Here is a 40,663-nt window from a genome sequence, read left to right on the forward strand (position 1 = left end):
TGGAGATACGTCCACAGGACAAAGTTACCGTTTCTTATACTCCAAATCGCTGAACCAGTACGGTACGGATTTCCGTCTGGTAGGCTACCGCTACAATACCTCCGGTTATTACAGCTTTAGCGACACCATTAACGAGCATAACAGCTGGTCCTCGGGCTATTACGACATCGCCTATGACGACCCGAATCAACAGCTGCGTTTCCCTGGCGAGGAGCACAACAAAAAGCATTACTACACCACTAACTACAATAATCGCCGCCAACGTTTTGAGGTCTCTGTTAACCAGCGTTTGTGGGATAACGCCTCTCTTTACGTCAGCGCCAGCCAGCAAAACTACTGGCACAACGGGAGTCACGACCGCACGATACAGCTGGGTTACAACGATACACTGGGGAAAATCAACTGGAGCGTTTATGTACAGGATACCCGTAACCAGTACGACTACCAGGACCGCAGTATCAACCTGACGCTTTCCATTCCATTCGATTTCATGGATAGCCGCGGCTTTGTCTCCACCAACATCATGCATAGCCAGCAGAATGGCGACAGCTACTCCACCAGCTACAGCAATACAGCATTTGACGATCGTCTGAGCTGGGGCGTTCAGGGCAGTACCACCGATCGACAGGATTCCTCTGCCGGGGTTAACGCCGCCTGGCAAGGCGATAAGATGAATGTTCAGGGGGGCTACAGCGCAGGACGCAACTACCAGAATATGAATATGGGCATCAGCGGCGGGGCAATGCTGCACGCAGGCGGCGTGACGCTCATGCACTCTCCTGGCGACACCATGGTGTTGGTCGAGGCCAAAAATGCCAACGGTGTCCATATCCAGCAACAAAATGGCGTGGCCATTGACGGTAACGGCTATGCGGTCCTTACCGCCGCAGACGCATGGCATTACAACGTGGTGAGTCTGAATACCGCTGATATTGGTGCCGGGCTGGATATTCCGCAGGCACAGAAAAAAATTGTTCCAACAGAGAAAGCCATCGGCAAAGTGGTGTTTGAAACCTTCAGCGGCCGCAACTATCTGGTAAATGCCGTCATGCCCGGCAACATTGCCCCCCCGGTCGGCGCGAACGTACGAGATACCAAAGGTCGTAGCCACGGTCTGGTCGGTATGCATGGCGCACTGTATGCCAGCGGCGTGGAAGACAATTCTCGCCTGGAAGTGCGCTGGGGCTCCCACGCAAATGAACACTGCTTTATTCAAATGCCGGATAACCATAACCAGCCGGTGAAGAAAATTGGATATACACAAATTACCGCCCAGTGCGTCGGCTCGTAAGGTGCAATCAATGAATCCGTTAAAAATAGTTAAACTCGTGGTGCTGCTTTGTTTGCCGATATTCAGTAGTGCAAGCTATGCGGTTACCTGTACAGCAAACAGCGTCTCCGTACACGTTGATCCCATTAAAATCAGCCACAGTACCACCGCTGGGGACACCGTTTGGGTGTCCAATCCACAAACCGTTAGCGTCACTTGCCGCGACACAGACTATATGCCCCACGGCGAAGCCGCCAGAATCTACATCGACCCTGATCATGAGTTTGCGCATTTTCTGCAGGGAACCAATATGAAACTGGTGGTGAGCATTGATGGTCGCCCCTACGATCAAAGCGCCCAGGCCGTCACCACCCAATATCAGGCAACGTTGCCCCGAACACGTTCAGACAACTACTGCAGCAGTAATAACCACAGCCATGCCAGTGACTGCCAGGCGCGCCCACAAACATTTTCTTTCACCTTTAACCTCAGTCTGGTCGCTACCGGAAAACTCCCGGATCCTTTGCCTGCGCTGGCCGGTCGCACCATCAACAAAGTTTTCGTCGTCGACGGTATTGGCAGCATTAACGCCTGCGGTTCGCATTGCTCCACCAGCAATCCGGCAAAAAACTTTGGCCCCGCGCTTAATGGCCTGAATAACATCAGTTATATCAACTGCGAACCGCTCGTCTCTATCAGCTCTGACAAAGGAACGGATACCGTCGAGTTTGGCAGGATCAGCATTACCGAAGCAAAAGTGGGAAAAGATAACAGCCACAGTAAACAGTTTGCCGTTATTGCCGCAGAAGCCGCCGGGAAGCATGAATGTCGCGGCATCAACTACGCGGTAACGTTTACCGGCACCACAAGCAACAGCGGCGCAGTTTTTACCGGTCAGGGTACGCCAGATATCGGCGTGACGCTCCAGGATGCTGCACACCCCGGCTCCGGGGACATTATCAGCGGCAACCGTATAGATTTTGCCAGCAGCGCATTTACCAACCAGAGCGACAGCCGACGCAAAGAATTCATGGCAACCCTGTTCTGGCTGAAAAATCCTCCCCAACCCGGCACATTTAGTATCCCTGTCAATGCGACGGTGACCTTTAAATAACAGGCGCAGGACGATGCAGATCGTCCTGCGCGTCTCGCACCAGGCATAAAAACCGCAGTCGTACGCTTAACCCGCCTAATGTTTCACTCCGTGATAGCTCAGGGTGCGTGCGGTGCAGACGAGCAATGTCGTTGACCAGTGCCAGGCCTATCCCGGCGCCAGGGACATTACCGACGTTTTCAAGGCGATGAAACGGTAGCAGCGCCTGGTGCACCATCTGCTCATCGATACCCGGCCCGCTATCTTCAACCACCAGCACCAACGCCTCTCCTTTTCGCAGTAGACGGGCGGTTACCACACCATGCGGTGGCGTGTATTTCAGTGCGTTATCCAGCAGATTCCCGCACAGTTCGCCAAGCAGGACTTCATCGCCCTCAATCCACACCGCATCCTGTTCCCCTTCATAGCCCAGATCGATCCCTTTACTGCGCGCCTGCGCCAGTCGAGTGAAACAACTGCTTTGCACCACCTCATACAAATTAACCGGCGAGAAGTGCCTTTCTCCTTGCTCTTTGCGCTTCACAGCCGACAACTGTAACAGCCTTTCCGTCAGTTGAATGGTGTTGTCCAGCGTGGAGCTCATGGCTTGCAGACTCTCATACCATTGCTGCGGCTGCTGGCTGGCGAGGGCCACCGACGCCTGAGTTTTTAGCACCGCCAGCGGCGTTTTAAGCTGATGGGAAGCATCCGCGCTGAAGCGTTCCTGGCGAGAGATCAGGCCGCGAAGTCGGTCCAGATAACGGTTGAATGCCACAATCAACAGACGGGTTTCCGACCACGGCAGCAGCTCCGGCAGCGGCGTCAGCAGCCCAGGCTCGCGACGCACCATCAGCGATGACAGCTGGCGCATCGGGCGTAACACCCGACGCAGCAGCCAGCCGACCAGCACCAGCGTGAGCAGCACCAGCAGCCCTTGCGAAACCCACGAGGAAAACAGCAGCTGTCGCGCCAGGTAACGTCGCGATTGCAGCGTTTCGGCGACATAAATCTCGGCCATGCCGATAATGCCGCCCTCGTTGACGGGCTGCAGCAGACGCGCCACGCGAATTGCCTGCCCGCGATATTCAGTGTGATAAAACCACGCCAGCGCCGGATAAAGCCGCGTACGCGATGTCGCAGGCGGCATCGCAGGTAAATCGTCATAACCTGAGATAACCTTCCCCGCCGGATCGACCACCTTGTAATACAACCTGTCGTTCATATTCAGCTCAAAGCTGTCCAGCACCACCCACGGCACATTCACTTCCAGCTGTTTGTTGTGCACCACCAGTCGCTCGGAGACGGTTCTGGCAGACGAGAGCAGCGTCCGGTCATACGCCTGCGTCGCCGCCTGTAGCGCGCTGACATAGCTGTTAAATGCCGACAACCCCCACAACAACATGAGCGGCAAACCCAGAAACATCAGCAGTTGCAAGTACAACGATTGGGGTTTAACCCACTTCATCGCTACGCTCCAGCACATAGCCCAGTCCGCGCAGCGTGGCGATGCGCACATCGCTTCCCTGTAGCTTTTTACGCAGACGATGGATGTAGAGCTCAATGCTTTCGGGGCTGACCTCATCGTTTAGACTGAAGACCTGTTCAAACAACTGCTGACGCGAAACCGGTCGCAATCGACGGTACATCAGCACCGTCAGCAATGCCTGTTCGCGCGGCGTGAGCGCCAGCGGCTGCCCCTGCAACAGAAAATAGCCCTCATCGTGAAACGCCAGTTCGCCCAGTTGCTGTATGCCCTGCACCTGCCCCGCGCTGCGGCGTAGCAAAGCCCTCAGCCGGGCATCCAGCTCCTCGATTTCAAACGGTTTTGCCAGATAATCATCGGCCCCAACGTTCAATCCTTTCACCCGATCGGCCACCGCGCTGCGCGCCGTCAACAGCAGCACAGGAAGCGTCTGCCCGCGTTTGCGCAGGCGCTGAACGACGTCAAGACCATCCAGTCCCGGCATATTGATGTCCAGCACCGCCAGCGCGTACGTTTCGCTATGTAAAAGATGGTCGGCCGCCAGGCCATCAAAAACACAGTCGACGGCAAAACCGTTTTGCACCAGCGCTTTCTCCAGCCAGTGAGCTAACTCACGGTTATCTTCCGCTAATAAGAGACGCATATCACATCCTGTAAAGTTTCTGCCGCATTGAAAGGGAATTGAAAGGTTAATGTTTTAACAATCACGCAACCGAACTGCTACACATCGGCTCACATAATCACAAAAATCTTCTTCCGTACCCGAAAATCCGGTTTTCCGGCGTGAGGATAAACAATGAAAAAACAGTTACTTCGTACCCTTACTGCAAGCATTTTACTGATGAGTACCTCTGTTCTGGCGGAACAAGCGCCATCGCGCACAGAATGTATCGCCCCTGCTAAACCTGGCGGTGGTTTCGATCTCACCTGTAAGTTGATTCAAGTGAGCATGATGGAAACCGGCGCTATCGAAAAACCAATGCGCGTAACCTACATGCCCGGTGGCGTTGGCGCCGTGGCCTATAACGCGATCGTCGCGCAACGTCCGGCTGAAGCGGGTACCGTAGTGGCATTCTCCGGCGGCTCGCTGCTGAACCTGTCACAAGGGAAGTTTGGTCGCTACGGCGTTGATGATGTCCGCTGGCTGGCAAGTGTGGGCACTGACTACGGCATGATTGCCGTACGCCAGGACTCACCATGGAAAACGCTGAAAGATCTGCTGACGGCAATGGAGAAAGATCCTAACAGCGTGGTCATTGGCGCAGGCGCCTCTATCGGTAGTCAGGACTGGATGAAGTCGGCGCTGCTGGCGCAAAAAGCCAATGTCGATCCACACAAGATGCGCTATGTGGCCTTTGAGGGCGGCGGCGAACCGGTCACCGCGCTGATGGGGAATCACGTCCAGGTGGTTTCCGGCGATCTCAGCGAGATGGTGCCTTATCTTAGCGGCGACAAAATCCGCGTGCTCGCCGTGTTCTCTGATGAACGTCTGCCAGGCCAGTTAGCTAACGTGCCAACCGCCAAAGAGCAGGGTTATGACCTCGTGTGGCCCATCATTCGTGGCTTCTACGTTGGACCAAAAGTCAGCGACGCCGAGTATCAGTGGTGGGTTGATGCCTTTAACAAACTCCAGCAGACCGATGAGTTTAAAAAGCAGCGCGATCTGCGCGGCCTGTTTGAATTCAACATGAGCGGTAAGCAGCTCGACGAATACGTGAAAAAGCAGGTCACGGATTACCGTGAGCAGGCGAAAGCCTTCGGTCTGGCGAAATAAGCGCAGAGGCAAAGATGATGAGCGATCGTATTTTTGCAGGTATCTGGCTGTTGCTCTGTATAGCCGGGCTGTTCGTAGCCTGGCAAATCACCAGCGAATACAGCTATGAGCCGGTTGGGCCGCGTCCCTTTCCGCTTGGCATTATCAGCCTGATGCTGGTATGCGCCGTGGCGCTGCTGTTGCGCCATCCCGACACCATCAGTTGGCCCCGCCGTCACGTGCTGCAAAAGCTACTGACGATGGTGATTGTTCTGTTGATGTACGCCTGGGGTTTCGAATGGCTCGGTTTTCCCATCGCCACCGCCATTCTCACCGTGGTGATTGGCATGCTGTTCGGCGCAACCATTCCGGCTGCGGGGATTTCCGGCGCGGTACTCGGCATTCTGCTGTGGTATGCCTTTGACCGACTGCTTGACGTCACCTTACCACTCGGCGCCTGGCTGGGTTAACGGAGAAACGATGGATACCTGGATTTATCTTTCTCAGGGTTTCGCGGTGGCCATGACGCCGGAAAACCTGGTCATCGCCCTGATTGGCTGTTTTGTCGGTACCATTGTCGGGCTGTTGCCTGGTCTTGGACCCATTAACGGCGTGGCGATCCTGCTGCCTCTGGCCTTCGCTTTGCATCTGCCAGCAGAATCTGCGCTGATCCTGCTGGCTACGGTCTACATAGGTTGTGAATACGGTGGACGTATCTCCTCCATCTTGCTGAATGTTCCCGGCGATGCGGCGGCGATTATGACCGCGCTGGATGGCTACCCGATGGCGCAGCAAGGCCGCGGCGGCGTTGCGCTCTCTATCTCGGCGGTCAGCTCTTTCATTGGTTCGCTTATCGCTATCGGCGGCATCATTCTGTTTGCCCCGGCGTTAGCCCAATGGTCGCTGGCCTTCGGTCCGGCGGAATACTTTGCCTTAATGGTTTTCGCCATTGCCTGCCTCGGCAGCATGATGGCGCAAAACCCGCTGAAATCATTTCTGGCAGCGCTTATCGGTCTCGGCCTTGCGACCGTCGGCGTAGACGCCAATACCGGGGTTTATCGCTTTACCTTTGACAGCGTTCATCTCTCCGACGGTGTGCAGTTTATCGTGGTAGTGATTGGGCTGTTCTCAGTCTCTGAAATACTGTTAATGCTGGAACATACCAGCAGTGGCCAGACGCTGGTGCGTAAAACGGGCCGCATGTTATTTAACGCCAAAGAAGGTGCGCAGTGCGTTGGCGCAACCCTGCGTTCATCGGTGATTGGCTTTTTCGTCGGCGTCCTGCCCGGCGCGGGCGCAACCATTGCCAGCGCTATCACCTATATGACCGAGAAAAAGCTCAGCGGCAATAGCGACAGCTTTGGCAAAGGGGATATACGCGGCGTGGCGGCCCCCGAAGCCGCCAACAACGCCTCGGCCTGTGGCTCCTTTATCCCGATGCTGACGCTCGGCGTACCGGGCTCCGGCACCACGGCGGTGATGATGGGCGCTCTGACGCTGTACAATATCACCCCGGGTCCGGCCATGTTCACCGAACAGCCGGATATCGTTTGGGGGCTGATTGCGGCGCTGCTGATTGCTAACGTGATGCTGCTGGTGATGAACATCCCGTTGATCGGCCTGTTTACCCGTATGCTGACCATCCCCTTGTGGTTTTTGGTACCGGCTATCGCGGCAGTCTCCGCGGTGGGCGTGTATGCCGTCCACAGCACCACTTTCGATCTGGTGCTGATGGTTGCCCTCGGCGTGCTGGGCTACATATTGCGCAAAATGCACTTCCCGATGTCGCCGTTGATTTTAGGCTTCGTTCTCGGGGAAATGCTGGAGCAGAACCTGCGTCGGGCGCTGTCTATCAGTAACGGTAATATGGATATTCTGTGGGCCAGCGGCGTGGCGAAAGTGCTGCTGGTGATGGCGGTACTGGTTATCGTGGTCCCGCCAGTGCTACGCCTGATTCGTAAACGTAACAGCAAACCGCAGGTGGATATCAGCTAATAATATGCCGGGTAGCGGCGCTGACGCGCCTTATCCGGCATTTTCATCTTAATTCCTGAACGGCACTGAGTACGTGCTCAACAAACCGCGTCAGCTTGGGCAGCGGACGCAAATCTTGTCGCCACAGTAGATGAATCGGCCGCGGCTGCGGCGTAAACTTTTCCAGTATCCGAATCAGTTTCCCGGTAGCCAACTCTTGCGCCAGCAGCACCTCCGGTTGCAATAACAGTCCGGCCCCCGCTACCGCCGCCATACGCAGGCCATGACCATCGTTACAGCGCAGGATCGCATCGCGCTTCCATCTGACTTCGCCCGTCACGCCAGGCAGTATCCATTCGTTGCGAGCCGTCCACACGGTATGGGACAGGCACAGATGATCCACCAGATCCGCTGGCGTAAGGGGCGTGCCATGACGGGCAAGATAATCCTTTGATGCACAGATCGCCATACGGTAAGGACACAGGTATTTCGCCACCACATCAGTCTGATGGATATCGCCAATACGGATCGCCAGGTCGACGCCTTCATTCACCAGATCAACCATCCGGTTGGTCAGATCCAGTTCAATGCGCACCTCTGGCCAGGCCTGTAAAAACGCAGCGGCCAGCGGCGAGATAACGCAAGCGCCAAAAGAAGTAGGCGCGCTAATGCGCAGCGTCCCCGCAGGGGCCAGCCGCAGACGCTCTACCGAACGCTCAGCTATCGACACCTGCTCCAGCACGCGGCGGGCTTCTTCAAAATAGACACGCCCGGCATCGGTCAGGCTCTGGCGGCGAGTATTGCGCTCCAGCAGACGCGTGCCGAGCTGTGCTTCCAGTTGGGTGATATATTTTCCCACCATCACCGCAGACATCTCGAGTCTTGTTGCCGCGGAGGTAAAGCTTCCGCTCTCCACCACGGCGATAAACGTTTCCATGCCGCGCAGCTTATCCATATTACAAACCTCTGGTTAGTAATCATCTAACTTATAGCCAGTTTATCCGATTTCATTTTCATTAAAGAATAGCGGCTCACACTATTCTGGAGGTGGTTATGAAAATCGTCATTATTGGTGCCAGCGGTACAGTGGGGCGCGCAGTCACAGAAACGTTAAGCCGTAAACATGAGGTGATCCGCGTAGGTCGCACGCAGGGAGATTACCAGGTCGATATCACCTCGCAGGAGAGTGTCGGGGCATTGTTTGAAAAAGTCGGTCGGGTAGATGCGATCGTTTCCGCCACCGGCAACCTGTTCTTTGGCCCGCTGTCGACAATGACCGACGAGGACTTTAATCAGGGATTACAGGATAAGCTGTTAGGCCAGATACGTCTGGCATTAACCGGGCAACATTTCCTCAATGATGGCGGCTCTATTACGCTAATTAGCGGCATTATCGCCCATGAACCCATCGCACAAGGGGCGAATGCGGCAACGATCAATGCCGGGCTGGAAGGATTTGTGCGCGCTGCTGCCTGTGAGCTAGGTCGTGGTCAGCGCATAAACCTGATAAGCCCAACCGTACTCAGTGAATCCGCCGAAGCATACGATGGTTTCTTCCCAGGCTTTGAAAGCGTCCCCGCCGCTACCGTTGCCAACGCCTATCGCCGCAGCGTGGAAGGCATCCAAACCGGACGCATTTATAAAGTCGGTTACTGACTTTGCTGCTGCCGTTGAGTTACCCTCAGCGGCGCATAATTAACTCTTTGTTTTAAAATAACATTACCTGTCCTCCCTTCTCCTCCCCGCACTTAGCCTCACTTTTTATAATGTTAAATAATTGTTGTTTTTGATCACAAATAACAAACAAATAAGCCCATTCTGTGCGCGTTTTTCAAAAATGTAGATATTTTTAATTTATGGCTACGAAACGAGCTGCGCCATATCTCCCTGACAATCTACTGAGAGGAACGATTTGATGAACGCACTGACTGCCGTAAAACCGAACGCTGATGATCCAGCCCAGCACTACAGCGGTTTCACGTTGAAACCATCAGCCCAGTCCCCACGCCTGCTGGAGCTGACTTTTTCCGCTGAGACCACTGAGCAATTTCTGAAAGCCGTAGCGCAGTGGCCGGTGCAGGCACTGGAATACAAATCCTTCCTGCGCTTCAAAGTGGGCAAGATCCTCGACGACCTGTGCGGCAATCAGTTGCAGCCTTTGCTGCTGAAAACGTTGCTCGATCGTGCCGAAGGCGCACTGCTGATCAACGCTGTTGGCGTGGATGATGTGGCACAGGCTGAAGAGATGGTCAAGCTGGCGACGGCGGTAGCGCATCTTATCGGGCGCTCCAATTTTGATGCGATGAGCGGTCAATACTATGCCCGTTTTGTGGTGAAAAACGTTGATAACTCAGACAGCTATCTGCGCCAGCCGCACCGTGTAATGGAGCTGCATAACGACGGAACCTACCTCGAAGAAATCACCGACTATGTGCTGATGATGAAGATTGACGAGCAGAACATGACCGGCGGTAACTCGCTGCTGCTGCACCTCGACGACTGGGAACATCTGGATCAGTACTTTACCCACCCGCTGGCGCGTCGCGCCATGCGCTTTGCCGCACCGCCAAGCAAAAACGTCAGCCAGGAAGTGTTCCATCCGGTGTTTGACGTTGACCAGCAGGGCCGCCCGGTGATGCGCTACATCGACCAGTTCGTCCAGCCAAAAGATTATGAAGAAGGCGTCTGGCTGAGCGATTTGTCCGATGCGTTGGAAACCAGCAAGGCCATTATTTCCGTTCCGGTTTCAGTCGGTAAATTCCTGCTAATCAACAACCTGTTCTGGTTGCACGGTCGCGATCGCTTCACCTCGCATCCTGACCTGCGCCGCGAGCTGATGCGCCAGCGTGGTTATTTCGCTTACGCGACAAACCACTACCAGACTCATCAGTAAGCGCGAAGGAATAAAGCGGATGTATGATTTTGTGATTATTGGCGGCGGCATTATCGGCATGTCGACCGCCATGCAGCTGATTGATGTCTATCCGGACGCCAGAATCGCGCTGCTGGAAAAAGAGTCCGGCCCGGCCTGTCATCAGACGGGCCACAACAGCGGCGTAATTCATGCCGGGGTCTATTACACCCCCGGCAGCCTGAAGGCGCAGTTTTGCCTGGCCGGAAATCGCGCCACAAAAGCCTTTTGCGATCAAAACGGCATCCGCTACGACGTCTGCGGAAAAATGCTGGTTGCCACCTCCGAACTGGAAATGGAGCGCATGCGCGCGCTGTGGGATCGCACCGCCGCTAACGGCCTTGAGCGCAAATGGCTGAATGCGCAGGAGCTTCGCGAGCGTGAACCCAACATCACCGGGCTGGGCGGTATTTTTGTTCCGTCGAGCGGGATCGTCAGCTACCGCGAAGTCACCGCCGCGATGGCGAAGATATTTCAGGCCAAAGGCGGTGAGATTATCTACAACGCTGAGGTCAGCGCGCTAAAAGAGCACGCTGCGGGCGTTGTCGTACATACCCGTCAGGGTCAGGAATTTGAGGGAGCGACGCTGATCAGCTGCTCTGGCCTGATGGCGGACCGACTAGTGAAAATGCTCGGCGTTGAACCCGGCTTTATCATCTGTCCGTTCCGTGGCGAATATTTCCGTCTGGCGTCAGAACATAACCAGATAGTCAACCATCTGATCTACCCCATCCCCGACCCGGCGATGCCGTTTCTCGGCGTTCATCTGACCCGGATGATTGACGGCAGCGTCACCGTGGGCCCCAACGCGGTACTGGCATTTAAACGTGAAGGCTACCGTAAACGCGACTTCTCGCTCAGCGATACGCTGGAGATCCTCAGCTCTTCCGGCATTCGTCGCGTGCTGCAAAACAACCTGCGCTCAGGACTTAGCGAAATGAAGAATTCGCTGTGCAAAAGCGGTTATCTGCGGCTGGTACAAAAGTACTGCCCGAGTCTGACGCTCAAGGATCTGCAGCCCTGGCCTGCAGGCGTGCGGGCACAGGCTGTGTCGCCGGACGGCAAGCTAATCGACGATTTCCTGTTTGTCACCACGCCACGCTCAATTCACACCTGTAACGCGCCTTCTCCGGCAGCAACGTCGGCGATCCCTATCGGCGCGCATATTGTCAGCAAAGTTCATGCGCTGCTGGAGAACCAGAGTAATCCCGGACGCACGCTGCGTGCGGCACGTAGCGTGGAAACATTACACGCCGCATTCACCCGTTAAAACGATTTAGACAGGACGCAATTATGCAACTTAACGATCCAACCTTATTTCGCCAGCAGGCACTGATCGACGGCAACTGGCGTGACGCCAACAGCGGCGAGACCATCGCGGTGACCAACCCCGCCAGCGGTCAGCAATTAGGTAGCGTACCGAAAATGGGGGCGGATGAAACCCGCGAAGCGATTAACGCCGCTAACCGCGCTCTGCCCGCCTGGCGTGCACTGACCGCCAAAGAGCGGGCCAACATCCTGCGCCGCTGGTTCAACCTGATGATTGAGCATCAGGACGATCTCGCCCGTCTGATGACCCTGGAACAGGGTAAACCGCTGGCAGAAGCCAAAGGTGAAATCACCTATGCCGCTTCCTTTATTGAGTGGTTTGCCGAAGAGGGCAAACGTATCTATGGCGATACGATCCCCGGCCACCAGGCCGACAAACGCCTAATCGTCATCAAACAGCCGATCGGCGTTACCGCCGCGATTACGCCGTGGAACTTCCCCGCGGCGATGATTACCCGCAAAGCCGGTCCGGCGCTGGCGGCTGGTTGCACAATGGTGCTTAAACCGGCCAGCCAGACTCCCTACTCCGCACTGGCGCTGGCAGAGCTTGCCAATCGCGCCGGGATCCCGGCAGGCGTTTTCAGCGTGGTGACCGGTTCAGCGAGCGCGGTCGGCAACGAGCTAACTGGCAACCCGCTGGTACGCAAGCTGTCATTTACCGGCTCAACCGAAATTGGCCGTCAGTTAATGCAGCAGTGCGCCAAAGACATCAAAAAAGTGTCGCTGGAGCTGGGCGGCAATGCGCCGTTTATCGTCTTTGACGATGCCGATCTCGATAAAGCCGTAGAAGGCGCACTGGCATCGAAGTTCCGTAACGCTGGCCAAACCTGTGTCTGCGCCAACCGCCTGTACGTGCAGGACGGCGTGTATGACCGTTTTGCCGAAAAACTCCAGCAGGCAGTGAGCAAACTGCACCTCGGCGATGGTCTGCAACCTGACGTCACCACCGGACCGCTGATCGACGAGAAAGCGGTAGCCAAAGTGCAGGAACACATCGCCGATGCTCTGGATAAAGGCGCGCGCATTATCGCGGGTGGCAAACCTCACGCACTCGGCGGCAACTTCTTCCAGCCCACCATTTTGGTGGATGTGCCTGACAACGCGAAGGTCGCCAAAGAAGAGACGTTCGGCCCGCTGGCTCCGCTGTTCCGGTTTAAGGACGAGGCTGACGTCATCGCTCAGGCTAATGACACTGAGTTTGGTCTGGCCGCCTATTTCTACGCCCGTGATTTGAGCCGCGTCTTTCGCGTTGGCGAAGCGCTGGAATACGGCATTGTCGGGATTAACACCGGCATTATCTCCAACGAAGTCGCCCCGTTTGGGGGAATCAAAGCCTCCGGTCTTGGCCGTGAAGGATCGAAATACGGCATCGAAGACTACTTAGAAATCAAATATATGTGCATCGGCCTTTAATAAAATAAATACTGGAGAACACCTGATGAGCACCAACAAAGAACTTATGCAACGTCGCAGCAACGCCGTTCCCCGTGGCGTAGGACAAATCCACCCTATTTTTGCCGAGCGTGCAGAAAACTGTCGAGTCTGGGACGTTGAAGGCCGTGAATTCCTCGATTTTGCTGGCGGTATTGCGGTGCTGAACACCGGCCACCTGCACCCGCAGATCGTCTCTGCGGTAGAAGCACAGTTGAAAAAGCTGTCCCATACCTGTTTTCAGGTGCTGGCCTATGAGCCGTACCTGGAGCTGTGCGAAATCATGAATAAGAAAGTGCCGGGCGATTTCGCTAAAAAAACCCTGCTGGTGACAACCGGCTCGGAAGCGGTGGAAAACGCGGTGAAAATCGCCCGCGCCGCCACCAAACGAACCGGCACTATCGCCTTCAGCGGCGCTTACCACGGTCGAACCCACTACACCCTGTCGCTGACCGGGAAAGTAAACCCGTACTCTGCAGGAATGGGACTGATGCCGGGCCACGTGTATCGTGCGCTTTATCCTTGCCCGCTGCACGGCATCAGTGAAGACGATGCTATCGCCAGCATTCACCGTATCTTCAAAAATGATGCCGCTCCGGAAGACGTTGCCGCCATCGTGATTGAGCCCGTCCAGGGCGAAGGTGGTTTTTACGCCGCCTCTCCTGCTTTTATGCAACGTCTGCGCGCCATTTGTGATGAGCACGGCATTATGCTGATTGCCGATGAAGTACAGAGCGGCGCGGGCCGTACCGGTACGCTGTTCGCTATGGAGCAGATGGGCGTTGCGCCCGATCTCACCACCTTCGCCAAATCTATTGCCGGTGGCTTCCCGCTGGCGGGAGTGACCGGGCGCGCCGAAGTCATGGACGCAATCCCACCGGGCGGTCTGGGCGGTACCTATGCCGGTAACCCGATTGCCTGTGCCGCCGCCCTGGCGGTACTGAATATTTTCGAACAGGAAAATCTGCTGCAAAAAGCCAACGAGCTGGGGCAAACCCTGCGCGAAGGCCTGCTGGCTATCGCGGAAACCCACCGCGAGATTGGCGATGTACGCGGGCTGGGAGCGATGATCGCAATCGAACTGTTTGAAGACGGCGATCACACGAAACCAGACGCCAAACTGACCGCGGAAATCGTCGCGCGTGCGCGCGATAAAGGGCTGATCCTGCTCTCCTGCGGACCTTACTACAACGTACTGCGCATTCTTGTCCCACTGACCATTGAAGATGCCCAAATCCGCCAGGGGCTGGACATTATCGCTCAGTGTTTTGCCGAAGCGAAGCAGGGTTAACACCGCATTCGACCAATAAAAAACGCAATCCTCAGGCAGGATAAGGCGGAGCCGCCATCCGGCAGACAGGGTCAATAACAATAAATACGCGTGCCCCGGCGCGGGAATGCCGGGGTGCTCTCCCAAGTGAAATACTTTCGAGAGGTTTAAAAGATGGGGCAAGTGTCACAATCACATGATTTAGGGGGCGGGCTGAAATCACGCCACGTCACCATGCTGTCTATTGCCGGGGTTATCGGCGCAAGTTTGTTTGTGGGTTCAAGCGTGGCGATTGCAGAAGCCGGTCCCGCAGTATTACTGGCCTATCTGTTCGCCGGATTGCTGGTGGTGATGATTATGCGCATGCTGGCCGAAATGGCCGTTGCCACCCCGGATACCGGTTCCTTTTCCACCTACGCCGATAAGGCCATCGGCCCGTGGGCGGGTTATACCATCGGCTGGCTGTACTGGTGGTTCTGGGTGTTGGTTATCCCGCTGGAAGCGAATATCGCCGCCATCATTCTGCACTCCTGGGTTCCAGGCATTCCTATCTGGCTGTTTTCTCTGGTTATCACGTTGGCATTAACCGGCAGTAATTTGCTGAGCGTCAAAAATTACGGTGAGTTCGAGTTCTGGCTGGCGCTGTGCAAAGTGATTGCCATACTGGCGTTTATCACTCTCGGCGCGGTGGCGATTAGCGGTTTCTACCCCTATGCCGAGGTCAGCGGAGTTTCGCGCCTGTGGGATCAGGGCGGCTTCATGCCCAACGGCTTTGGCGCGGTGATCAGCGCGATGCTAATCACCATGTTCTCCTTTATGGGCGCAGAGATTGTTACCATCGCCGCCGCCGAGTCCGATACCCCGGATAAGCACATCGTCCGCGCCACCAACTCGGTTATCTGGCGTATCTCCATCTTCTATCTGTGCTCTATTTTCGTGGTCGTCGCGCTGATTCCGTGGAACATGCCGGGACTGAAAGAGGTGGGCTCTTACCGCTCGGTGCTGGAGTTACTGCATATTCCACACGCGAAGCTGATCATGGACTGTGTCATATTGCTGTCGGTAACCAGTTGTCTGAACTCCGCGCTGTATACGTCCTCGCGTATGCTTTACTCCCTGAGCCGTCGTGGCGATGCTCCCGCCTTTATGGGTAAAACGAACCGGAGTAAAACGCCTTATGTGGCGGTGTTGCTGTCTACGGGGGCCGCGTTCCTCACCGTGGTGGTCAACTATTACGCCCCGGCCAAGGTGTTCAAATTCCTGATCGACAGCTCCGGCGCCATCGCCCTGCTGGTTTATTTGGTGATTGCAATTTCCCAACTGCGGATGCGCAAAATCCTGCTGGCGCGAGGCGGTGAAATTAAACTGAAAATGTGGCTCTATCCGTGGCTTACCTGGCTGGTAATCGCCTTTATTATCTTTGTGTTGGTGGTGATGCTCTTTCGCCCGGCTCAACAACTGGAAGTTATCTCTACCGGGTTGTTAGCCATAGGAATTATTTGCACCGTGCCTATTATGTCACGCTGGAAAAAACTGCTATCGTGGCAAAAAACACCGTTGCAAAATACGCATTAAACCTTTTCCCGGCGCAGGCCGGGAAAACCGTTCAGGAGTAAGACCATGACCGCCATTCCCCAACCGACGGCCATTGATGGATACCGCTGGCTGAAAAACGACATCATCCGCGGTGTGTATCAGCCTGATGAAAAACTGCGTATGAGCCTGCTGACCTCACGCTATGAGCTTGGCGTGGGACCGCTACGCGAAGCGCTTTCGCAGTTGGTTGCCGAGCGGCTGGTCACGGTGGTCAATCAGAAAGGGTATCGTGTCGCCCCAATGTCCGAACAGGAGTTACTCGATATTTTCGATGCCCGCGCCAATATGGAAGCCATGCTGGTCGCGCTGGCCATTGAACGCGGCGGCGACGCCTGGGAAGCTGAAATCCTGGCGCGGGCGCATATGCTCGGCAAGCTTGAAGCCGTTGACGCCAGTGAACAGATGCTCGACGAGTGGGATCAGCGCCATCAGGCTTTTCACTCGGCAATTGTCGCTGGCTGCGGTTCACAGTATCTGCTGCAAATGCGCGAACGGCTATTCGATTTGGCGGCGCGCTACCGGTTTATCTGGCTGCGAAAAACGGTGCTGTCGGTGGAGATGTTGGAAGATAAACACGATCAGCACCAAACGCTGACCGAAGCAATTCTGGCACGCGATGCTGCACGTGCCAGCGAATTAATGCGCCAGCACCTGCTGACGCCCATTCCGATTATTCAACAAGCGATGTCCGGCAAATTGCTGACGCAATAAGCCTGAACATTCTTATTGTTCTGGAATACGCAAAACCTGCCCTGGATAAATTTTATCCGGGCTTTTCAGCATCGGTTTATTCGCTTCAAATATCTGGTTATACAGGTTGGCGTTACCGTATACCTGTTTGGCAATAGCGCTCAGGGTATCTCCTGATTTTACGGTATAAAACTGGCTTTCACTCGCCGGCGCAGAAGTTTTTACCTGATCGTCGACGCTGGCAATACCAGAGATATTACCAATCGCAATCAGGATTTTTTCTTTCGCTTCCTGACTTAATCCATCGCCAGAAACGGTGGCTTTACCTTCGTTAATTTGGACGTTCACTTTATCCGCATCCGGGATGCCCGTTTTGTTCAGGTGTTCCTGTACCTTTTTTGCCAGATCGGCAGTGTCATGGTTGCCAGTAACCGCATCCCACAGTTTTTCACCCGCATCTTTTACAAAATTAAAGAGTCCCATATCCACCTCAGTAGTTAACAATCAACACCAGGAAGTGTAGCAGAGGAGTAAGGAGCGCAAAGAAAACGGCGCCAAAGCGCCGTAGTAGAAAGGTAATTAGTTACGCGTTTGTATCCAAAAGGCGTGGATCAGACCCGGGATGTAGCCCAGCAGCGTCAGAACAATATTGAGGATAAATGCCCAGCCTAACCCCTTCCCCAGCAGCACGCCAAGCGGGGGCAGAATAATAGTAAAAACGATTCTCCAGAAACCCATACACACTCCATACAAGCAAAAAGTTACTCATTGTTTAAAAAGAGATTTTATCTCTAAGCATAGTCAGTGTACCTAACTCTGCCAGCCTTCCCCTGCTGTTTTACCCTCCTTTACGCTCTTTACGCTCTTTACGCTGGCGTACGTTGACCGATTATTTTAGAATAAGCTTAATTTAGAACATGCTTAAATACATATGACTGAACTTGAACAACTCCAGGCCAGCGCTGAGCAGGCTGCCGCCCTGCTAAAAGCGATGAGTAACCCGAAAAGGTTGCTGATTTTGTGCATGCTCTGCGGCTCACCCGGTACCAGCGCGGGCGAATTAGCCCGTGTTACCGGCCTGAGTCCTTCCGCCACTTCGCAGCATCTGGCGCGTATGCGTGAAGAGGGCCTGATAGACAGCCAACGCGATGCCCAGCGCATCCTGTACTCCATCAAAAATGCGGCCGTGAATTCATTGATCGCCACATTAAAAACACTGTATTGCCCATAAGGAGCCATCATGACCATTGGGACGATTTCCCCGCGCGAGGCGCAGACGCTGGTCGCACAAGGCGCAAAACTGATTGATATCCGCGATGCTGACGAGTATCTGTACGAGCATATTCCGGAGGCGCATCTGGCGCCATTACCTACGCTAGAGCAGGGATCGCTGCCTGCGAATTTACGCGCCGGGCAGGTGATTTTTCACTGCCAGTCAGGCAAACGTACACAAAACGCGGCGACAAAACTGAACGCTATTGCCGCGCCTGCGCAGGTCTGGTTGTTGGAAGGTGGTATTGACGGCTGGAAAGCCGCAGGTTTTCCGGTGGCAAAAGATCGTTCACAACCGTTACCGCTGATGCGCCAGGTGCAGATAGCCGCCGGCAGCCTTGCCTTACTCGGCGTCATTCTGGGCTACACCGTTAGCAGCGCCTTCTTCCTGCTGAGCGGTTTTGTGGGCGCCGGGCTAATACTCGCTGGCGTGACCGGCTTTTGCGGCATGGCGCGATTGCTGGATATCATGCCCTGGAACCGACGTACTCATTAAGCGGTAATCATTGAAACTGCGCTGTACCCGCTGATTGACGTGATCTATGGTGAGTTCTGCGATAAATAAAGGAGAGCAATATGTTTAAACCTGGCGATCTGGTTCAACCACGCATGGGTGGACCTAAACTGAAAGTTGTCGAAGTCAATGGCGATCACATTGTGGCGGTACACGCCAGTAATGAAAGCGGCGAAAAATTCACGCTAAAAGCAGCTGACGTGACGCGATATACCGAAGAGGGTGATTTTGGCGTTTGCTGAAAATAAGCGGTGAGGTCGCCCTCACCGCATTAATAATCAGATCAAAAAGTCATCAAGAGATTTACCGGCAGCCAGTGCCTGGGCAATTGGCTTCGGTGTGCGACCCTGTCCGGTCCATGTTTTTGTTTCACCATTGAGATCGGTAAAACGATATTTCGCCGGGCGCGGCTGACGTTTTTTAACTGAACGTGCCGTCGCAGGCGTCATGCTCAGTAGCTCTTCCGGATTGATCCCGTCTGCCTGCATCAGCGCCAGCAAAGTATTAATTTTTTCCTGCTGTTCTGCACGTTGGCGCTGTAGTTGTTCTTCTTCATCGCGGCGTTCTTTGGTCACTACCCTGAATTTTTCAAGCATATCTTCCAGCACGTCAACGGAAAATTCACGAGCCATTGCACGCAGCGAGCGGATATTATTTAAGTTTTTTAACATTGAACTCATATTAACAAAACCTCTTTAACGTAAAACATAAAAACGGTATTACCCTAAATATTGTATGCAACTGCTTATTATATTTCCAGTCTAATTTATTCGCATATTACTAATCAAAAAAGCTAATTCGTGTATTTATCTCATCCATTTTGATATCACCTATGCGATATATTCTATTCCTCTGCTAGTCGCTATAAATATACTTGCAAGGAGTCTCAGGGTATCACTCGAGAAACAGGCCACAACATCGCGCGGAGTCGGTGCGTATACATATTGCACATTAGTCAACATTGAGAAAAGGAGCGCAAAAAATTCAGAAAAACAAATTTACATAACCCATTGATCTAAAATGCCTTTAATTAAATCAGCAACGAAAATACCAAAACGAACAAAAAACAAACCATTGCAGAGCATTTTATCGACAAAAAGGTAATAAATAAAAATTTTAAGCTAGTTGCTAGTTATTATCCAGGCAGATATCCTATTCAAACGCGAAAGCAGCAAGACAAATCACTAGCAAGAAGGTATTCAAAACCTTTTTTTCCCTTTTTACAAGGAGCATTAACATGTTCTCTCCGCAGTCACGCTTGCGTCATGCAGTAGCAGACACGTTCGCGATGGTTGTTTATTGTTCTGTCGTGAACATGTTGATCGAAATATTCCTTTCTGGAATGAGCTTCGAACAGTCTCTGTACTCCAGACTGGTGGCTATCCCCGTCAACATACTGATCGCGTGGCCATACGGCATGTATCGCGATTTGTTTATGCGCGCGGCGCGTAAAGCCACGCAATCAGGATGGGGGAAAAACCTGGCGGACGTGCTGGCTTATGTCACCTTCCAGTCACCAGTGTATGTGATTATTCTATTGACGGTTGGCGCAGACTGGCACCAGATTACGGCTGCAGTAAGTTCGAACATCGTGGTATCAATGCTGATGGGCGCGGTCTATGGCTACTTTCTTGATTATTGCCGCCGCCTGTTTAAGGTCAGCAGCTATCACCAGGCTAAAGCCTGACAGATCTCTTCGCGACTGGCCCTGCCAGTCGCATTATTAGTTTGAACTAACGTCGCCAAACAACCCACTCAGATAACGCTCAAGCGCAATTCGCGAACTGAAGCCGTGCGGAATACCATAATGTTCGTGAGTCTCTCCGGCTAAATATAGCGGGAATTGCTGGTAGTGATCGCAGGTTTTAATATCCGTCGCAGGTTCCGCCAGCGAAGAGCTGCGCTCTTTTAGCGTGGGATGGATAACTAATGCGGTACGTCCCATACGTGCTTCACGGTTAACGTACACATAATTTTCGCCACGACGATAGCCGTACGTTTTTTGCGTCACTACATCGACGGTAAAGCCCACTTTTTCAAGTACGCGCGCCACCTCATCAGGTCGTAAATACATATATTTTCCTCGTTATCTTTTTTACTGCGGGCTTACCTTACCTGATTCAGCATTAGCAACGCTTTCAGAAAAGTCCATAAACGAGTGGCGATGGTGGGACGAATATCTTAAGAACCGCGCAGAATTATGTCAGCGCCATCCGCAGTTGATACGCCGCCTGCTGCGCCATTTCCACCGAGCTGATGTTGGTAAACGACAGCAATATTCCCCCCTTTCCTGCTGAAGTTATTCGCCAGCGGCTTAACGCCTGAACCGCCAGCCCGGCCTGATTCGCTTTGCGCACTAGCGCAACATCATCTCCGTCGACAGTTATCACCAGCTGAATCCCTCCTTCCTGAGGAATGACGTTAAATCCTTGTTCGCTCAGCGCGTTTTCCATCCATTGACGTCGCAGGGCATAATTCTGGCGCATACGTTTTAAGTGCCGCCAGAAGTGGCCATCTTGCATAAAATCCGCCAGCGTTTGCTGCCATAAAACCGGAACGCTACAGGCCGTTAGCGCCGCCTGCTGACGAAAATGTTCGACCTGAGTCAGGGGTACCACCAGCCATGCCGTGCGCAAAGCCGGAAACATCGATTTGCTGAACGTTCCGGCATAAATCACCCGCTGGGGCGCATCCAGACTTTTTAGCGGCGGCAACGGTTTGCCGTGGTAGCGAAATTCACTGTCGTAATCATCTTCAATGATCCACGCCTGCGCCCGAGTCGCCCATTCAAGCAGTTGGTGGCGACGGTCTAATGACAGGGCGACGCCCAGCGGACTTTGGTGTGCGGGAGTGAGCAGCACAAAACGCGCCTGCGGGTAGTCACGGATCCCAGCGCAGACATCCAGGCCATCGGCATCAACTGCCACCGGCATCAGCTCAATGCGCTCCTGAGCCACCACAGGGTGAATCAACGGAAAGCCAGGATCTTCGACCCACATCCCCTCACCGGGTTGAGACAGAGCGCGCAGGATTAACGTCATTGATGCCGCGTAGCCTGAAGTAATAAAAATCTGCTCCGGCTGGCACTCAATACTGCGTGAGACGCGCAGGTAATCGACAATCGCCTGACGTAAAACCCGTTCGCCGCAAACATCGCCCACGGCCAGGTCAAAACGCGTTTGGGTGCGTAAACGCCGCCCCCTCACCCGCGCCCAGACGTCCCGCGGGAAGAGATCGAGTGCGGGTAATCCCATCTGAAAAGGCTGCGGCCTGGGGTTTTCTCCGGCGAAGATGGCGGGAGACACAGGTGCGTTTTCCGGTCGCAGTTGCTCACTGACAAATGTTCCTGCCTGCCCGCGTCGCGCGAGCCAGCCCTGCGCCACCAGATCTGCATAGGCATTTTCCACCGTCGATCGTGATACCCCCAGCTCCTGGGCCCAGGTCCGACTGGAGGGTAATCTTGTGCCTGGCTTTAGTTCACCTTTCTCAATGGCGTTTTTTAACTGACGGGCGATTTGCTGATAGCGTGGCATTTATGGTCTGCTTTTTTGGCAACAATATGGCTCTCTGTAGCAGTCCATTATAGTGCTACATTGCGGGTCATCCAAACGAGGAGAAATACCATGACAATGTTACGCCAGCCCTATTATGAACTCAGTCCTGAAATCTATAACGCTTTGGTTCAGGCCAGCAAAGCGCTGGAAAACTGCGCGCTGGAACCTACGCTGACGGAACTGATTTACCTGCGAGTCTCGCAAATCAACGGCTGCGCCTTTTGCCTGGAAATGCACAGTAAGGCGCTGCGCAAATCCGGTGTTGCGCAGGCCAAACTGGACGCGCTGGCAGGCTGGCGGGTGAGTCATCACTTCAGCGAGCAGGAGCGTGCGGCACTGGCGTGGGCCGAATCCGTCACCCATATAGCCAGCACCCATGCCGAAGATGACGTTTATCTGCCGCTGCTCAACCATTTTAGCGCGAAAGAGATTAGCGATCTGACGTTTGCTATAAGCCTGATGAACTGCTTTAACCGTCTGGCGGTAGGGATGCGCATGTGATTCTGCGCTGCCGGATGGCGACATAAACGCCATCCGGCAACCTGCCATAGTTTCTATCACTTCCTCCGTCACGCTCATCACCCATGCCCTCATCAATCTAAAATTACCATATCTTGTATGGTTGAATCTTTTTAAAACTACATCTAGTATCTCCTCTATCAAGACACACACAACCTGACGCCCTCTATCGCGTCATTCTTTTACTTTTAGATGGAAATACGAATCATGCGCATTGTTATTTACACTCGTAACAACTGTGTTCAGTGCCACGCTACTAAGCGGGCGATGGAAAGCCGCGGGTTTGACTTTGAGATGGTAAACGTCGATTTACACCCCGATATGGCTGATCGCCTGCGCGATCAAGGCTTTCGTCAGTTACCGGTCGTGGTCGCAGGGGAAACCAGTTGGTCAGGATTTCGCCCGGACATGATCAACCGTCTGCGCTCGGCCCCTCAAGTGGCCAGCGCATGAGTCAGCTCGTCTACTTTTCCAGCAGCTCCGAAAATACGCACCGCTTCATGCAGCGTCTGGGGCTGCCTGCCAACCGCATTCCGCTTAACGAACGCGAGCGGATCCGGGTAGACGAACCTTACATTTTAATCGTGCCCTCCTACGGTGGCGGCGGTACAGCTGGCGCGGTCCCGAGACAGGTGATCCGCTTTTTAAACGATACGCACAACCGGGCGTTAATCCGTGGAGTGATCGCCTCCGGCAATCGCAATTTCGGAGACGCCTACGGTCGCGCGGGTGATGTCATCTCACAAAAATGCGGCGTGCCGTGGCTCTATCGCTTTGAGCTGATGGGCACCCAAAGCGATATCGACAACGTGCAAAAAGGAGTGAGCGAATTTTGGCAACGACAACTGCAGAACGTGTAGAACAGCAGACGCTGGATTATCACGCCCTGAACGCCATGCTGAATCTGTACGATAAGGCCGGGCGCATTCAGTTCGACAAAGACCATCAGGCGGTGGAGGCATTCTTTACCGCCCACGTCCGCCCCAACTCGGTGGCGTTTGCCAGCCAGCAGGCGCGTCTGGACACGTTGGTGGATGAAGGCTATTACGATGCCAGCGTGTTAGCCCGCTACGATCGCGCGTTTGTGCTGAAGCTATTCGCCCACGCCCACGCCAGCGGATTCCGTTTCCAGACGTTCCTCGGCGCATGGAAGTTCTACACCAGCTATACGCTGAAAACGTTCGACGGGAAGCGCTATCTCGAAGACTTTGAGGATCGCGTAACGATGGTGGCGCTCACGCTGGCGCAGGGCGATGAAGCGCTCGCTCTGCAACTGACCGATGAAATGCTCTCCGGGCGTTTTCAACCCGCCACGCCAACCTTTTTAAACTGCGGTAAACAGCAACGCGGCGAGCTGGTTTCCTGCTTCCTGTTACGCATTGAAGACAACATGGAGTCAATTGGACGGGCGGTCAACTCGGCGCTGCAACTCTCCAAACGCGGCGGCGGCGTGGCATTTTTGCTCTCTAACCTGCGTGAGGCGGGTGCGCCCATTAAGCGCATTGAGAACCAGTCCTCTGGGGTGATCCCGGTAATGAAAATGCTGGAGGATGCGTTTTCTTATGCGAATCAATTAGGGGCGCGTCAGGGTGCGGGCGCGGTGTATCTGCACGCGCATCATCCGGATATTTTGCGTTTTCTCGATACCAAACGTGAAAACGCCGACGAGAAAATCCGTATCAAAACGCTCTCGCTTGGAGTGGTGATCCCGGATGTCACCTTCCAGTTAGCCAAAGAAAATGCCCAAATGGCGCTGTTTTCACCGTATGACGTGGAACGAATTTACGGCAAACCATTCGGTGATATCGCCGTAACTGAACGGTATGACGAACTGGTTGCCGACAAACGAGTGCGCAAAAAATACATTAACGCCCGCGATTTCTTCCAGCGGCTGGCCGAGATCCAGTTCGAGTCCGGCTACCCTTACATCATGTTTGAAGACACGGTGAATAGCGCCAATCCGATTGCCGGTCGAATCAATATGAGCAACCTGTGCTCGGAGATTTTGCAGGTTAATAGCGCTTCCACCTACGATGAAAACCTCAATTACGCACAAACAGGGCACGATATATCCTGCAACCTCGGCTCGTTGAATATCGCTCATACCATGGATTCGCCAGACTTTGGACGCACCGTGGAAACGGCGGTTCGCGGTTTAACGGCCGTTTCGGACATGAGCCATATCCGCAGCGTACCCTCAATTGAGGCCGGGAACAGCGCATCGCACGCTATCGGTCTTGGGCAGATGAACCTGCACGGGTATCTGGCGCGGGAAGGTATCGCCTACGGCTCACCTGAAGGGCTGGATTTCACCAATCTCTATTTCTACACCATCACCTGGCATGCGCTGAATACGTCGATGAAGCTCGCCCGGGAACGCGGCAAAACCTTTGCCGGATTCAGACAGTCCCGCTACGCCAGCGGTGAGTATTTTAACCAGTATCTGCAGGGCGACTGGCAGCCAAAAACTGCCAAGGTTCGCACACTGTTTGCCGCCAGCGGCATTACGCTGCCAACGCGCGAAATGTGGTCGCAGCTGCGTGAAGATGTCATGCGCTACGGCATTTATAACCAGAATTTACAAGCGGTTCCGCCAACGGGTTCTATCTCCTACATCAACCATGCGACATCAAGCATTCACCCGATCGTGTCAAAAGTGGAGATTCGCAAAGAGGGCAAAACCGGGCGCGTTTACTACCCTGCCCCGTTTATGACCAATGAGAATCTGGCCTTGTATCAGGATGCCTACGAGATTGGTCCACAAAAAATCATTGATACCTACGCTGAAGCAACGCGGCATGTCGATCAGGGGCTTTCACTGACGCTCTTTTTCCCCGATACCGCCACCACTCGCGATATCAACAAAGCGCAAATTTACGCCTGGCGTAAAGGCATCAAATCGCTGTATTACATCCGACTACGCCAGTTGGCGCTGGAAGGAACCGAAATCGAAGGTTGCGTGTCATGCGCGCTGTAAGGAGGACAACATGACATTATCCCGCGTGAGTGCCATCAACTGGAACAAGATTGAGGATGATAAAGATCTCGAGGTTTGGAATCGCCTGACCAGTAACTTCTGGTTACCGGAAAAGGTCCCGCTCTCCAACGATATCCCGGCCTGGCAAACGTTGAACGCCGCCGAACAGCAGCTGACTATCCGCGTTTTTACCGGGCTGACGCTGCTCGACACTATTCAGAACATAGCCGGTGCGCCAGCATTGATGGCCGATTCGTTAACGCCGCATGAAGAGGCGGTGCTATCGAATATCAGCTTTATGGAAGCGGTGCACGCCCGTTCGTACAGCTCAATTTTCTCCACTCTTTGCCAGACCAAAGACGTGGATGCGGCTTACGCGTGGAGTGAAGAAAATACCCCACTCCAGCGCAAGGCACAGATCGTTTTGACACATTACGCCAGCGACGAACCGTTGAAGAAAAAAATTGCCAGCGTATTTCTGGAATCCTTCCTGTTCTATTCCGGCTTCTGGTTGCCAATGTATTTCTCCAGCCGAGGAAAACTGACCAATACCGCCGATCTCATTCGTCTGATCATTCGTGATGAAGCCGTTCACGGGTATTACATTGGTTATAAATATCAAAAAGGTCTGGAGCACATTTCTGAATCCGCACGCGAGGAGTTAAAGAATTTTGCCCTCGATCTGCTGATGGAATTGTATGATAACGAAGCGCGTTATACGGAAGAATTGTATGCAGAAACCGGCTGGGTGGATGACGTCAAAGCCTTCCTTTGCTACAACGCCAATAAGGCATTAATGAATTTGGGGTATGAGGCATTATTCCCGCCAGAAATGGCGGAGGTTAACCCGGCAATCCTTGCTGCGCTGTCGCCCAACGCTGACGAAAACCACGATTTCTTCTCGGGTTCCGGCTCATCATACGTGATGGGAAAAGCTGTCGAAACCGAAGACGACGACTGGAATTTCTAGCACTCATTTCCGCGGGAAATACCGTACATTTTTCGCGGAAATATTTTAACAGGATCACACTTTTGTCGTGCAAATATAATTGTGTGATCTACACTCAATATCAGACGCATTATTCGCCTGCATTTCAGCAATTCAGGCGACTTTTCATTGCCATTTACAAAAAATATTACCCCATTCACATTCGCGCTCAGCCCTTATATCACGGGAAGTCCCGCCACATGGCCTTCGGCAATATTCGTGCCACAAACAAATTCAGGGTTGTCTCAGATTCTCAGTATGTTAGGGTAGAAAAAGGTCACTATTTCCATCAGGTAATATATCGATATAAACAAATAACAGGAATCATTCTATTGCATGGCAATTAAATTAGAAGTTAAAAATCTCTATAAGATATTTGGAGAGCATCCGCAGAGAGCCTTCAAATATATTGAAAAAGGACTTTCAAAAGAGCAGATTCTGGATAAAACAGGGCTATCGCTTGGCGTTAAGAACGCCAGTCTGGCCATTGAAGAAGGCGAGATATTTGTCATCATGGGATTATCCGGTTCGGGTAAATCCACAATGGTACGCCTTCTCAATCGCCTGATTGAACCCACCCGCGGGCAAGTATTGATTGACGGCGTAGACATCGCCCGGATATCCGATGCTGAGCTTCGCGAGGTGCGCAGAAAAAAGATTGCGATGGTTTTCCAGTCCTTTGCCCTGATGCCGCACATGACGGTCCTGGACAATACGGCATTCGGCATGGAATTAGCCGGTGTTGGCGCGGATGAACGTCGTGAAAAAGCGTTAGATGCGCTACGCCAGGTTGGTCTGGAGAATTATGCTCACGGATACCCGGATGAACTTTCCGGAGGGATGCGCCAGCGTGTGGGCCTCGCCCGTGCATTAGCCATTAACCCTGACATCTTATTAATGGATGAGGCCTTTTCTGCCCTCGATCCGTTAATTCGTACCGAGATGCAGGATGAACTGGTAAAACTACAGGCGAAACATCAACGTACCGTGGTCTTTATTTCCCACGATCTCGACGAAGCTATGCGTATTGGCGACAGAATTGCCATTATGCAAAACGGTGAAGTGGTCCAGGTCGGCACGCCAGATGAAATCCTGAATAATCCGGCCAATGATTATGTACGCACCTTCTTCCGCGGCGTTGATATTAGCCAGGTCTTTAGTGCCAAAGATATTTCACGTCGTAGCCCTGAAGGTTTAATTCGTAAAACGCCCGGGGTCGGTCCACGTTCAGCGCTGCAATTATTGCAGGACAAAGATCGCGAATATGGTTACGTGATCGAGCGCGGCAATAAATTCGTCGGCGTTGTTTCTATCGACTCTTTAAAAACAGCATTAAGTCAGGCGCAAGGTATTGAAGCGGCATTGATCGATGAGCCGTTAGCCGTGGATGCGCAAACTCCTCTCAGCGAGTTGCTTTCTCATGTCGGCCAGGCCCCGTGCGCGGTGCCGGTTGTTGATGAGGAACAGCAGTATGTGGGCATCATTTCAAAACGCATGCTGTTACAGGCTTTAGATCGTGAGGGGGCAAACAATGGCTGATCAAACCAATCCGTGGGATACCACACCAGCGGCCGACAGTGCCGCACAAACCGCCGATGCCTGGAGTACGCCATCAGGCGCGCCAGCTGACGGCGGTGGCGCAGACTGGCTGACCAGCGCACCCGCGCCGGCGCCAGAGCATTTCAATATTATGGATCCGTTCCATAAAACGCTGATCCCGCTGGATAGCTGGGTCACAGAAGGAATCGACTGGGTCGTTACCCATTTCCGTCCGGTCTTCCAGGGCATTCGAGTCCCGGTGGATTATATTCTCAACGGCTTCCAGCAGCTTCTGTTGGGTATGCCAGCCCCGGTGGCGATTATCCTGTTCGCTCTGATTGCCTGGCAGATTTCCGGCGTTGGAATGGGCGTTGCTACGCTGATTTCATTGATTGCAATCGGAGCCATCGGCGCGTGGTCACAGGCCATGATCACCCTGGCGCTGGTACTAACCGCGCTGCTGTTCTGCGTGGTGATCGGTCTACCCATGGGGATCTGGTTGGCGCGCAGTCCACGGGCGGCAAAAATTGTTCGTCCGCTGCTGGACGCCATGCAAACCACACCTGCGTTCGTCTATCTGGTGCCGATCGTCATGCTGTTTGGTATCGGCAACGTCCCGGGCGTGGTGGTGACGATTATCTTCGCCCTGCCGCCAATCGTGCGTCTGACCATTCTGGGGATTAACCAGGTGCCAGCCGACTTGATTGAAGCCTCGCGCTCATTTGGCGCCAGCCCGCGCCAGATGCTGTTTAAAGTGCAGCTCCCGCTGGCGATGCCTACCATTATGGCCGGGGTCAACCAGACGCTGATGCTGGCGCTCTCAATGGTCGTCATCGCGTCGATGATCGCCGTCGGCGGACTGGGTCAGATGGTTCTGCGCGGAATCGGTCGTCTGGATATGGGGCTTGCCACCGTCGGCGGGGTTGGGATCGTGATCCTCGCCATCATTCTCGACCGCCTGACGCAGGCTGTCGGTCGCGACGCCCGTAGCCGTGGCAACCGTCGCTGGTACACCACCGGTCCCGTTGGGCTTATCACTCGCCCATTCACGAAGTAATTCACCCGTTGCCCGGTGGCGCATTGCTTACCGGGCCTATACGTCCCTCCAATAATTAAGGAACAACGATGCGACAGAACGTCATTATTGCCACAGCGTTTGCCACCCTTGTCTCCACCAGCACTTTCGCTGCCGATCTGCCAGGCAAAGGCATCACTGTACAGCCAATCCAGAGCACTATCTCTGAAGAATCCTTCCAGACGCAACTGGTCGCCCGTGCGCTGGAGAAACTGGGTTATACCGTTAACAAAACAAGCGAAGTTGACTACAACGTCGGCTATACCTCCATTGCCTCTGGCGATGCAACTTTTACCGCTGTGAACTGGCAGCCGCTGCATGATGATATGTATGCCGCAGCGGGCGGAGACAAAAAGTTCTATCGCGAGGGGGTATTCGTTACGGGTGCCGCGCAAGGTTATCTGATCGATAAAAAAACCGCTGAGCAGTATAAAATCACCAACATTGCCCAGTTAAAAGATCCGAAGATCGCCAAAATCTTTGACACCAACGGCGACGGAAAAGCAGACATGATGGGCTGCTCGCCGGGCTGGGGCTGCGAAGCGGTGATCAACCACCAGAACAAAGCCTTCGATCTGGAAAAAACCGTCGAGGTCAGCCACGGTAACTATGCGGCGATGATGGCTGACACTATTACCCGCTTTAAAGAAGGCAAACCCATTCTTTACTACACCTGGACACCGTACTGGGTGAGCGACGTTATGAAACCGGGTAAAGATGTGGTCTGGCTGCAGGTGCCGTTCTCTTCCCTGCCAGGCGAGCAGAAAGACATTGATACCAAGCTGCCAAACGGCGCCAACTACGGCTTCCCGGTGAACACTATGCATATCGTCGCCAACAAAGCCTGGGCGGAGAAAAACCCGGCTGCGGCGAAACTGTTTGCCGTCATGAAGCTGCCGCTGGCGGATATCAACGCGCAGAACGCGATGATGCACGACGGGAAAGCATCTGAAGCCGACGTGCAGGGTCACGTTGACGGCTGGATCAAAGCCCACCAGCAACAGTTTGATGGCTGGGTGAAAGAAGCGCTGGCTGCGCAGAAATAACCCCCTCGTAGGCCTGATAAGCGTAGCGCCATCACACCAATGCTGGATGGTGGCGCGATGCGCCTTATCCGGCCTACACGCCCTCCTCCCAACCACACAATCCATCACCCAACAAATCAGCAACATTTAATCACTTACGTTATGATTGTTTTCTGCAACCCATTTTTCAGTTGAAAACCATGACGAAAACCACTCAGGGACTTAGCCCTTCGCTGATCCTGTTAATGTCTATCGCCACCGGCCTCGCCGTCGCCAGTAACTATTACGCGCAGCCGCTGCTCGACACCATCGCACGTAACTTTTCGCTATCGGCCAGTACCGCTGGCTTTATCGTCACCGCGGCCCAGCTCGGCTATGCCGCCGGCCTGCTGTTTTTAGTACCGCTTGGCGATATGTTTGAACGTCGGATGCTGATCGTCTCCATGACGCTGTTAGCGGCAGGCGGCATGCTTATTACCGCCAGCAGCCAGTCGCTGGGCATGCTGATCCTCGGCACCGCCCTGACCGGGTTGTTCTCGGTAGTGGCACAGATTCTGGTTCCACTGGCGGCGACGCTTGCCACGCCGGATAAGCGCGGTAAAGTTGTCGGCACCATTATGAGCGGCCTGCTGCTGGGTATCCTGCTGGCGCGCACCGTGGCGGGATTACTGGCCAATCTTGGCGGCTGGCGCACCGTATTTTGGGTCGCATCGATATTAATGGCGCTGATGGCGATTGCGCTGTGGCGCGGCCTGCCGAAGATGAAATCAGATACTCATCTCAACTATCCGCAACTGTTAGGCTCCGTATTCAGCCTGTTTATCCATGATAAATTGCTGCGTACCCGCGCGATGCTGGGCTGCCTGACCTTTGCCAATTTCAGTATTCTCTGGACCTCTATGGCGTTTTTGCTCGCCGCGCCGCCGTTTAACTACTCCGAAGGAACGATCGGGCTGTTTGGCCTGGCAGGGGCCGCAGGGGCGTTAGGCGCGCGTCCGGCAGGTGGTTTTGCCGATAAGGGAAAATCACATCTCACCACGACCACAGGTCTGTTATTACTGCTGCTCTCCTGGTGGGCTATCTGGTTAGGGCATAGTTCCGTGCCAATGCTGATTATCGGTATCCTGGTCCTGGACCTCACCGTTCAGGGTGTGCATATCACCAACCAGACGGTTATCTATCGCATTCATCCGGACGCGCGTAATCGCCTGACCGCCGGATACATGACCAGCTATTTTATTGGCGGGGCGGCAGGTTCGCTGATTTCGGCCTCCGCCTGGCAGCATGCCGGTTGGGCTGGCGTTTGTCTGGCCGGTACGACCGTTGCCCTACTCAACCTGTTGGTCTGGTGGCGAGGATATCACCGTCAGGAAGCCGTAAATTAAGCATATAGCGTATGTTTACCGCTGATTGGGCTCCGCAGGGTGTTAAGGAGCCCATCAGTCTGCTAAGGTTATAACTCATTGAACCAATTTATATTAATTTCGGTAATGAAACCTATAACCCTATGGAAAGCCCGATATCCCAGTCTGAACCCAGTTCTGCAACGCTAACTGAAGGATTCAAAGACAGCCTGCCAATAGTCATCAGCTATATTCCGGTCGCTTTTGCATTTGGTCTCAATGCCACTCGCCTTGGCTTTACTCCGGTTGAAAGCGTGTTTTTCTCCTGCATTATCTATGCGGGAGCCAGCCAGTTTGTCATCACCACAATGCTCGCCGCAGGCAGTTCTTTGTGGGTCGCCGCACTGACCGTCATGGCCATGGATGTACGCCATGTTTTGTACGGACCTTCCCTGCGTAGCCGAATCGCCCAGCGACTGAGCAAACCCAAAAGCGCGCTGTGGGCCTTTGGTCTCACCGATGAAGTCTTTGCCGCCGCCACCGCGAAGCTGGTACGGGATAACCGGCGCTGGAGTGAAAACTGGATGATCGGCATTGCGCTATGCTCCTGGGCCTCCTGGGTGTTTGGCACGGTGATCGGCGCGTTTTCCGGTAGTGGTTTACTCAAGGATTACCCGGCAGTTGAAGCGGCGTTGGGCTTCATGCTCCCGGCGCTGTTCATGAGCTTCCTGCTCGCCTCTTTCCAGCGTCAACAAGCACTTTGTGTAACTGCAGCACTGGCCGGCGCGCTGGCTGGCGTCATGCTGTTTTCCATTCCTGCCGCCATCCTTGCAGGCATTGTCTGCGGATGTCTGACGGCTCTTATCCAGTCATTTTGGCAGGGAGGTCCCGATGAGCTATGAGGTCCTGCTGCTTGGCCTGTTGGTCGGCTGCGTTAACTACTGTTTTCGTTATTTGCCGCTCCGTCTTGGAGTGGGGAATGTTCGCCCGACGAAGCGCGGCGCGACGGGCATATTACTCGACACCATTGGCATTGCATCAATTTGCGCCCTGTTGGTGGTGTCTACCGCGCCAGAAGTGATGCACGATTCTCGTCGGTTCGTGCCTACGCTGGTGGGGTTTGTCATACTGGGCGCAAGCTTCTATAAGACCCGCAGCATCATCATTCCAACCTTACTGAGTGCTCTGGGCTATGGATTAGCCTGGAAAATGCTGATTGTCTTATAGATAAAAACAATCATTTTAAATAAATAATACATTTACTTTATTTGTCACTGTCGTTACTATATCGGCTGAAATTAATGAGGTTATACCCAAATGGATAGTTCGTTTACGCCCATTGAACAAATGCTAAAATTTCGCGCCAGCCGCTACGAAGAGTTCCCTTATCAGGAAGTGCTTCTGACTCGTCTATGCATGCACATGCAGGGCAAGCTGCTGGAAAACCGCAATAAGATGCTGAAAGCTCAAGGGATTAACGAGACATTGTTTATGGCGTTGATTACGCTGGAGTCTCAGGAAAACCACAGTATTCAGCCTTCTGAACTGAGTTGCGCGCTTGGCTCGTCACGCACTAACGCAACCCGCATTGCGGATGAGTTAGAAAAACGTGGCTGGATCGAACGTCGCGAAAGCGATAACGATCGCCGCTGTCTGCATCTGCAATTGACCGAGAAAGGCCACGCATTTTTGCAAGAGGTGTTACCGCCTCAGCATAACTGCCTGCATCAGCTTTGGTCATCTCTCAGCACCACCGAAAAAGATCAGCTTGAGCAAATTACCCGTAAACTTCTGACCCGTCTTGACCAGATGGAGCAGGATGGCGCGGTATTAGAAGCGTTGCGCTAACGCGCCGACTCGCTCAGAAATCCAGATTTATAAATGAAAAAACCGACAGGCCAGCACGCATACTGCTGGCCTGTCTGATAAACAGGTCGGCTCAGCCGATGTGAAAAAAAAAGAAGATCGTGGAGAACAACATGAGCGCAAATGCGGAGACTCAAACCCCGCAGCAACCGGTCAAGAAGAATGGCAAACGTAAAAGTATGCTGCTCCTTCTGACCTTGCTCTTTATTATCATTGCCGTGGCATATGGGATTTATTGGTTTTTAGTACTGCGTCATGTCGAAGAGACAGACGATGCGTACGTGGCAGGGAACCAGGTTCAAATCATGGCGCAGGTATCAGGCAGCGTGACGAAAGTCTGGGCTGATAACACTGACTTTGTAAAACAAGGCGATGTGCTGGTCACCCTCGACCAGACGGACGCAAAGCAGGCATTTGAAAAAGCCAAAACTGCGCTGGCTTCCAGCGTGCGTCAGACGCACCAGTTGATGATCAACAGCAAGCAGTTGCAGGCAAGCATTGAAGTGCAGAGAACCGCGCTGGCGCAGGCACAAAGCGACTTTAATCGCCGTGTCCCGCTGGGCAACGCCAACCTGATTGGCCGCGAAGAGCTGCAACATGCGCGTGATGCCGTCGCCAGCGCTCAGGCTCAGCTTGATGTCGCTATCCAACAATATAATGCCAACCAGGCGATGATTCTCGGCAGTAAGCTGGAAGACCAGCCCGCCGTGCAACAGGCGGCCACTGAAGTGCGCAATGCCTGGCTGGCGCTGGAACGAACCAGAATCGTCAGCCCAATGACTGGCTATGTTTCCCGTCGTTCCGTGCAGCCGGGAGCGCAAATTAGCCCGACCACGCCGCTGATGGCGGTCGTTCCAGCCACGAACCTGTGGGTGGATGCCAACTTCAAAGAAACACAGCTCGCGCACATGCGTATCGGTCAACCGGCGACCGTTATCAGCGATATTTACGGCGATGACGTGAAATATACCGGTAAGGTTATCGGGCTGGATATGGGTACGGGCAGCGCCTTTTCCCTGCTGCCAGCACAAAACGCGACGGGTAACTGGATCAAAGTCGTCCAGCGTCTGCCGGTGCGTATTGAACTGGATGCACAGCAGCTGGCGCAGCATCCGCTGCGTATCGGTTTATCTACGCTGGTTACGGTAGATACCTCAAATCGTGACGGACAAATTCTGGCAAGCCAGGTTCGTACCACGCCGGTATCAGAAAGTAATGCACGGGAAATCAACCTTGCTCCGGTCAATAAGATGATCGAAGAGATCGTGCAGGCCAACGCGGGCTAATTCAAAGGTGCGTGTGATGCAACAGCAAAAACCGCTGGAAGGCGCGCAGCTCGTCATTATGACGATCGCGCTGTCCCTGGCGACATTCATGCAGGTGCTGGACTCCACCATTGCTAACGTGGCGATCCCCACTATCGCCGGGAACCTCGGCTCTTCACTGAGCCAGGGAACCTGGGTGATCACCTCATTCGGGGTGGCGAACGCTATCTCGATTCCGATCACCGGCTGGCTGGCAAAGCGTTTTGGCGAAGTAAGGCTATTCATGTGGTCAACTATCGCCTTCGTCATTGCGTCATGGGCATGCGGGATGTCCACCAGCCTGAGCATGCTGATTTTCTTCCGCGTAATCCAGGGGATTGTCGCCGGTCCATTAATTCCGCTGTCACAAAGCTTGTTGTTGAATAACTATCCTCCCGCCAAGCGTTCCATCGCCCTGGCGCTATGGTCGATGACGGTGATTGTTGCCCCGATATGTGGCCCTATTCTTGGGGGCTATATCAGCGACAACTATCACTGGGGCTGGATATTTTTCATCAACGTGCCAATCGGTGCTGCGGTGGTATTGATGACCCTGCAAACCCTGCGCGGTCGGGAAACCAAAACCGAGCAGCGGCGCATCGATGCCATTGGTCTGGCCCTGCTGGTCATTGGTATCGGCAGTTTGCAGATTATGCTCGACCGCGGCAAAGAGCTGGACTGGTTCGCCTCTCAGGAGATTATCATCCTGACGGTGGTCGCCGTTGTCGCCATCAGCTTCCTGATCGTCTGGGAGCTTACCGACGAGCACCCCATTGTCGACCTCTCACTGTTTAAGTCGCGCAACTTTACCATCGGCTGTCTGTGTATCAGTCTGGCCTATATGCTCTACTTCGGCGCAATCGTCCTGCTGCCGCAGCTGTTGCAGGAGGTATACGGCTATACGGCAACCTGGGCCGGTCTGGCGTCAGCGCCGGTTGGGGTGATTCCGGTGATCTTATCGCCGATTATCGGCCGCTTCGCGCACAAGCTTGATATGCGTCGGTTAGTTACGTTCAGTTTTATTATGTACGCCGTCTGTTTCTACTGGCGTGCGTGGACGTTCGAACCGGGTATGGACTTTGGCGCATCGGCCTGGCCACAGTTTATTCAGGGTTTCGCGGTAGCCTGCTTCTTTATGCCGCTGACGACTATCACGCTGTCCGGCTTACCACCTGAGCGTCTGGCCGCGGCATCAAGTTTGTCGAACTTTACGCGAACGCTGGCCGGCTCTATTGGCACATCAATTACGACGACGATGTGGACTAACCGCGAGTCACTTCACCATGCGCAGTTAACGGAATCCGTTAATCCTTACAATCCAAACGCGCAGGCAATGTACGATAAGCTGCAGGATTTAGGGATGACGCACCAGCAGGCGTCAGGCTGGATAGCCCAGCAGATCACCAATCAGGGGCTGATTATTTCCGCCAACGAAATCTTCTGGATGTCGGCGGGGATCTTCCTGGTCTTGCTTGGCCTGGTGTGGTTTGCCAAACCACCCTTCGGTGCGGGCGGCGGCGGCGGTGGCGCGCACTAAATATCTGATAAAAGGGATCTGCGGATCCCTTTTTTATTGCCCCCTAGGAGTAATGCTTGTTAGTTAACGAGGATGAGTGGCACATACAGAGGTAATGAATCTGTTGCCTCCGGCGTATTGCTACGTTCACCTTATGTTTGTCACTTCTCTGAGGCAATACGACCTGTGAACGTGTTAAGGGTACTATCGCCGTACCCTTAACAATCCCGGCTCCCGGCGGGAAAATTGCCGCTCCGCGGTCCCCTCCGTTTATTCCTCCAGGCTACCGGGCCGGGCGCGAGGAAACTTCCCTGCAAAACGCGCCCTGAACCCGCATCCCTGCGGGTTCTCCCGGCCTTACGGAAACACGTCGGCAATTTTCAGCCGGACCAGCCCACACCTGACCACCTGCGTTTTTTATCTGAACAGCAAAACAGACTTAACTGGAAGTCAGTGCGTTGCAGCGATGACCCCGGTCCGGCTGAAAATCGATGAGGCGTTGACGGCTGACCGGGTCTGCCCGCAGGGATGCGGGCAGAGGGGACGGCCTGCAGGGACGCAGGCCCGGCCCCGACCCGACAGGCAGACGGCATAAGACGAATGAATCGCGCAGCGACGATTTTCCCGCCGGGAGCCTGGGTTGCAAGGGAGGCGGCGGTGAGCCTCCCTTGCGCGTTCACGGGTATCTGCGCTTCAGAAAAGTGATGCCACTGAGGTGAACGGAACCCTGAGCCGAAATCACATGTTCTCCATAATGCTTAACTGACTGGCATTACCTACCAGGGAGGTGGTTTAGGGGGAGGGGCAATAAAAAACCCCGGTTATAAGCCGGGGTTAATTTAAATACTGGAACAACTAATCAGTATGACTAAATATGCAGTTCCTGCAGTTTCTCTTTCGGCAGCGCCAGCTCTTCATTGCTGTTAACGCGTACATCATGCTCCAGAATATGACGTGCGATATCCTGTGCTTCGCTAAGAGAGTGCATCTGATACGTGCCACACTGGTAAACGTTCAGCTCCGGGATCTGGTTTTGATCCTGCACTTTCAGCACGTCCGCCATCGCCGCTTTCCACGCGTCGGCAACACGCTGCTCGTCTGGCGTACCAATCAGGCTCATGTAAAAGCCAGTGCGGCATCCCATCGGAGAGATATCGATAATCTCCACGCCGTTGCCGTTGAGATGGTTACGCATAAAACCTGCAAACAGGTGTTCCAGCGTGTGGATACCTTTCTCAGGCATCACTTCTTTGTTCGGAATGCAGAAACGCAGATCAAACACGGTGATTGCGTCGCCATGCGGGGTGTTCATCGTTTTTGCAACCCGGACCGCGGGAGCTTCCATCCGGGTGTGATCGACAGTAAAACTATCTAACAACGGCATTTAGCCACCTCCGATAAATTTTTTGAAAATAATCTGAACTCTTTGTTCCGGGGCGAGTCTGAGTATATGAAAGACGCGCATTTGTTATCATCATCCCTGTTTTCAGAGATGAAATTTTGGCCACTCCCGAGTGGCCTTTTTCTTTTGTATCAAGCGTGCTTTTCCAGCCACACGCTAAACGGCTCAGTATCAGCCGCTTCGATCTCCTGCTGACGACGCTTTGAAGCCTCGGTTTCAGCAATAAATTCCGCTTCCTGCAATATTTCTAACGGCTCTTCACGCAGCAGATTTCGGTAAGCCTCACCCAGCGCTTTACCCGTGCCGCCAATGCCTTCATCAATCATAGACCGTAGGATCCGGGCAGAGAAAGTCAGTTCTGGGTTGTCAAAACAGGCAACCAGTTCATCACAGACCTTTTGATACTCCTCTCCCCCATCGATGCTGTCCAGCGTTTGTGCCACGCGTTTCAGATCGCGGAACAGATCTTTCCCTACCTTAGGCAGCGGGAACTGGGCTGTTTCACAGCCAATACCTAACGTCAGCCCAGGCTTACGACCTTCAAGAATCACCCGATTCCAGTTTTTACGCGTACACAGCAATTCATCGCTGCTCATTTCCGGGGCATCGGCCAGCGCACACCAGACCATAAACAGATCGAGGAAACGCACCTGCTGCTCGTCCACGCCGATCGGTGAGAACGGGTTGATATCCAGTGAACGAACTTCGATGTACTCAATACCGCCACGCAGAAGCGCGTCAGAAGGCGTTTCGCCACGACGAGTGACGCGTTTCGGGCGAATAGGCGCATACAGCTCATTTTCAATCTGCAGAACGTTGCTGTTGATTTGCAGACGCTTACCGTCCTTCTCCAGACCGATCGCCGCGTACTCCTCGGAAGGGGTTTTAATCGCGCGCTTTAATCCTGCCACATACTCATGCAAATCGTTAAACGTAATTCCGAGATTGCTTTGCGACTTATTGGTATAGCCCAAATCACTCAGGCGCAGCGACGTCGCATACGGCAGGTAATACATCCCACAGTCGGTTTTTTCAAACGGCAGGGTTGTCGGTTTTCCTTGCAGGAAAGAGGAACAAATGGCCGGAGAGGCGCCAAACAGATACGGGATCACCCAACCAAAACGGTAGTAGTTGCGGATCAGACGGAAGTAACCCGCGGAGATCTTCTCTTTAGCATCTTCGCCGTCCGTTACGCCACATTTCGCCTGCCAGAAAGCCATCGGCAATGAGAAATTGTAGTGTACGCCGGAGATAGTCTGCATCAGCGCGCCGTAACGGTTTTTGAGGCCTTCACGGTACAGCGTTTTCAGACGACCGGTATTCGACGTACCGTACTGCGCCAGTTCGATATCCTGACCTTCGGCAATATAGCAAGGCATGCTCAACGGCCACATACGCTCGTCGCCCAGGTTCCTGGCGGTATACCGATGCAGGTCGCGCATAAATGTGAGCATTTTCTCAATGTCGTCGCCTGGAGGCGTAATAAACTCCAGCAGTGCTTCGGCAAAGTCAGTGGTTATCCATTTATGCGTTAGCGCTGAGCCTAACACCTCAGGATGGCCTGTCGTTGCTAATGACCCATCTGCATTAACGCGCAGCGTTTCGCGCTCCAGCCCACGTTGAATCCCCTTTAACGCCTGAGGATGGTTTTCCAGCCAGGCCAGCGCCTGTGATACGTCCGGGATCAAATTGACCTCCCGCCTGTCAAAATCGTTTTAATTAGCATAATGGTATTGGTTACCCTGAAGGCTATCTCACAACACAATTAGTGCCACCACATAATGCCTTGCGTCGTAACCGCTGCGACAACTACATAGCGCAGCGCCTTGCCAAGGCATAAGAAAAAAAGTACTGGACCCCACGAGATGCGCATCCATCCAGCTAACAGGCACAGTAAATCACCCACAACCGGCATCCAGCTTAATAATAGTGTGACAGCGCCATAGCGCCGCAGCCAGCCAGTGGCTTTTTCTTGCCAGCGCGATGTTTTACGCAATGGAAAGAAACGCCCAAGGATAACGTTAGTTAACCCTCCAAGGCTATTACCCATTGTTGCTGTTAAGACTAAGACCCAGGGATGACTTATCCCAGAGACCAGCAAAGCAACTAAAACAACTTCAGAATTGCCGGGTAATAGCGTAGCGCTGAGAAAACTGCTGGCAAACAGTGACAGGAGCGATAGTCCATCACTCACAATAACCGGACATCCACCGCGTCCATTCCTGCGGCACGCGCCGCCTGCAGTCCAAAATCGGCATCTTCAAACACGACACAGCGCGCCGGAGCAACACCCATACGTTCGGCACAGAGCAAAAACGTATCAGGAGCAGGTTTATGGTGTTGTACGTGATCGGCTGCGACTACAGCATCAAAATAGCGACGCAGCCCAAGGTGTGCGAGCAGAGCTTCCGCAATCGCGCTTTCACTCCCCGTACCTACCGACATAGGACGACGACCATGCCAGGCTTTCACGACGTCAACCAATGGCAAAGGCTGGACGCTATCCAGCAGCATGCTTCTCACCTTGTCGGTTTTTTCACGCGCCAAGGCATGAGGGTCAAGATCGGCATGATTCAATTCAATTACCGACTGAGCAATACGCCACGTTGGGGAGCCATTGAGGGCGACCATGGCTTGTTCATCAAAACGTAACCCATAATGCCCCAATACCTCATGCCACGCCTTACGGTGCGTTGGCTCGGTATCCAGGATGGTGCCATCCATATCAAAAATCAAACCCGCATAACGTTCGTACATCGTCTTCTCACAAGCCGAATGACCAGACGTTATTTTATCGTAATTGATTGATTTTGTCGCTGACAGCGAATTAAGGGGTGTTCCGGGAGTATGTGGAAATGATTCAAAGGAGAGAAGATGGTGCATCCGGGAGTTATCTCGGAGAAGATGGTGCATCCGGGAGGATTCGAACCTCCGACCGCTCGGTTCGTAGCCGAGTACTCTATCCAGCT

42 protein-coding genes (1 of these 42 running past the window's edge) are annotated in these 40,663 nt (G+C 53.7%); 30 read left to right on the forward strand and 12 right to left on the reverse strand.

Annotated elements, in window-relative coordinates:
- A protein-coding gene (locus OGV65_RS24130; RefSeq protein WP_286455526.1) for a fimbria/pilus outer membrane usher protein crosses the window boundary here: on the forward strand, positions 1–1,291 show its 3' portion. Its footprint begins 1,262 nt before the window's first position; only the last 1,291 of its 2,553 coding nucleotides appear in the window; the start codon falls outside the window, past its left edge; it ends in the stop codon at positions 1,289–1,291.
- 10 nt (positions 1,292–1,301) lie between these two features.
- Positions 1,302–2,384: a fimbrial protein gene (locus tag OGV65_RS24135; protein ID WP_286455527.1), complete on the forward strand. Its 1,083-nt coding sequence runs from the start codon at positions 1,302–1,304 to the stop codon at positions 2,382–2,384.
- On the opposite strand, the gene OGV65_RS24140 is transcribed toward OGV65_RS24135, so the two are convergent.
- Together OGV65_RS24140 and tctD are read right to left on the reverse strand one after the other, a co-directional pair.
- Entirely contained in the window at positions 2,377–3,828 is a 1,452-nt protein-coding gene (locus OGV65_RS24140) for a sensor histidine kinase (RefSeq protein WP_286455528.1), read from the reverse strand. The two genes, OGV65_RS24135 and OGV65_RS24140, sit on opposite strands and share 8 nt — an antisense overlap.
- Positions 3,815–4,489 carry a transcriptional regulator TctD gene (gene tctD, locus OGV65_RS24145; protein WP_016157281.1) on the reverse strand — a complete coding sequence of 225 codons (675 nt, stop codon included), beginning with the start codon at positions 4,487–4,489 and terminating at the stop codon, positions 3,815–3,817. Before tctD ends, OGV65_RS24140 begins: the two co-directional genes overlap by 14 nt.
- Before the next feature lie 153 nt (positions 4,490–4,642).
- Here tctD and OGV65_RS24150 point away from each other — a divergent pair, with 153 nt between their 5' ends.
- From OGV65_RS24150 to OGV65_RS24160, 3 genes are read left to right on the forward strand one after another with little or no spacing between them, the layout of a single operon-like run.
- Entirely contained in the window at positions 4,643–5,620 is a 978-nt protein-coding gene (locus OGV65_RS24150; RefSeq protein ID WP_080859118.1) for a Bug family tripartite tricarboxylate transporter substrate binding protein, read from the forward strand.
- 14 nt (positions 5,621–5,634) lie between these two features.
- Positions 5,635–6,069, forward strand: a complete 435-nt coding sequence (locus OGV65_RS24155) for a tripartite tricarboxylate transporter TctB family protein (RefSeq protein ID WP_087050849.1) — start codon at positions 5,635–5,637, stop codon at positions 6,067–6,069.
- A 10-nt stretch (positions 6,070–6,079) separates the two neighbouring features.
- Complete coding sequence (locus OGV65_RS24160; protein WP_016154129.1) at positions 6,080–7,594, forward strand: tripartite tricarboxylate transporter permease; 1,515 nt, start codon at positions 6,080–6,082, stop codon at positions 7,592–7,594.
- 43 nt (positions 7,595–7,637) lie between these two features.
- Here OGV65_RS24160 and OGV65_RS24165 read toward each other — a convergent pair whose 3' ends face one another.
- Positions 7,638–8,528: a LysR substrate-binding domain-containing protein gene (locus tag OGV65_RS24165; RefSeq protein ID WP_016157283.1), complete on the reverse strand. Its 891-nt coding sequence runs from the start codon at positions 8,526–8,528 to the stop codon at positions 7,638–7,640.
- 98 nt (positions 8,529–8,626) lie between these two features.
- Between OGV65_RS24165 and OGV65_RS24170 the strand changes: the two genes are divergently transcribed.
- From OGV65_RS24170 to csiR, 7 genes are all read left to right on the forward strand, one after another.
- On the forward strand, positions 8,627–9,229 hold the full coding sequence (locus OGV65_RS24170) for a short chain dehydrogenase (RefSeq protein ID WP_016154131.1): 603 nt from the start codon (positions 8,627–8,629) through the stop codon (positions 9,227–9,229).
- Between the two features lie 259 nt (positions 9,230–9,488).
- Positions 9,489–10,466 (forward strand): glutarate dioxygenase GlaH, encoded by a 978-nt coding sequence (glaH, locus tag OGV65_RS24175; RefSeq protein WP_016154132.1) that lies wholly within the window; start codon positions 9,489–9,491, stop codon positions 10,464–10,466.
- A gap of 19 nt (positions 10,467–10,485) precedes the next feature.
- A complete protein-coding gene (gene lhgD, locus OGV65_RS24180) occupies positions 10,486–11,754 on the forward strand; it encodes an L-2-hydroxyglutarate dehydrogenase (protein ID WP_286455529.1) in 1,269 nt (422 codons plus the stop codon).
- A 23-nt stretch (positions 11,755–11,777) separates the two neighbouring features.
- On the forward strand, positions 11,778–13,226 hold the full coding sequence (gabD, locus tag OGV65_RS24185; protein WP_181221262.1) for an NADP-dependent succinate-semialdehyde dehydrogenase: 1,449 nt from the start codon (positions 11,778–11,780) through the stop codon (positions 13,224–13,226).
- A gap of 25 nt (positions 13,227–13,251) precedes the next feature.
- A complete protein-coding gene (gene gabT, locus OGV65_RS24190) occupies positions 13,252–14,535 on the forward strand; it encodes a 4-aminobutyrate--2-oxoglutarate transaminase (RefSeq protein ID WP_101700153.1) in 1,284 nt (427 codons plus the stop codon).
- A 153-nt stretch (positions 14,536–14,688) separates the two neighbouring features.
- Complete coding sequence (gene gabP, locus OGV65_RS24195; RefSeq protein WP_047499472.1) at positions 14,689–16,089, forward strand: GABA permease; 1,401 nt, start codon at positions 14,689–14,691, stop codon at positions 16,087–16,089.
- A 45-nt stretch (positions 16,090–16,134) separates the two neighbouring features.
- Positions 16,135–16,821, forward strand: coding sequence for a DNA-binding transcriptional regulator CsiR (csiR, locus tag OGV65_RS24200; protein WP_047358821.1), 687 nt, complete (start codon positions 16,135–16,137; stop codon positions 16,819–16,821).
- A gap of 12 nt (positions 16,822–16,833) precedes the next feature.
- Here the strand turns inward: csiR and lysM are convergent, their stop codons facing one another.
- Together lysM and OGV65_RS24210 are read right to left on the reverse strand one after the other, a co-directional pair.
- Complete coding sequence (gene lysM / locus OGV65_RS24205) at positions 16,834–17,283, reverse strand: peptidoglycan-binding protein LysM (RefSeq protein ID WP_016154138.1); 450 nt, start codon at positions 17,281–17,283, stop codon at positions 16,834–16,836.
- 96 nt (positions 17,284–17,379) lie between these two features.
- A complete protein-coding gene (locus OGV65_RS24210; protein ID WP_032949882.1) occupies positions 17,380–17,538 on the reverse strand; it encodes a YqaE/Pmp3 family membrane protein in 159 nt (52 codons plus the stop codon).
- A 193-nt stretch (positions 17,539–17,731) separates the two neighbouring features.
- On the opposite strand from OGV65_RS24210, the gene OGV65_RS24215 reads away from it, so the two are divergent.
- The 3 genes from OGV65_RS24215 (at position 17,732) to OGV65_RS24225 (ending at position 18,828) form a co-directional block, all read left to right on the forward strand.
- Complete coding sequence (locus tag OGV65_RS24215) at positions 17,732–18,031, forward strand: ArsR/SmtB family transcription factor (protein WP_016154139.1); 300 nt, start codon at positions 17,732–17,734, stop codon at positions 18,029–18,031.
- Between the two features lie 9 nt (positions 18,032–18,040).
- A complete protein-coding gene (locus OGV65_RS24220; protein WP_016154140.1) occupies positions 18,041–18,568 on the forward strand; it encodes a rhodanese family protein in 528 nt (175 codons plus the stop codon).
- Between the two features lie 80 nt (positions 18,569–18,648).
- Positions 18,649–18,828, forward strand: coding sequence for a GDFGVC terminal motif YodC-like protein (locus OGV65_RS24225; protein WP_016154141.1), 180 nt, complete (start codon positions 18,649–18,651; stop codon positions 18,826–18,828).
- Between the two features lie 36 nt (positions 18,829–18,864).
- Here OGV65_RS24225 and stpA read toward each other — a convergent pair whose 3' ends face one another.
- Positions 18,865–19,266, reverse strand: a complete 402-nt coding sequence (gene stpA, locus OGV65_RS24230) for a DNA-binding protein StpA (protein WP_019077523.1) — start codon at positions 19,264–19,266, stop codon at positions 18,865–18,867.
- Between the two features lie 557 nt (positions 19,267–19,823).
- Here stpA and alaE point away from each other — a divergent pair.
- Positions 19,824–20,273: an L-alanine exporter AlaE gene (alaE, locus tag OGV65_RS24235; protein WP_286455530.1), complete on the forward strand. Its 450-nt coding sequence runs from the start codon at positions 19,824–19,826 to the stop codon at positions 20,271–20,273.
- Positions 20,274–20,309: 36 nt separating this feature from the next.
- Here the strand turns inward: alaE and OGV65_RS24240 are convergent, their stop codons facing one another.
- Together OGV65_RS24240 and pdxR are read right to left on the reverse strand one after the other, a co-directional pair.
- A complete protein-coding gene (locus tag OGV65_RS24240) occupies positions 20,310–20,660 on the reverse strand; it encodes a DUF2002 family protein (protein ID WP_016154145.1) in 351 nt (116 codons plus the stop codon).
- Between the two features lie 124 nt (positions 20,661–20,784).
- The gene (gene pdxR, locus OGV65_RS24245; protein ID WP_286455531.1) at positions 20,785–22,119 is read right to left on the reverse strand and encodes a MocR-like pyridoxine biosynthesis transcription factor PdxR; all 1,335 of its coding nucleotides are present in this window, start codon (positions 22,117–22,119) and stop codon (positions 20,785–20,787) included.
- Between the two features lie 90 nt (positions 22,120–22,209).
- On the opposite strand from pdxR, the gene OGV65_RS24250 reads away from it, so the two are divergent.
- The 14 genes from OGV65_RS24250 (at position 22,210) to emrB (ending at position 36,313) form a co-directional block, all read left to right on the forward strand.
- Complete coding sequence (locus OGV65_RS24250; RefSeq protein WP_131346641.1) at positions 22,210–22,641, forward strand: carboxymuconolactone decarboxylase family protein; 432 nt, start codon at positions 22,210–22,212, stop codon at positions 22,639–22,641.
- Between the two features lie 225 nt (positions 22,642–22,866).
- A complete protein-coding gene (nrdH, locus tag OGV65_RS24255) occupies positions 22,867–23,112 on the forward strand; it encodes a glutaredoxin-like protein NrdH (RefSeq protein WP_016154148.1) in 246 nt (81 codons plus the stop codon).
- On the forward strand, positions 23,109–23,519 hold the full coding sequence (gene nrdI / locus OGV65_RS24260) for a class Ib ribonucleoside-diphosphate reductase assembly flavoprotein NrdI (protein WP_286455533.1): 411 nt from the start codon (positions 23,109–23,111) through the stop codon (positions 23,517–23,519). The genes nrdH and nrdI overlap by 4 nt, the downstream gene beginning before the upstream one ends.
- The gene (gene nrdE, locus OGV65_RS24265; RefSeq protein ID WP_103847968.1) at positions 23,492–25,636 is read left to right on the forward strand and encodes a class 1b ribonucleoside-diphosphate reductase subunit alpha; all 2,145 of its coding nucleotides are present in this window, start codon (positions 23,492–23,494) and stop codon (positions 25,634–25,636) included. Before nrdI ends, nrdE begins: the two co-directional genes overlap by 28 nt.
- Positions 25,637–25,646: 10 nt before the next feature.
- The gene (gene nrdF, locus OGV65_RS24270; protein WP_019077528.1) at positions 25,647–26,606 is read left to right on the forward strand and encodes a class 1b ribonucleoside-diphosphate reductase subunit beta; all 960 of its coding nucleotides are present in this window, start codon (positions 25,647–25,649) and stop codon (positions 26,604–26,606) included.
- Positions 26,607–26,960: 354 nt separating this feature from the next.
- Entirely contained in the window at positions 26,961–28,163 is a 1,203-nt protein-coding gene (proV, locus tag OGV65_RS24275; RefSeq protein WP_016157301.1) for a glycine betaine/L-proline ABC transporter ATP-binding protein ProV, read from the forward strand.
- Entirely contained in the window at positions 28,156–29,220 is a 1,065-nt protein-coding gene (proW, locus tag OGV65_RS24280) for a glycine betaine/L-proline ABC transporter permease ProW (protein ID WP_016157302.1), read from the forward strand. The genes proV and proW overlap by 8 nt, the downstream gene beginning before the upstream one ends.
- A gap of 68 nt (positions 29,221–29,288) precedes the next feature.
- On the forward strand, positions 29,289–30,284 hold the full coding sequence (gene proX / locus OGV65_RS24285; protein WP_016154154.1) for a glycine betaine/L-proline ABC transporter substrate-binding protein ProX: 996 nt from the start codon (positions 29,289–29,291) through the stop codon (positions 30,282–30,284).
- A gap of 179 nt (positions 30,285–30,463) precedes the next feature.
- The gene (locus OGV65_RS24290) at positions 30,464–31,648 is read left to right on the forward strand and encodes an MFS transporter (protein WP_047358817.1); all 1,185 of its coding nucleotides are present in this window, start codon (positions 30,464–30,466) and stop codon (positions 31,646–31,648) included.
- 122 nt (positions 31,649–31,770) lie between these two features.
- Complete coding sequence (locus tag OGV65_RS24295; RefSeq protein ID WP_019077531.1) at positions 31,771–32,508, forward strand: AzlC family ABC transporter permease; 738 nt, start codon at positions 31,771–31,773, stop codon at positions 32,506–32,508.
- On the forward strand, positions 32,498–32,833 hold the full coding sequence (gene ygaH / locus OGV65_RS24300; RefSeq protein WP_016154157.1) for an L-valine transporter subunit YgaH: 336 nt from the start codon (positions 32,498–32,500) through the stop codon (positions 32,831–32,833). Before OGV65_RS24295 ends, ygaH begins: the two co-directional genes overlap by 11 nt.
- 90 nt (positions 32,834–32,923) lie before the next feature.
- Positions 32,924–33,454: a multidrug efflux transporter EmrAB transcriptional repressor EmrR gene (gene emrR / locus OGV65_RS24305; RefSeq protein ID WP_003037300.1), complete on the forward strand. Its 531-nt coding sequence runs from the start codon at positions 32,924–32,926 to the stop codon at positions 33,452–33,454.
- Between the two features lie 131 nt (positions 33,455–33,585).
- Complete coding sequence (gene emrA / locus OGV65_RS24310) at positions 33,586–34,758, forward strand: multidrug efflux MFS transporter periplasmic adaptor subunit EmrA (RefSeq protein WP_047499459.1); 1,173 nt, start codon at positions 33,586–33,588, stop codon at positions 34,756–34,758.
- 16 nt (positions 34,759–34,774) lie between these two features.
- A complete protein-coding gene (gene emrB, locus OGV65_RS24315) occupies positions 34,775–36,313 on the forward strand; it encodes a multidrug efflux MFS transporter permease subunit EmrB (RefSeq protein ID WP_047499457.1) in 1,539 nt (512 codons plus the stop codon).
- Positions 36,314–37,160: 847 nt separating this feature from the next.
- Here the strand turns inward: emrB and luxS are convergent.
- The 4 genes from luxS to yqaB form a co-directional block, all read right to left on the reverse strand.
- Positions 37,161–37,676 (reverse strand): S-ribosylhomocysteine lyase, encoded by a 516-nt coding sequence (luxS, locus tag OGV65_RS24320; protein ID WP_016154160.1) that lies wholly within the window; start codon positions 37,674–37,676, stop codon positions 37,161–37,163.
- 149 nt (positions 37,677–37,825) lie between these two features.
- Positions 37,826–39,382, reverse strand: coding sequence for a glutamate--cysteine ligase (gene gshA, locus OGV65_RS24325; RefSeq protein ID WP_016154161.1), 1,557 nt, complete (start codon positions 39,380–39,382; stop codon positions 37,826–37,828).
- Between the two features lie 77 nt (positions 39,383–39,459).
- Complete coding sequence (locus tag OGV65_RS24330) at positions 39,460–39,888, reverse strand: YqaA family protein (protein ID WP_003839664.1); 429 nt, start codon at positions 39,886–39,888, stop codon at positions 39,460–39,462.
- Complete coding sequence (yqaB, locus tag OGV65_RS24335; RefSeq protein ID WP_049270940.1) at positions 39,885–40,451, reverse strand: fructose-1-phosphate/6-phosphogluconate phosphatase; 567 nt, start codon at positions 40,449–40,451, stop codon at positions 39,885–39,887. Before yqaB ends, OGV65_RS24330 begins: the two co-directional genes overlap by 4 nt.
- Between the last annotated feature and the right edge of the window lie 212 nt (positions 40,452–40,663).

Origin of the sequence: Citrobacter sp. Cb004, assembly GCF_030337065.1 — a bacterium.
Lineage (GTDB): Bacteria > Pseudomonadota > Gammaproteobacteria > Enterobacterales > Enterobacteriaceae > Citrobacter > Citrobacter braakii.

Bases quoted from the DNA above. Each gene is read 5' to 3' on its own strand.
- nrdI (WP_286455533.1), top strand. From the start codon at position 23,109: ATGAGTCAGCTCGTCTACTTTTCCAGCAGCTCCGAAAATACGCACCGC.
- nrdF (WP_019077528.1), top strand. From the start codon at position 25,647: ATGACATTATCCCGCGTGAGTGCCATCAACTGGAACAAGATTGAGGAT.
- ygaH (WP_016154157.1), top strand. From the start codon at position 32,498: ATGAGCTATGAGGTCCTGCTGCTTGGCCTGTTGGTCGGCTGCGTTAAC.
- OGV65_RS24240 (WP_016154145.1), bottom strand. From the start codon at position 20,660: ATGTATTTACGACCTGATGAGGTGGCGCGCGTACTTGAAAAAGTGGGC.
- OGV65_RS24290 (WP_047358817.1), top strand. From the start codon at position 30,464: ATGACGAAAACCACTCAGGGACTTAGCCCTTCGCTGATCCTGTTAATG.
- emrR (WP_003037300.1), top strand. From the start codon at position 32,924: ATGGATAGTTCGTTTACGCCCATTGAACAAATGCTAAAATTTCGCGCC.
- OGV65_RS24165 (WP_016157283.1), bottom strand. From the start codon at position 8,528: ATGGATAAGCTGCGCGGCATGGAAACGTTTATCGCCGTGGTGGAGAGC.
- OGV65_RS24210 (WP_032949882.1), bottom strand. From the start codon at position 17,538: ATGGGTTTCTGGAGAATCGTTTTTACTATTATTCTGCCCCCGCTTGGC.
- proW (WP_016157302.1), top strand. From the start codon at position 28,156: ATGGCTGATCAAACCAATCCGTGGGATACCACACCAGCGGCCGACAGT.
- alaE (WP_286455530.1), top strand. From the start codon at position 19,824: ATGTTCTCTCCGCAGTCACGCTTGCGTCATGCAGTAGCAGACACGTTC.
- luxS (WP_016154160.1), bottom strand. From the start codon at position 37,676: ATGCCGTTGTTAGATAGTTTTACTGTCGATCACACCCGGATGGAAGCT.
- pdxR (WP_286455531.1), bottom strand. From the start codon at position 22,119: ATGCCACGCTATCAGCAAATCGCCCGTCAGTTAAAAAACGCCATTGAG.
- OGV65_RS24150 (WP_080859118.1), top strand. From the start codon at position 4,643: ATGAAAAAACAGTTACTTCGTACCCTTACTGCAAGCATTTTACTGATG.
- OGV65_RS24250 (WP_131346641.1), top strand. From the start codon at position 22,210: ATGACAATGTTACGCCAGCCCTATTATGAACTCAGTCCTGAAATCTAT.
- OGV65_RS24220 (WP_016154140.1), top strand. From the start codon at position 18,041: ATGACCATTGGGACGATTTCCCCGCGCGAGGCGCAGACGCTGGTCGCA.
- OGV65_RS24225 (WP_016154141.1), top strand. From the start codon at position 18,649: ATGTTTAAACCTGGCGATCTGGTTCAACCACGCATGGGTGGACCTAAA.
- gabP (WP_047499472.1), top strand. From the start codon at position 14,689: ATGGGGCAAGTGTCACAATCACATGATTTAGGGGGCGGGCTGAAATCA.
- OGV65_RS24160 (WP_016154129.1), top strand. From the start codon at position 6,080: ATGGATACCTGGATTTATCTTTCTCAGGGTTTCGCGGTGGCCATGACG.
- OGV65_RS24135 (WP_286455527.1), top strand. From the start codon at position 1,302: ATGAATCCGTTAAAAATAGTTAAACTCGTGGTGCTGCTTTGTTTGCCG.
- lhgD (WP_286455529.1), top strand. From the start codon at position 10,486: ATGTATGATTTTGTGATTATTGGCGGCGGCATTATCGGCATGTCGACC.
- proV (WP_016157301.1), top strand. From the start codon at position 26,961: ATGGCAATTAAATTAGAAGTTAAAAATCTCTATAAGATATTTGGAGAG.
- glaH (WP_016154132.1), top strand. From the start codon at position 9,489: ATGAACGCACTGACTGCCGTAAAACCGAACGCTGATGATCCAGCCCAG.
- stpA (WP_019077523.1), bottom strand. From the start codon at position 19,266: ATGAGTTCAATGTTAAAAAACTTAAATAATATCCGCTCGCTGCGTGCA.
- OGV65_RS24295 (WP_019077531.1), top strand. From the start codon at position 31,771: ATGGAAAGCCCGATATCCCAGTCTGAACCCAGTTCTGCAACGCTAACT.
- OGV65_RS24170 (WP_016154131.1), top strand. From the start codon at position 8,627: ATGAAAATCGTCATTATTGGTGCCAGCGGTACAGTGGGGCGCGCAGTC.
- gabT (WP_101700153.1), top strand. From the start codon at position 13,252: ATGAGCACCAACAAAGAACTTATGCAACGTCGCAGCAACGCCGTTCCC.
- proX (WP_016154154.1), top strand. From the start codon at position 29,289: ATGCGACAGAACGTCATTATTGCCACAGCGTTTGCCACCCTTGTCTCC.
- nrdH (WP_016154148.1), top strand. From the start codon at position 22,867: ATGCGCATTGTTATTTACACTCGTAACAACTGTGTTCAGTGCCACGCT.
- OGV65_RS24155 (WP_087050849.1), top strand. From the start codon at position 5,635: ATGATGAGCGATCGTATTTTTGCAGGTATCTGGCTGTTGCTCTGTATA.
- csiR (WP_047358821.1), top strand. From the start codon at position 16,135: ATGACCGCCATTCCCCAACCGACGGCCATTGATGGATACCGCTGGCTG.
- emrA (WP_047499459.1), top strand. From the start codon at position 33,586: ATGAGCGCAAATGCGGAGACTCAAACCCCGCAGCAACCGGTCAAGAAG.
- emrB (WP_047499457.1), top strand. From the start codon at position 34,775: ATGCAACAGCAAAAACCGCTGGAAGGCGCGCAGCTCGTCATTATGACG.
- lysM (WP_016154138.1), bottom strand. From the start codon at position 17,283: ATGGGACTCTTTAATTTTGTAAAAGATGCGGGTGAAAAACTGTGGGAT.
- OGV65_RS24215 (WP_016154139.1), top strand. From the start codon at position 17,732: ATGACTGAACTTGAACAACTCCAGGCCAGCGCTGAGCAGGCTGCCGCC.
- OGV65_RS24140 (WP_286455528.1), bottom strand. From the start codon at position 3,828: ATGAAGTGGGTTAAACCCCAATCGTTGTACTTGCAACTGCTGATGTTT.
- gabD (WP_181221262.1), top strand. From the start codon at position 11,778: ATGCAACTTAACGATCCAACCTTATTTCGCCAGCAGGCACTGATCGAC.
- yqaB (WP_049270940.1), bottom strand. From the start codon at position 40,451: ATGTACGAACGTTATGCGGGTTTGATTTTTGATATGGATGGCACCATC.
- tctD (WP_016157281.1), bottom strand. From the start codon at position 4,489: ATGCGTCTCTTATTAGCGGAAGATAACCGTGAGTTAGCTCACTGGCTG.